This is a genomic window from Pseudomonas sp. S2_H10 (assembly GCF_054668285.1).
Genome location: NZ_CP162754.1, coordinates 6035001 through 6091810 on the forward strand (window position 1 = coordinate 6035001; position 56810 = coordinate 6091810).

General features: G+C 62.3%; 51 protein-coding genes and 2 rRNA genes (2 of these 53 cut by a window edge). 36 read left to right on the top strand and 17 right to left on the bottom strand.

What is annotated here, in order from left to right; all coding sequences use genetic code 11:
- Both AB4O16_RS27380 and rrf read left to right on the top strand, forming a co-directional pair.
- Positions 1-1440: ribosomal RNA gene (locus AB4O16_RS27380) — 23S ribosomal RNA — on the top strand; it begins 1454 nt to the left of the window's first position.
- A gap of 151 nt (positions 1441-1591) precedes the next feature.
- Positions 1592-1707 (top strand): 5S ribosomal RNA (gene rrf, locus AB4O16_RS27385).
- 65 nt (positions 1708-1772) lie between these two features.
- On the opposite strand, the gene AB4O16_RS27390 is transcribed toward rrf, so the two are convergent.
- The 5 genes from AB4O16_RS27390 to AB4O16_RS27410 form a co-directional block, all read right to left on the bottom strand.
- Complete coding sequence (locus tag AB4O16_RS27390; RefSeq protein ID WP_460156314.1) at positions 1773-2522, bottom strand: bestrophin-like domain; 750 nt, start codon at positions 2520-2522, stop codon at positions 1773-1775.
- A 54-nt stretch (positions 2523-2576) separates the two neighbouring features.
- A complete protein-coding gene (locus tag AB4O16_RS27395) occupies positions 2577-3005 on the bottom strand; it encodes a hypothetical protein (RefSeq protein ID WP_460156315.1) in 429 nt (142 codons plus the stop codon).
- A 134-nt stretch (positions 3006-3139) separates the two neighbouring features.
- Complete coding sequence (locus AB4O16_RS27400; RefSeq protein ID WP_460156316.1) at positions 3140-3553, bottom strand: VOC family protein; 414 nt, start codon at positions 3551-3553, stop codon at positions 3140-3142.
- Between the two features lie 89 nt (positions 3554-3642).
- A complete protein-coding gene (locus tag AB4O16_RS27405) occupies positions 3643-4302 on the bottom strand; it encodes a TetR/AcrR family transcriptional regulator (protein ID WP_160390843.1) in 660 nt (219 codons plus the stop codon).
- Positions 4289-5140 carry a 3-hydroxybutyryl-CoA dehydrogenase gene (locus AB4O16_RS27410; protein ID WP_460156317.1) on the bottom strand — a complete coding sequence of 284 codons (852 nt, stop codon included), beginning with the start codon at positions 5138-5140 and terminating at the stop codon, positions 4289-4291. The genes AB4O16_RS27405 and AB4O16_RS27410 overlap by 14 nt, the downstream gene beginning before the upstream one ends.
- Before the next feature lie 163 nt (positions 5141-5303).
- Between AB4O16_RS27410 and AB4O16_RS27415 the strand changes: the two genes are divergently transcribed.
- Complete coding sequence (locus AB4O16_RS27415; RefSeq protein ID WP_460156318.1) at positions 5304-6356, top strand: AraC family transcriptional regulator; 1053 nt, start codon at positions 5304-5306, stop codon at positions 6354-6356.
- On the opposite strand, the gene AB4O16_RS27420 is transcribed toward AB4O16_RS27415, so the two are convergent.
- The 3 genes from AB4O16_RS27420 to AB4O16_RS27430 all read right to left on the bottom strand — a co-directional run bounded on the left by AB4O16_RS27420 (position 6335) and on the right by AB4O16_RS27430 (position 8551).
- Complete coding sequence (locus AB4O16_RS27420; RefSeq protein ID WP_460156319.1) at positions 6335-7291, bottom strand: alpha/beta hydrolase; 957 nt, start codon at positions 7289-7291, stop codon at positions 6335-6337. The two genes, AB4O16_RS27415 and AB4O16_RS27420, sit on opposite strands and share 22 nt — an antisense overlap.
- A gap of 111 nt (positions 7292-7402) precedes the next feature.
- The gene (locus AB4O16_RS27425) at positions 7403-8401 is read right to left on the bottom strand and encodes an NAD(P)H-quinone oxidoreductase (RefSeq protein ID WP_460156320.1); all 999 of its coding nucleotides are present in this window, start codon (positions 8399-8401) and stop codon (positions 7403-7405) included.
- A gap of 21 nt (positions 8402-8422) precedes the next feature.
- Positions 8423-8551, bottom strand: a complete 129-nt coding sequence (locus AB4O16_RS27430) for a hypothetical protein (protein WP_256678384.1) — start codon at positions 8549-8551, stop codon at positions 8423-8425.
- A 111-nt stretch (positions 8552-8662) separates the two neighbouring features.
- On the opposite strand from AB4O16_RS27430, the gene AB4O16_RS27435 reads away from it, so the two are divergent.
- Positions 8663-9538: a LysR family transcriptional regulator gene (locus AB4O16_RS27435; RefSeq protein ID WP_160390838.1), complete on the top strand. Its 876-nt coding sequence runs from the start codon at positions 8663-8665 to the stop codon at positions 9536-9538.
- A 131-nt stretch (positions 9539-9669) separates the two neighbouring features.
- On the opposite strand, the gene AB4O16_RS27440 is transcribed toward AB4O16_RS27435, so the two are convergent.
- Positions 9670-10392, bottom strand: a complete 723-nt coding sequence (locus tag AB4O16_RS27440; protein ID WP_160390837.1) for a pirin family protein — start codon at positions 10390-10392, stop codon at positions 9670-9672.
- A gap of 220 nt (positions 10393-10612) precedes the next feature.
- Between AB4O16_RS27440 and AB4O16_RS27445 the strand changes: the two genes are divergently transcribed.
- Together AB4O16_RS27445 and AB4O16_RS27450 are read left to right on the top strand one after the other, a co-directional pair.
- Positions 10613-11563 (top strand): GlxA family transcriptional regulator, encoded by a 951-nt coding sequence (locus tag AB4O16_RS27445; protein ID WP_460156321.1) that lies wholly within the window; start codon positions 10613-10615, stop codon positions 11561-11563.
- Between the two features lie 164 nt (positions 11564-11727).
- Positions 11728-13212 carry an ATP-binding protein gene (locus tag AB4O16_RS27450; RefSeq protein WP_460156322.1) on the top strand — a complete coding sequence of 495 codons (1485 nt, stop codon included), beginning with the start codon at positions 11728-11730 and terminating at the stop codon, positions 13210-13212.
- Here AB4O16_RS27450 and AB4O16_RS27455 read toward each other — a convergent pair.
- Positions 13177-15981: an ATP-binding protein gene (locus AB4O16_RS27455; RefSeq protein ID WP_460156323.1), complete on the bottom strand. Its 2805-nt coding sequence runs from the start codon at positions 15979-15981 to the stop codon at positions 13177-13179. The two genes, AB4O16_RS27450 and AB4O16_RS27455, sit on opposite strands and share 36 nt — an antisense overlap.
- Positions 15982-16260: 279 nt before the next feature.
- Between AB4O16_RS27455 and AB4O16_RS27460 the strand changes: the two genes are divergently transcribed.
- Both AB4O16_RS27460 and AB4O16_RS27465 read left to right on the top strand, forming a co-directional pair.
- A complete protein-coding gene (locus AB4O16_RS27460) occupies positions 16261-16836 on the top strand; it encodes a flavodoxin family protein (protein ID WP_460156324.1) in 576 nt (191 codons plus the stop codon).
- A 39-nt stretch (positions 16837-16875) separates the two neighbouring features.
- On the top strand, positions 16876-17700 hold the full coding sequence (locus AB4O16_RS27465) for an alpha/beta fold hydrolase (RefSeq protein ID WP_460156325.1): 825 nt from the start codon (positions 16876-16878) through the stop codon (positions 17698-17700).
- Positions 17701-17709: 9 nt separating this feature from the next.
- Here AB4O16_RS27465 and AB4O16_RS27470 read toward each other — a convergent pair whose 3' ends face one another.
- Positions 17710-18153: a helix-turn-helix domain-containing protein gene (locus tag AB4O16_RS27470; protein WP_460156326.1), complete on the bottom strand. Its 444-nt coding sequence runs from the start codon at positions 18151-18153 to the stop codon at positions 17710-17712.
- A 158-nt stretch (positions 18154-18311) separates the two neighbouring features.
- Between AB4O16_RS27470 and AB4O16_RS27475 the strand changes: the two genes are divergently transcribed.
- The 4 genes from AB4O16_RS27475 (at position 18312) to ycaC (ending at position 23111) form a co-directional block, all read left to right on the top strand.
- On the top strand, positions 18312-19226 hold the full coding sequence (locus AB4O16_RS27475) for a LysR family transcriptional regulator (RefSeq protein WP_160390831.1): 915 nt from the start codon (positions 18312-18314) through the stop codon (positions 19224-19226).
- 742 nt (positions 19227-19968) lie between these two features.
- Positions 19969-20577: an antibiotic biosynthesis monooxygenase gene (locus AB4O16_RS27480; RefSeq protein WP_160390476.1), complete on the top strand. Its 609-nt coding sequence runs from the start codon at positions 19969-19971 to the stop codon at positions 20575-20577.
- Positions 20577-22415 (top strand): amidohydrolase, encoded by a 1839-nt coding sequence (locus tag AB4O16_RS27485; protein ID WP_460156327.1) that lies wholly within the window; start codon positions 20577-20579, stop codon positions 22413-22415. Before AB4O16_RS27480 ends, AB4O16_RS27485 begins: the two co-directional genes overlap by 1 nt.
- A 69-nt stretch (positions 22416-22484) precedes the next feature.
- Entirely contained in the window at positions 22485-23111 is a 627-nt protein-coding gene (ycaC, locus tag AB4O16_RS27490) for an isochorismate family cysteine hydrolase YcaC (protein ID WP_110661874.1), read from the top strand.
- Between the two features lie 121 nt (positions 23112-23232).
- Here ycaC and AB4O16_RS27495 read toward each other — a convergent pair whose 3' ends face one another.
- Entirely contained in the window at positions 23233-24660 is a 1428-nt protein-coding gene (locus AB4O16_RS27495; protein WP_460156328.1) for a mechanosensitive ion channel domain-containing protein, read from the bottom strand.
- A 135-nt stretch (positions 24661-24795) separates the two neighbouring features.
- On the opposite strand from AB4O16_RS27495, the gene AB4O16_RS27500 reads away from it, so the two are divergent.
- Positions 24796-25692, top strand: coding sequence for a LysR family transcriptional regulator (locus AB4O16_RS27500; protein WP_460156329.1), 897 nt, complete (start codon positions 24796-24798; stop codon positions 25690-25692).
- Positions 25693-25770: 78 nt separating this feature from the next.
- Here the strand turns inward: AB4O16_RS27500 and AB4O16_RS27505 are convergent, their stop codons facing one another.
- From AB4O16_RS27505 to gspG, 3 genes are all read right to left on the bottom strand, one after another.
- On the bottom strand, positions 25771-26361 hold the full coding sequence (locus AB4O16_RS27505) for a hypothetical protein (protein ID WP_460156330.1): 591 nt from the start codon (positions 26359-26361) through the stop codon (positions 25771-25773).
- Between the two features lie 359 nt (positions 26362-26720).
- Complete coding sequence (locus tag AB4O16_RS27510) at positions 26721-27908, bottom strand: type II secretion system F family protein (protein WP_160390479.1); 1188 nt, start codon at positions 27906-27908, stop codon at positions 26721-26723.
- Between the two features lie 14 nt (positions 27909-27922).
- Positions 27923-28357: a type II secretion system major pseudopilin GspG gene (gspG, locus tag AB4O16_RS27515; protein ID WP_160390471.1), complete on the bottom strand. Its 435-nt coding sequence runs from the start codon at positions 28355-28357 to the stop codon at positions 27923-27925.
- 195 nt (positions 28358-28552) lie between these two features.
- Between gspG and AB4O16_RS27520 the strand changes: the two genes are divergently transcribed.
- From AB4O16_RS27520 to AB4O16_RS27620, 21 genes are all read left to right on the top strand, one after another.
- Positions 28553-29161 (top strand): lytic transglycosylase domain-containing protein, encoded by a 609-nt coding sequence (locus tag AB4O16_RS27520; protein WP_160390470.1) that lies wholly within the window; start codon positions 28553-28555, stop codon positions 29159-29161.
- A gap of 205 nt (positions 29162-29366) precedes the next feature.
- Positions 29367-35204: a manganese-oxidizing multicopper oxidase MnxG gene (mnxG, locus tag AB4O16_RS27525; RefSeq protein WP_460156331.1), complete on the top strand. Its 5838-nt coding sequence runs from the start codon at positions 29367-29369 to the stop codon at positions 35202-35204.
- Positions 35205-35390: 186 nt separating this feature from the next.
- Positions 35391-37343, top strand: a complete 1953-nt coding sequence (locus AB4O16_RS27530) for a YncE family protein (protein WP_160390468.1) — start codon at positions 35391-35393, stop codon at positions 37341-37343.
- Between the two features lie 12 nt (positions 37344-37355).
- The gene (locus AB4O16_RS27535) at positions 37356-38012 is read left to right on the top strand and encodes an SCO family protein (protein ID WP_160390467.1); all 657 of its coding nucleotides are present in this window, start codon (positions 37356-37358) and stop codon (positions 38010-38012) included.
- Complete coding sequence (locus AB4O16_RS27540; protein ID WP_160390466.1) at positions 38009-38629, top strand: SCO family protein; 621 nt, start codon at positions 38009-38011, stop codon at positions 38627-38629. The genes AB4O16_RS27535 and AB4O16_RS27540 overlap by 4 nt, the downstream gene beginning before the upstream one ends.
- 8 nt (positions 38630-38637) lie before the next feature.
- Positions 38638-40188, top strand: a complete 1551-nt coding sequence (locus tag AB4O16_RS27545; protein WP_460158095.1) for a cytochrome c/ABC transporter substrate-binding protein — start codon at positions 38638-38640, stop codon at positions 40186-40188.
- 13 nt (positions 40189-40201) lie between these two features.
- Positions 40202-41155: a peptidylprolyl isomerase gene (locus tag AB4O16_RS27550; RefSeq protein WP_460156332.1), complete on the top strand. Its 954-nt coding sequence runs from the start codon at positions 40202-40204 to the stop codon at positions 41153-41155.
- Positions 41156-41379: 224 nt separating this feature from the next.
- On the top strand, positions 41380-41919 hold the full coding sequence (locus tag AB4O16_RS27555) for a response regulator (protein ID WP_160390464.1): 540 nt from the start codon (positions 41380-41382) through the stop codon (positions 41917-41919).
- An 84-nt stretch (positions 41920-42003) separates the two neighbouring features.
- Positions 42004-43710, top strand: coding sequence for a GspE/PulE family protein (locus AB4O16_RS27560; RefSeq protein WP_460156333.1), 1707 nt, complete (start codon positions 42004-42006; stop codon positions 43708-43710).
- Positions 43691-44494 carry a hypothetical protein gene (locus AB4O16_RS27565; RefSeq protein WP_460156334.1) on the top strand — a complete coding sequence of 268 codons (804 nt, stop codon included), beginning with the start codon at positions 43691-43693 and terminating at the stop codon, positions 44492-44494. The genes AB4O16_RS27560 and AB4O16_RS27565 overlap by 20 nt, the downstream gene beginning before the upstream one ends.
- A gap of 1 nt (position 44495) precedes the next feature.
- Positions 44496-45041, top strand: coding sequence for a pilus assembly protein (locus AB4O16_RS27570; RefSeq protein WP_460156335.1), 546 nt, complete (start codon positions 44496-44498; stop codon positions 45039-45041).
- Positions 45028-45576: a type IV pilus inner membrane component PilO gene (locus AB4O16_RS27575; RefSeq protein ID WP_160390460.1), complete on the top strand. Its 549-nt coding sequence runs from the start codon at positions 45028-45030 to the stop codon at positions 45574-45576. Before AB4O16_RS27570 ends, AB4O16_RS27575 begins: the two co-directional genes overlap by 14 nt.
- Positions 45576-46085, top strand: a complete 510-nt coding sequence (locus AB4O16_RS27580; protein WP_460156336.1) for a hypothetical protein — start codon at positions 45576-45578, stop codon at positions 46083-46085. Before AB4O16_RS27575 ends, AB4O16_RS27580 begins: the two co-directional genes overlap by 1 nt.
- On the top strand, positions 46082-47920 hold the full coding sequence (locus tag AB4O16_RS27585; RefSeq protein ID WP_460156337.1) for a secretin N-terminal domain-containing protein: 1839 nt from the start codon (positions 46082-46084) through the stop codon (positions 47918-47920). Before AB4O16_RS27580 ends, AB4O16_RS27585 begins: the two co-directional genes overlap by 4 nt.
- A 2-nt stretch (positions 47921-47922) precedes the next feature.
- Complete coding sequence (locus AB4O16_RS27590) at positions 47923-48396, top strand: type II secretion system protein (protein WP_150718819.1); 474 nt, start codon at positions 47923-47925, stop codon at positions 48394-48396.
- A gap of 4 nt (positions 48397-48400) precedes the next feature.
- Positions 48401-48775 carry a type II secretion system protein gene (locus AB4O16_RS27595; RefSeq protein ID WP_160390457.1) on the top strand — a complete coding sequence of 125 codons (375 nt, stop codon included), beginning with the start codon at positions 48401-48403 and terminating at the stop codon, positions 48773-48775.
- Positions 48750-49289, top strand: coding sequence for a type II secretion system protein (locus AB4O16_RS27600; RefSeq protein ID WP_460156338.1), 540 nt, complete (start codon positions 48750-48752; stop codon positions 49287-49289). The genes AB4O16_RS27595 and AB4O16_RS27600 overlap by 26 nt, the downstream gene beginning before the upstream one ends.
- 29 nt (positions 49290-49318) lie before the next feature.
- Entirely contained in the window at positions 49319-49678 is a 360-nt protein-coding gene (gene csgE, locus AB4O16_RS27605) for a curli production assembly/transport protein CsgE (RefSeq protein ID WP_460158096.1), read from the top strand.
- On the top strand, positions 49675-50115 hold the full coding sequence (locus tag AB4O16_RS27610) for a curli assembly protein CsgF (protein ID WP_460156339.1): 441 nt from the start codon (positions 49675-49677) through the stop codon (positions 50113-50115). Before csgE ends, AB4O16_RS27610 begins: the two co-directional genes overlap by 4 nt.
- A 31-nt stretch (positions 50116-50146) precedes the next feature.
- A complete protein-coding gene (locus AB4O16_RS27615; protein WP_160390453.1) occupies positions 50147-51010 on the top strand; it encodes a CsgG/HfaB family protein in 864 nt (287 codons plus the stop codon).
- Positions 51011-52531: 1521 nt separating this feature from the next.
- A complete protein-coding gene (locus tag AB4O16_RS27620; protein WP_460156340.1) occupies positions 52532-52858 on the top strand; it encodes a DUF6124 family protein in 327 nt (108 codons plus the stop codon).
- 165 nt (positions 52859-53023) lie between these two features.
- Here the strand turns inward: AB4O16_RS27620 and AB4O16_RS27625 are convergent, their stop codons facing one another.
- The gene (locus AB4O16_RS27625) at positions 53024-53464 is read right to left on the bottom strand and encodes an NUDIX hydrolase (protein ID WP_460156341.1); all 441 of its coding nucleotides are present in this window, start codon (positions 53462-53464) and stop codon (positions 53024-53026) included.
- A gap of 90 nt (positions 53465-53554) precedes the next feature.
- Complete coding sequence (gene ppnN / locus AB4O16_RS27630) at positions 53555-54928, bottom strand: nucleotide 5'-monophosphate nucleosidase PpnN (RefSeq protein WP_160387266.1); 1374 nt, start codon at positions 54926-54928, stop codon at positions 53555-53557.
- 234 nt (positions 54929-55162) lie between these two features.
- On the opposite strand from ppnN, the gene AB4O16_RS27635 reads away from it, so the two are divergent.
- Together AB4O16_RS27635 and AB4O16_RS27640 are read left to right on the top strand one after the other, a co-directional pair.
- On the top strand, positions 55163-55690 hold the full coding sequence (locus tag AB4O16_RS27635; protein WP_460156342.1) for a DUF3087 family protein: 528 nt from the start codon (positions 55163-55165) through the stop codon (positions 55688-55690).
- Positions 55691-55755: 65 nt separating this feature from the next.
- Positions 55756-56810: the 5' portion of a sensor domain-containing diguanylate cyclase gene (locus AB4O16_RS27640; RefSeq protein ID WP_460156343.1), read on the top strand. 442 nt of this gene lie beyond the right edge of the window; 1055 of the gene's 1497 nt are visible here — the first part of the coding sequence; its start codon is at positions 55756-55758; its stop codon lies off the right edge, out of view.

Genomic DNA, 56810 nt, shown 5'->3' on the forward strand with positions numbered 1-56810 from the left:
GTTTAAGGTGGTAGGCTGGAATCTTAGGTAAATCCGGGATTCTAAGGCCGAGAGCTGATGACGAGTGTTCTTTTAGAACACGAAGTGGTTGATGCCATGCTTCCAAGAAAAGCTTCTAAGCTTCAGGTAACCAGGAACCGTACCCCAAACCGACACAGGTGGTTGGGTAGAGAATACCAAGGCGCTTGAGAGAACTCGGGTGAAGGAACTAGGCAAAATGGCACCGTAACTTCGGGAGAAGGTGCGCCGGTGAGGGTGAAGGACTTGCTCCGTAAGCCCACGCCGGTCGAAGATACCAGGCCGCTGCGACTGTTTATTAAAAACACAGCACTCTGCAAACACGAAAGTGGACGTATAGGGTGTGACGCCTGCCCGGTGCCGGAAGGTTAATTGATGGGGTTAGCTAACGCGAAGCTCTTGATCGAAGCCCCGGTAAACGGCGGCCGTAACTATAACGGTCCTAAGGTAGCGAAATTCCTTGTCGGGTAAGTTCCGACCTGCACGAATGGCGTAACGATGGCGGCGCTGTCTCCACCCGAGACTCAGTGAAATTGAAATCGCTGTGAAGATGCAGTGTATCCGCGGCTAGACGGAAAGACCCCGTGAACCTTTACTATAGCTTTGCACTGGACTTTGAATTTGCTTGTGTAGGATAGGTGGGAGGCTTTGAAGCGTGGACGCCAGTTCGCGTGGAGCCAACCTTGAAATACCACCCTGGCAACTTTGAGGTTCTAACTCAGGTCCGTTATCCGGATCGAGGACAGTGTATGGTGGGTAGTTTGACTGGGGCGGTCTCCTCCTAAAGAGTAACGGAGGAGTACGAAGGTGCGCTCAGACCGGTCGGAAATCGGTCGTAGAGTATAAAGGCAAAAGCGCGCTTGACTGCGAGACAGACACGTCGAGCAGGTACGAAAGTAGGTCTTAGTGATCCGGTGGTTCTGTATGGAAGGGCCATCGCTCAACGGATAAAAGGTACTCCGGGGATAACAGGCTGATACCGCCCAAGAGTTCATATCGACGGCGGTGTTTGGCACCTCGATGTCGGCTCATCACATCCTGGGGCTGAAGCCGGTCCCAAGGGTATGGCTGTTCGCCATTTAAAGTGGTACGCGAGCTGGGTTTAGAACGTCGTGAGACAGTTCGGTCCCTATCTGCCGTGGACGTTTGAGATTTGAGAGGGGCTGCTCCTAGTACGAGAGGACCGGAGTGGACGAACCTCTGGTGTTCCGGTTGTCACGCCAGTGGCATTGCCGGGTAGCTATGTTCGGAATAGATAACCGCTGAAAGCATCTAAGCGGGAAACTAGCCTCAAGATGAGATCTCACTGGGACCTTGAGTCCCCTGAAGGGCCGTCGAAGACTACGACGTTGATAGGTTGGGTGTGTAAGCGCTGTGAGGCGTTGAGCTAACCAATACTAATTGCCCGTGAGGCTTGACCATATAACACCCAAGCAATTTGCGTCGAAAGGCCAGATTGCGGTGTGTGAAGACGAAATGAACCGAAAGTTCGTGATACTCACAAAACACCAAGCTGTCACATACCCAATTTGCTGAAGCGAGGCCATCTGGTCACGACTCAGTACCCGAATTTCTTGACGACCATAGAGCGTTGGAACCACCTGATCCCATCCCGAACTCAGCAGTGAAACGATGCATCGCCGATGGTAGTGTGGGGTTTCCCCATGTGAGAGTAGGTCATCGTCAAGATTAAATTCCGAAACCCCAATTGCGAAAGCAGTTGGGGTTTTGTTTTTGTGCGCAGAAAATCGAAACTACTGCCCCAACCGCTCCAGTATGTGTTCCAGCGGTTCCAGTGACACGCAGATAAAACCATCAAGCGGTCGATTGAGTTCCTCCACCAGCAAGATGGTTGCCCCCGTCGACAGGGCGCACATCAACAACACGACGACAATGGTGCCGTTGCGCGGTGCGAAGAGGCCGAACGAGCCGAAAATGATCGCCAGCCACGTGACCAGAATCACCAGCATCACCGGCGGGATCGATTGATTGGCTTGCAGCAGCGTCAGCCAGCGGGTGGCAAAAACCGTGTCCATGTCTTGCAACGCCTGGGCCTTGAGCGAGCGCTGATCATCGTTGCCTGGCGAAAGTGATTCGACCTGGCGTTGCAGACCTTCGGAGCGATGGATGACTTCGGGGCTATCGAGTTTTGCAATCTGACGCTGATCGCGGGAAGCGAGCACGTGGGTGACTTCGGCGTAGTTGTGCTTGAGCTCGGTACGGATGCCCCGGGTGTCCGGCCCATAGCGGGCCAGCACGCGGTCGAATTGAACCACTTTCGCCGCAGCCCCCTCCAGTTCGGCATTGGCCGTATCAAAGGTGCCTTTGGCAGAGGAAACAAGCAGGCCCAGGACCAGCGCCGACATCGTTGCGATGAGGCCGGTGGCCAGTTTCACCACCGCCACGGAGTCATCGCTCAGATGATGGCTCGGCAATCGCTCCCTTATGCATGAGCCCAGTAGTGCGCTACCGAACAGGCAGGCAAACACGATGAGAGCGATCACCACATCATTCAAGTTCGACCTCCGTTGACTGTGTCTTCGGGGCGTAGGGGGGAACTACTTGTACTTGATTACGATGCCTTTGAGTTTGCGTCCCTCGATCGTCGTTACGTCGCGAGCCCACAGCGGTCCGCTGGCATAGGCACCCACCGCCTGAATGTGGTCATAGACGACCACCACCGCGTCGCCGCCGAGCTTGGCGGCTTCTTCCCGCAGCTTCTGTTCGACTTCGGTAATCGGCGGGGCAGGGTCGACGGTGGCGTCGATCAACACCTCACCCAGGCGTACATGCGGACGAAGGGGTTCGGAGCGCAGCACGACCACCTCGTCGGGCGATGTCGGAGCGGGATGTTCCACGCCGACATAGGCGGTGGTCTGTGCGTCGACACTGGCGCAGCCACTGAGTGTCAGCAGGCTGGTCATCAGCCCGCCTGCCAGTAGCAAGAGTTTGAAGCGGGTCGACCAGGACAGGTCATGGGCCGGCATAGTGGATTTCCTCCTCGGGTCCGTTGCTATCCATGTGGCTAGTTGACGGTAGCAGACAGACCGGGAGTTGCCAGAACGCCCAACCTTTTCAGGTTGGGCTTTTTTGTGCCTTCATGATGGTGGACAAGGGCCGTTCACTGATCCTTTTCGCAATTGACCATCCACGACACACCAAAGCGGTCGACCAGCATGCCGAAGCGCGCCGCCCAGAACGTGGTCTCCAGCGGCATCTGCACGTCGCCGCCCTCTGCCAGTGCCTTGAAGACCCGTTCGGCCTCGGCAATGCTGTCGACATTGAGAGAAATCGAACAGGCGCTCATTTTGTCGACGGGGCGATCAGGCGTGGTGTCCGACCCCATGATTGCCTGATCGCCCACCACCAGGCGGGTGTGGATGATCAGGTTGTGCAGATCTTCGGGGCAATGCTTGGCGGCAGGGGATTCACCGAAGGTCAGCATGGCTTCGAGCTGGCCTTGCAGGCACTGGGCATAGAAGGTGAAGGCCGCTTTGCAGTCGCCGTTGAAGATAAGGTAGGGATTGATTTTCATGATTGGCTCCAGGTGCTCAGGTACACACATCGTTTTGGACGCCGGGTTTTCCGGCGAATTCCGATTGTGTCGAGCCGACAAGCAAAGCGCTAAATCTTTGTCGGAGCTTGTGTTTCTTTAGATGTTTTTTCGATAGGGCGCGCGAGGCTTATCGCCTCTGGTATACGCCGCGGTGCCAGCACACGTTCGATGGCGCCGCTGACCATGCTTTCCAGCAGATCGTCACGCTCCTGCTCGTCGAGCAAGTGCGGCGTCAGCCAGCTGGGGGCGCTGTTGAGCAGGGCGCCAATGGCATGCCCGGCGGCCAACAGGCCTTGCTCGCTGAAACGGGACTTCGCGCCCAGCATCTTCAGCAAGGTGCGTTCGTATTGCTCGCGCAATTGCTCGACCCGTGCCTGCTGCTCTTCGTTCAGGCAGCCACTGTCGCGCTCCACCAGGCGGAAATGCCAGGGCATCTCCCGATGCAGATTCAGATGGGCGCGGATCAGGCTGTTGAGTTTGTCGCGTTTGCCCGGGGCTTTTTGCTGAATGCGTCCCAGGGCAGCCAGCAACTCCTCGTAGAACTCCTCGATCAGGTCGAGCAGCAGATGCTGTTTGCTCGGGTAATGGTGATACAGCGAGCCTGGGGAGAGCCCCAGGCACGTCGCGAGCTCACGCATGCCGACCTGGCCGAACCCCTTGCAGGCAAACAGCTCCAGGACCTTGTCCCGGTACTCGGCAAAGCGCGAGCAACGCTCAGGCATAGGCATGGAAGCCGCGCCCCGTCTTGCGCCCCAGGTAACCGGCGGCGACCATTTCCTTGAGCAGCGGCGCCGGGCGATATTTGCTGTCGTTGAACCCGTCATAGAAGGCTTCGAGGATCGACAGCAGGGTGTCCAGGCCGATCAAGTCCGCCAGGGCCAACGGCCCGATAGGCTGATTGCAGCCCAGGCGCATGCCGGCGTCGATGTCTTCGGCGCTGGCCAGGCCTTCCTGGAACACCAGGATCGCCTCGTTGATCATCGGCACCAGGATCCGGTTGACCACGAAGCCCGGACGGTTGCCGGCGGTGATCGCGGTTTTGCCGAGGGTGGTCGCCATGTCCAGCGCCAGTTTGTGGGTCGCATCACTGGTTTGCAGGCCGCGAATGACTTCGATCAGGCCCATCACCGGCACCGGGTTGAAGAAGTGCAGGCCGATGAAGCGCTCAGGCTGGCTGACACTGGCAGCGAGCTGGGTGATCGACAGCGACGAGGTATTGGAGGCAATGACGCATTCGCCGCTGACTTGCGCGGCGATTTGTTGCAGCACTCGCAGTTTCAGATCGAGGTTTTCGGTGGCCGCTTCGATCACCAATTGCACGTCCCGCAAACTGCTGTAATCGGTGCTGGTACGGATCCTGTCCAGAGTGGCCTGCTTCTGCTGCGGCGTCAGGGTTTCCTTGGCGACCTGCCGGTCGAGGTTTTTGCCGACCGTTGCGACGGCTTTTTGCAAAGCGCTTTCAGAAATGTCGAGCAAGGTCACGCTGAAACCGGCCGTGGCGCACACCTGTGCGATGCCGTTGCCCATGGTGCCCGCACCGATCACTCCGATGTTTTGCAGATTCATGTACCCATCCTTCGATCAAACCCTGCGATACCTTGGCGGCGAATGCGGCCGAAGGCGTACTATTGCCGCGAGTCTAGAGCCGGCAGGGCGGTTGTCCTATGCCGGAACTGTTCAACGGCACTGATGTTTTTTGCCATTCGGGTGATGAGAGAGAAGCGTACCAATGCGGGAAAAGGACTCGGTTGCCGCCTATTTCGTGCAGGCAATGATCCATGGGCTGAGGGATGACCCGCAGCGCGTGACGGCAGTGCTCGAACAGGCGGGCATTGATCCGGCGGTCATGCACCAACCCACGGCGCGGGTGCCGGCCAATGCGTTTGCGGCGCTATGGCTGATTCAGATCCGCGAGCTCGACGACGAGTTTTTCGGGCTCGACTCCCATGGCATGCCGCCGGGCAGTTTCGCCCTGATCTGCCGCGCCTTGATTCAGGAACCCGATCTGCACAAGGCCATGCGTCAGTGCCTGGCCAACTTCGGCTTGTTCCTGCGCGACTTTCGCGGTTCGCTCGCCGTGCGTGGCAAGCGAGCGGTCATCAGCCTGGAAACCCGTTCGACAGACAACGATGCCAGCCGGTTTGGCGAAGAAACCTTCCTGGTGTTGATGATCAGTCTGCTGTGCTGGCTGGGCGGGCGGCGCATTCCCATTGACCGTGCGGACTTCAGCCATTCGCGCCTGTCGCTGGGTGACGACCGCCTGCTCTGGGGCCCCAACCTGACCTTTGGCGCCGGGCGCACCGAAATCGAATTTGCCAGCCATTACTTGCGCTTGCCCGTGGTGCAGGACCTGGCGTCGCTGAAAGTGTTTTTGCGTACCGCGCCGCAATGGCTGGTGATCCGCTTCCGCAACCAGCATGGCCTGGCGGCGCAGGTTCATCAGCGCTTGCGCGGCAGTCATTACAGCGAGTGGCCGACCTTGCAGGCCTTTGCCCTGGAACAGCACCTGAGCCCCAGCACCTTCCGCCGCAAACTCGAGCGTGAAGGCTGTTCCTATCAGGAGATCAAGGACGAAGTACGCCGTGGCGTGGCCTTCGAGCAATTGCGTCAGAGCGACGCGAGCATCAGCGATATCGCCGAGCAATTGGGGTTCCAGGAGCCCAGCGCCTTCCATCGGGCGTTCAAGAAGTGGACCGGGGAAAGTCCCGGGCGCTATCGGGCACGCTATCAGGGGGAGCAGGGCGTAGAGACCGACAAGCTTCAGGATTCTTGCGAGCCTTGAACCGCCACCGGCCCGGCCACCTGATGCGGGCCGGCCTTCATCAAGCCCTCAAGGGCCTGGCGATACTGGCTACCGCCCAGGCTCATGCTGTTGTTATGCGTACCGCCGGGTATCAGAAGCAGGCGCTTGGGTTCATGGGCGGCATTGAACAATTGCTGGCTGAATCGTGAAGGCATGAACGAGTCGGCCAGGCCGTGGACCACCAGCAGCGGCATGTCGATTTCGACGATCTTGTCGATAGAGTCGAACTTCTGCGACAGCAGCCAGCGCACCGGTAGCCAGTTCACGGGCAGGTTGTTGTTGGCGACTTCGGCGACCGCATCGCCCAATGAGGTGAAGGAAGACTCGATGACCAGGCCGCGCACCGGCACCGGGACGTGCTGCTTTTTCGCCTGGGCAGCCAGGTCTGCCGCGAGGTCGATGGCAACCGCCCCGCCCAGTGAGTGCCCGTAGATCAGGCGCTTGTTGGCGTCCGGTTGCATCGCGGTGAAGCGCTCCCAGGCGATGCGCGCGTCTTCATACACACTGGCTTCGGAGGGCAGATCCCCTTTGCTCTGACCGAAGCCACGGTAGTCGATGGCCAGCACCGAATAGCCCATGGCGCGCAATTGCGCGATGCGAAACGCCTGGCCCGTGAGGTTCCAGCGCACGCCGTGCAGGTAGAGGATGGACGGCGCATCGCGGCGAGCGGCCGGCCACCACCAGGCATGCAGGTTTTGCCCGGCCTTGAAGCTTGCGGGCTTGATATCGAATTCCTGAACGTCCTGCGGCAGGCCGCGATACCAGCCTGCGTTGCCCGGCTCGATGCGGAACAGCAACTCGCGCTCTTTGTATTTGAGCGCCCCGCAACTCACCGGCAAGCCGACGACCAGCACGGCCATGCACAACAACGACAACCAGCGTCGACGCAAACGAGCGAGGAGGGGAGCAGACATCGGACGGTCCAGCAGAACGTGAAGCACGGGTTTTAACAGATGAACCCGTGCGTCAGGAGATTTATCCGACCATCGTTGAGGGACAACGACTACAAAATGCTGCCTGCCCGATCAGTCCACGCGCAGGACGATCTTGCCGATATGCTCTCCCGCTTCCATCCGCGTGTGGGCCTGCGCCGCGTCAGTGAGCGAGTAAACCCGGTCGATCATCGGCAGGCAGCGTCCGGCGTTCAGCACTGGCCATACGTGTTCGTGCAATTGTTGGGCGATGGCGGCTTTTTCTTCCCGCGTCCGCGAGCGCAGCAGGGAGCCGGTGACAACGGCGCGCTTGGCCATGATCGTCAGCAAGTCGATCTCCCCGGCGTGAGCGCCGCCGAGGAAGCCGAGCATCACCAGGCGACCCTCCATCGCCAGTGCCGCCACATTGTTGTTGAGGTACGAGCCGCCCATGATGTCGAGAATCACGTTGACGCCCTGGCCTTCGGTTTTTTCGGCGATGACCCGCACAAAGTCCTGCTCGCGATAGTTGATCGCCTCGGCGCCCAGTTCGCGGATCGCGGCGCATTTTTCTTCGCTGCCAGCGGTGGCGAACGCTTCAATGCCCAGTTCGCGGCAGAGCATCAATGCGGTCGTGCCGATACCGCTGGTGCCGCCGTGGATCAAGGCGCGCTGCCCCTGGCGGGCGCCGCCAAGGCCGAACAGATTGGCCCACACCGTGAAGAAAGTTTCCGGGATGGCCGCCGCCTGCACCCAGTCCATGCCTTCGGGGACCGGCAAAGCCTGGCTGGCGGGGACCACGCAGTATTGCGCGTATCCGCCGCCATTGGTCAGGGCGCAGACCTTGTCGCCCAGCGCGAACTCGCTGACGCCCGCGCCAGTCGCCACCACTTCGCCGGCCACTTCCAGCCCCGGGTTCGGATTCATGCCGGGTTTCATCGGGTACTTGCCAGCCCGTTGCAGCGCGTCCGGGCGATTGACCCCGGCGGCGTGCACGCGGATCAGTATCTCGCCGGCCTCGGCAACAGGCACAGGCACCTGGCGTGGTTGCAGGACTTCGGGGCCACCGGGTTCGGTGATGTCGATCAGGGTCATGGTTTGCGGCAGGGTCATTTCATATACCTGTATTGAGTGTTAATGATTCGGGCGAACGTAGGCAAAACGTGCCAGGCCGATGCTCACCAGGCTGGCGCAGAGGCCGGCGAAGATCGGCAGCCAGATTGCGCCGGGCGCAGGGGGGAAGGGAGTAGATGAACGGTGCATGTGCGTTGTCCTGTGAAATCACTCAGGCCCAAAGCATATCGAGATCTATCGAAGCATTAATGCAGCGAATACGCGCTATGCTGATGCGTAATTGCATCATGGGGAAGCGCAATGAATTGGGATGACGCCCGGGTATTTCTCGCGGTTTGCCGTGAATCGACGTTGCGCGGCGCGGCGCGGGTGTTGGCAGTCGACCAGGCCACCGTCGGCCGGCGGATCACTGCACTGGAAAAGTCATTGAGTGCGACCTTGTTCCTGCGCACATCCGAGGGTTACGCGCTGACGGCGGTCGGCGAAGCGGCGCTCAAGGCGGTGGAGAAAATGGAGCATTCGGCCCTGGAGCTCGAACGCCAGATCCAGGGCCTGGACGATCGCCTGACCGGCACGGTTCGCGTCAGCACCACCGATTCCCTGGCGATTGATTTCCTGATCCCGGCGATTGCCCGCCTGCATCGACAACACCCCGATGTACGGGTGCAACTGGACGCCACCACGCAGATTCTCAGCCTGGCAAAACGCGAGGCCGACATCGCCGTGCGCAACACCCGGCCGGACAACCCGGACCTAATCGCCCGGCGCATCGCTCGCTGGCCGGTGGGGTTGTTTGCCTCGCAAGCCTATATCGATGCCCACGGCGTGCCGGAGCCGGGCTCGGCGTTCGCCGGGCATGACCTGGTGGTGTACCAACCGTATTTGCAGGGCAACAAGGACATGACGCTGGTCTCGGAACCGGTGGCGCGCGGGCGGATTGTCGCGAGTTTCAGTTCCAGCCTGCTGGTGCGTCGCTCGATTGCAGCGGGGATCGGGGTCGGCGAAATCCCGCTGTACATCGGGGAGAAGGAAGGGCTGGTCAGGTTGTGGCCGGAGCGTTCGCGACCGTTGCCCTATGACATCTGGCTGGTGACCCACGCAGACCTGCGGCATACGGCCAGGGTGCGGGCGGTGATCGATGAGATTGTCGCGGGGTTTGCCGGGACCGGCGAGTAAATCCCGGGGCCACAAATCCTGTGGGAGCGAGCCTGCTCGCGAAAGCGATAGGTCATTCAACAGTGATGTCGTCTGACACTCCGCCTTCGCGAGCAAGCTCGCTCCCACAGGGATCTACCACAGGGGGTGGATCATGGCATTTGCGGCAGTTCCTGTGGCCGCAGGTCGAACACCAGCACTTCGGCGTCCACGCCGTTGCTCAAGGTCAGCGCCTGTTCATCGCGGACCCGCACACCGTCGCCTTCCTGCAACAACATTCCGTTGAGCTCGACGCTGCCCCGGGCCACGTGCACATAGGCGTAGCGGTTGGCGGCGAGTTCAAGGGTGGCGCTTTCCTTGCCGTCGATCAGGCCGGCATACACCCGCGCATCCTGACGCACCTTGAGCGAACCCTTGGCGCCGTCCGGCGAGATGATCAACTGCAAACGCCCGCGTTTTTTCTGGGTGCTGAAGTGCTCTTGCTGATAGCGCGGTTTGGCGCCGCTGACCTCGGGCACGATCCAGATCTGCAGGAAGTGCACCGGCCGGGTGCTGGAGTGGTTGAACTCACTGTGGGCCACGCCGCTGCCTGCACTCATCAATTGCACGTCGCCGGGGCGGATGACCGAACCGGTGCCCAGGGTGTCCTTGTGTTCCAGGGCACCTTCAAGCACGTAGGAGAAAATCTCCATGTCACGGTGCGGGTGCTGGCCGAAGCCTTTACCGGCGGCGACGCGGTCGTCATTGATCACCAACAGGTCGGAAAAACCCTGCTCTTTCGGGTTGCGATAGTTGGCGAAGGAAAAGGTGTGGAAGGACTTCAACCAGCCGTGATTGGCCAGGCCACGATCCGAGGCTTTGCGAAGAGTCAGCATGATGAAATCTCCTGTGGGGACGTGAATTCGTCCGAGTGAGGAGAAGGTTAATGTTTACTGGCTTGTGCAATAAGTAGGTGGAAATTGAAATACTGTCCTGTCTGAGTTGACAGTTGTTTGTGGAATGAGTCGCCGATGTTTGAGGCATAATTCGCCATGATTTGTGGCAGTTTCAATGTCCTTTAATGTTTCCTGATTTGAGCTCAGTGGACTCCAACCCATGAAAACCGTGGCAATGGTGCTGTTTCCCGACTTTCTCCTGCTCGACATGGCCGGGCCCATGGAAGTGTTTTCCATCGCCAATCGTTATCTGAAGCCTGACGATCATTATGTCCTGTCGACCCTCGGCACCGAGCCCGGCGCACTGCGGGCGTCCAACGGGGTGAGCGTGCAGGCCGACCGGCACATCGATCAGGCCTGCGAAGGTTTTGATTTGCTGCTGGTGCCCGGTGGGCCCGGTGCCTATAACGAAAGGCATCCGCCGTTGCTCGACTGGCTCAGGCACAACGTCGGCAGGTCGGCCGGTTATGGCTCGATCTGCACCGGGGCGTTCGTGTTGGGGCATGCGGGTTTGCTCGATGGCTATCGTGTCACCACCCACTGGCACTACACCGAGCGGCTGATCAAGGGCTTCCCGAAGGCGACCGTCGAGACCGATCAGATCTTCGTCCAGGACCGCAACCTGATCACGTCCGGCGGCGTCACCGCCGGGATCGACCTGGCCTTGTCGGTGGTGGCCCAGGATCATGGCAAAAAGGTCGCCCAGGACGTGGCCAAGGTGCTACTGGTGGTGATGAAACGCCAGGGCGGGCAGGCGCAGTTCAGCCCGCTGACCGCGGCGGTGGCGCCCCACGAAACGGCGATTACCCGGGTGCAGAACCATGTGCTTGAACACCTTGGCGAGAGCTACAGCATCGAATGCATGGCCAGCCTGGCCAACATGAGCCCGCGTCACTTCGCCAGGGTGTTCGCCCGGGATGTGAACATGACGCCCATGGAGTTTCTGCAAAGCGCGCGCATCGATTGCGCGAGGAACCTGCTGGAAACCACCGAGTTGCCGCTCAAGACCGTGGCGTTCAAAAGCGGCTTCGGCAGCGTGCGGCACATGCGCTTTCTGTTCAGCGAAAAACTCGGCCTGACGCCGACTCAGTACCGCGAGCAGTTCAGCTAGGGCGCGTGTGTCCGTTCTGCGCACCGCAATGGCCGTGACGCTCCCCCCGTGACAGTTGTACGATCACCGTGGCCTGCCAAGATACCGGTGAACTCATTGCAAGGAAGGTGCGGAGCCTGGGATGGACTCGCGTACCGAGCCAGGCTTCCAGCGGGTAACAGCGCATGAACAGCCTCAGAGATTTGAACAGCGAAGCGGTACTGCGATTTGGTCCCTATGCCTTTCACCTCGGTCAGCGACTGGTGCTGGAGGGCGATCGGCCATTGCGCCTGGGTGGCCGTGCCCTGGATGTGTTGCAGGTGCTGGTCGAGCACGCGGGCTCGGTGGTCAGCAAGGAAGCGTTGATTGCGCAGGTCTGGCCGCGCTCGGTGGTCGAAGAGATCAACCTGCGCGTGCACATTGCCGCGTTGCGTCGTGCCCTGGGTGACGGCCAGAACGGCCAGTGCTACATCGTCAATATTCCCCAGCGCGGCTACAGCTTTGTCGCTGCGGTCGAGCACTCGCCAGCGCCCGCCACGTTCCCCGACGAGACCGTACAAAAGCCCCTGCACAACCTGCCGGCGCGGCTCACATCGATCACCGGGCGCGATGCCATTGTCGGCAGCCTGGTGCGGCAGTTGCCGGTCCGGCGTTTCATGACCCTGGTCGGGCCTTGCGGGATCGGCAAGACCACCGTGGCCCTGCGCGTGGCCGAACTGCTGTTGCAGCACTATCGAGACGGCGTGTGGCTGGTGGACCTGGCGGCGATCGATGACCCGGCACAAGTGAACGATCATCTCGCGCGAACCCTTGAGCTGAAGGTCGGCACGCCGTTGGAGGCGCTGTCGCAGCGCCATGCCCTGTTGGTGCTGGACAACTGCGAGCACTTGCTTGAACGCTGCCGCACGTTGGTCGAGACACTGCTGCAGTCGATGCCCCGACTGTCGATCCTCGCCACCAGCCGCGAGCCGCTCAAGTCCGAGGGCGAAACCGTGCTGCGGCTGCCATCGCTGGCGGTGCCGCCGGCCTCGGCGCTGCGCAGTGTGGCCGAGGTCATGGGGTATTCGGCGGTGCAGCTGTTTGTCAGCCGTGCCCGGGCCCGTCAGCAAGGTTTCGCCCTGCGCGAACAGGACCTCAAGGTCGTGCGCGAAATCTGCCGGCGCCTGGATGGCCTGCCGTTGGCGATCGAGCTGGCCGCAGCGCAGATCGATGCGTTGGCGCTGGTGGGGTTGCAGGCCCAGCTCGGCAACTGTTTTCAGTTATTGACCCAGGGCCGTCGCACGGCCGTTCCCCGGCATCAGACCCTCAAGGCCGCGCTGGACTGGAGCTTCGAACGGTTGACTGCGCTGGAGCAAACCGTGTTGCAGCGCCTGGCCGTGTTCAAGATGGCGTTTACCCGGGACGCTGCGATCGGGGTGATCAGCTGCGACAGGCTGCCCGTCGCCGAGCTGATCCAGGTCATGGAGAGCCTCGCGCTCAAGTCACTGCTGTCCCCGGAGCAGGGCGGCGGGGTGACCCGTTACCGCTTCCTCAACACCACCCGCACCTACGCACTGGAAAAGCTCGAACTCAGTGGCGAGTTGCGCACCCTGGAGCTGCGTTATGCCGGTTACATCCGGCAAATGCACAGGCCGTCAGGCGTGCACGTGGCATTGCAACTCGTCGAGTAGCCGGCGAACCGTCATCAGGTCTGGCGTGGCAAAACCTTCGGTGAAGCGCTGGTAGACCGTTGCCAGCAACGCATGCGCCCGGCGGGGCTGGCCCTGACGCTGCCACAACTGCGCCAGCGAGGTGGCGCTGCGCAGTTCCCAGGCCAGGGCGCCCTGGGTCTTGGCCACGTCGAGTGCCTTGAGCAGCAGCGTTTCGGCCGTCGCGGCCCTGACCGGACAATCCGTTGCCAGCAACGCCTGGGCCCTGGCCCGCAGAATCTCCGCCGTGCTCCAGTCCGCCGCAGCGTTTTGCGCGTGCTCAAGCAAATCGTCGTCGACGCAGGTCGAGTCCAGCGTGACCATGATGTCCTTGATCAGTCCAACGCTTGGGCGGCCGGTTGGCCGAACGGCGGTGCCGCCGATCACCCGCGCATAGTGTTGCGCCCAGTCATGGAACAGTAGAACCGAGTGTTTCTGCGCCTGCTGCAGCAGCAGGCGCAGGAGTTCGCGGGCGCTGCGGGTATCGCCGTTGTAGTGAGCGATCAGGCAGCCGGCGAGCGCCAGGGTGTAGCAGATCGAGGTGCCGTGGTTGATCTGCAACGCGATGTCCAGCGCCTGCCGGGCAGCGCGCCAGGCCTGTTCCGGTTGGCCTTGCAGCCAGAGGATGCGCGCGTGGATGGTCAGCGCCGCGACACTCTGGTCGTACTGCACGCCGAACCCATGGGTGAATCGGTTGAGATAACCGCTATGGGCCATGCGTTGCAGCACCTGTTCGGCATGCTCGCGGGCCTGATGCTGGTCGCCGGAAAAATGCAGGGCCAGCACGCGCAACCGGTGCGTGCTCAAGGACATCACGGCGTCGTCGTGCAGCCCGAGCCGGTCGAATTGCCGGCTCTGCTCCAGGGCCATCTGATAATGACCGCAGCTGAGGTTGACGGCCAGGTGACCGGAAATCGCCCGCAGCTGACCGGCCACGTCATTGAGCTGCCTGGCCAGGGTCCTGGCGCTGACAAAGGCGCCAATGGTTTCGCTGGTACCCCCCTGAGCGTGGTAGCAGGCACTGCCCAAGGCCAGCTTGAGGGCCATCTTCAAGCGCGGGCAAGGCTCGGCCGACTGATCGAGCAAGGCCAGCGCCTTGCGCACATAACCACCATGTTCCTTGAGCAGCGACAGCTCCTGCCACAAGGGGGTGGACGTCGCGGCCAGGCGAATCGCCAGGGCCCGTGGCCCCTGCGCGTGCAACCCCCAGTCAAGCGCTGCGCGGATGTCTTCCAGTGCCCGGCCATAGCGTTCGATCCACAGCGCCGTCGAGGTTTTTTCCCATTCCTCCTGCGCCTGTTGCATCAGCGCCAGACAGCGCTCGGCATGCCGTTCCCGGGTGCCGGGCAGGTCGGCGGTCTGCGTGAGCTGTTCCAGGGCGTAGTGGCGGGTGGTATCGAGCAAGCGGTAGTACACGTCTTCGTCGCCCACCTCCACGTTCAGCAGCGACTTGGCGACCAATTGGGTGATCGAACCGAACACCTCGCGGGGTTCGATGTGCTCGCCGACGATCACCGCCGCTGCCGACGCCAGGGTGAAGCCACCGCGAAACACGCTCAGTCGGCGCAGGCAGGTTTTTTCGCAGGCATTGAGCAGCTCGAAGCTCCAGTCCAGGGTTGCGCGCAAGGTCTGATGGCGTGCCAGCGGTGCCTGGCCGGGCTGGGTCAGCACCCGCAGGTTGCTTTGCAACTGTGCCAGCAATCCGTGCAATCCGAAGTCGCGCACTTGCGCCGCAGCCAGTTCGATGGCCAGCGGAATGCCGTCCAGTCGGTGGCAGATGTCGATCAACAGCGGCAGCTCATCGTCCGTCAGTTCAAAGCTGTCGTGGCTGGTCATGGCCCGCTCGACGAACAGTTGCAAGGCGGAAAAGGTCATGGCCTGGGCGCGGTCGAGGACGGCGATGGGCGGCGGGCAGTCGAGTGAATCCAGGCGCTGGACGAATTCCCCTTCGGCCCGCAGGCTCTCGCGGCTGGTGGTGAGGATGTGCACGTGTGGCGCACTGCGCAGGATGTTTTCGCAGAGCGGGGCGATGGCATCGACCAGGTGTTCGCAATTGTCGATGACCAGCAGCATGTGCCGCTCGCGCAGATGGTCGGCAAGCCCGTCAAGCGGGGCATCGTCGTGCAGGGCCAGTTCGAGCAGCGTCGCCAGGTGGCCGTCGATCATCAGCGGGCAGTTGATCGGCGCCAGGTCCAGCAGGCGAATGCCGTCCCGGTAGTGGCCGATCATCAGTTCGGCGACCCGCAGGGCCACGGTGGTCTTGCCGATGCCGCCGGGGCCGACGAGGGTGATGAAACGCTGGCGGGGCAGTTGCGTCACCAGGTTGTCGATCAGCGTTTGCCGCCCGATCATGCGGGTGCGGCGTACGGGCAGGTTATGCACGCTTGGCGCGGCAGCTGCGGGTGCCGGTGCCTGTCCGGGCTGTTCGAGCGAACAGGGCGCGACGAAGCTGTACCCGCGTTGGGCCACGGTGACGATGTAGCGCTGGCCGGCCTGGCCGTCGCCGAGTGCCTTGCGTAACGCGGCCATGTGCACCCGCAGGTTGATGTCCTCGACCACAGTGTCGGGCCAGACCCGGGCGATCAATTGTTGCTTGCTGACCACATTGCCGGCGTGTTCCAGCAGGATCAACAGGATGTCCATGGCGCGCCGGCCCAGGCGCAAGGGCTGGTCAGCCTCCATCACCTGGCGTTGTCCGGGGTAGACCCGGTAAGGGCCGAAATGCACAGCCTGGTCGGGGGATAGGGTCAACGAGTCGCTCCTGCTGCATCCGTCTAGTACGCGGTTTTCGAGCATATTCCTCAGGTTTTTCAGCCAGCGCAATGCGCCGTCCGGGTGACTGACGGGGCAGGCATAGACTGTAGCGTATCGGCCGGTGGCTGTTGGTCCCGTGATCATTGGGCGCGACAGATGGACAGCGCTTGCGGGGGCTTTTTGCGCGCCATGGAAAATTAACAACGATTAACTCGTCGTGTGCCCGGTCTGAGTCCAAGAATCACCAAGGATTCAATCCATCGCAAGGACAGGGCAATGAGCAACGTGGTGGTGATCTATCACAGCGGCTACGGTCACACCCGGGTCCTGGCCGAAGCGGTGGCCGCTGGCGTGGAGCGTCATCAGGGCAGCACCTGCCGATTGATCCCGGTCGAGGAGGTGCACGAGCACTGGGAACGGCTGCACAACGCCGACGCCATCATCTTTGGCGCGCCGACCTACATGGGCAGTGCCTCGGGGGCCTTCAAGGCGTTCATGGAAGCCACGGCGGCGTTCTACCTGACCCAGCCGTGGCGCGACAAGCTCGCCGCCGGCTTCACCAATTCCGGCTGCCTGTGCGGCGACAAGCTCAACACCTTGCTGCAGATGGCGGTGTTCGCCGCCCAGCATTCGATGATCTGGGTCGGCCTCGACCTGCTGCCGGCACGCTCCAGCACTGGTGCGTTCAACGGTCAACTCAATCGCCTGGGCAGCTCACTGGGCGCCATGGCCCAGTCGAATGTCGAGCAATCCCCCGACGATGCCCCACCGTCCGAAGATCGCTGCACCGCCGCGCACCTGGGCGAGCGGGTGGCGCGCCTGGCCGATCGCATCAACCGGCTGCCAGTTTGATTCACCCCCCCAATAAAACTCGTTAAGGAGGCATCACCCATGAGCACCTTCACTACCCGCGACGGCGTCGAGATCTACTACAAGGACTGGGGCACCGGTCAGCCGGTTGTCTTCAGCCACGGCTGGCCGCTCAACGCCGACAGCTGGGAATCGCAGATGATCTTCCTGGCGTCCAAAGGCTACCGGGTCATCGCCCACGACCGTCGCGGTCATGGGCGTTCCAGCCAGCCGTGGTCGGGCAATGACATGGACCATTACGCCGACGACCTGGCGCAGTTGATCGAGCTGCTCGACCTGCAAAACGCCGTGCTGTTCGGTTTCTCCACCGGCGGTGGCGAGGTGGCGCGTTACATCGGTCGCCACGGCACCGGCCGCGTGGCCAAGGCCGGGCTGATTTCCGCGGTGCCGCCGCTGATGCTCAAGACCGAAGCCAACCCCGGCGGCCTGCCGCTGGAAGTGTTCGACGGCATCCGCCAGGCCTCCCTGGCCGACCGTTCGCAGCTGTACATCGACCTCGCCAGCGGCCCGTTCTTCGGCTTCAACAAACCCGGCGCAAAACCGTCCCAGGGCATGATCGACTGGTTCTGGATGCAAGGCATGATGGCCGGCCACAAGAACGCCCATGACTGCATCAAGGCGTTCTCGGAAACCGACTTCACCGAAGACTTGAAGAAGTTCGACGTGCCGACCCTGGTGGTGCATGGCGATGCGGATCAGGTGGTGCCGTACGAAGCGGCGGGCGTCTCATCGGCCAAGCTGGTAAAGGGCTCGACCCTGAAGATTTACCCGGGCGCCCCTCACGGTTTGACGGACACCCACAAGGATCAGCTCAATGCTGACCTGCTGGCGTTTCTGGAAAGCTGACACGCCAGGTCAAAAGATCGCCGGCGCAGTCTGCGATCTTTTTTCCTTATGAGTGGTACCGCGGACAAACTGACAGCGCCAGGCAAACGGATTGATGCCTTCGCTGCGGGTGAAGATGTGGCAGAAGTGCGCCTGATCGCAGAAGCCGCATTCGAGGCTGATCTGCGTCAGGCTCATGTCGGTGTACTGGATCAATTGCTTGGCCAGGGTGACGCGCTGCTGGCGAATCCAGTCCTGCGGCGAGCGGCCGGTGCTGCACTTGAAGGCGCGGGAGAAATGACTGCGCGAGAGGGCGCAGGCCTGAGCCAGCTCGGTGACTTCCAGGCTGTCGCCGAGGCGTTCGAGGATCAGTCGTTTGACCAACCGTTCGCGATGCGGGCTGAGGCCGCCGGTGCTTTTCTTTGGCGCCGGCGTGAATGGCGCGGGGGCGGCATTTTGCTGAACGTGAGCCATGGCGAATGTCCGAGTCGGTAGGCTTCATTCTTGGTACCGAAGGCTCTGGCTTGCGAGTTAATCGTTGTTAATTCCTCGTTCAACGCGGGACGTCCCGGATAAAGTCAGACACAATTCCGGGCCTCGCGCCTGGCTGAATACACAAGGGAACAGTGCCTATGAACCGTAACGATCTGCGTCGCGTCGACATGAACCTGCTGGTGATTTTCGAAGCCCTGATGTTCGAAAAGAACCTGACCCGCGTCGCCGAAAAACTGTTCATGGGTCAACCGGCGGTGAGTGCCGCGCTGGGGCGTTTGCGCGATCTGTTCGACGACCCCTTGCTGCTGCGCAACGGTCGCGGCATGGAGCCGACGGCACGGGCGCTGGCGATTCTCAAGGAGCTGCAACCGGCGATGGACACCATTTCCGGTGCGGTCAGCCGGGCCAAGGAGTTTGATCCGGCGACCAGTTGCGATGTGTTTCGCATCGGACTGTCGGACGATGCCGAGTTCGGCCTGTTTCCGCCGTTGCTGCGGCAGTTGCAGGAAGAGGCGCCGGGGATTGTCGTGGTCGTTCGGCGCGCCAATTACCTGTTGATGCCGGCGTTGCTGGCGTCGGGGGAGATCTCGGTGGGCGTGAGCTACACCACGGACCTGCCGGCCAATGCCAAGCGCAGGAAGCTGCGCGATATTCCCTGCAAGGTGCTGCGCGGTGATACCCGGCCGGGGACGCTGAGCCTGGACGAGTACTGCGAGCGGCCTCATGCGATGGTGTCGTTCTCGGGGGACTTGAGCGGCAATATCGATCTGGATCTGGCGAAGGTCGGGCGTAGTCGTCGTGTGGTGTTGGGGGTGCCGCAGTTCAGTGGGTTGCGGGCGTTGCTCGCCGGGACCGAGATGATTGCCACGGTGCCGGATTATGCGGCGTGTGCGTTGGTGGAGGGGTGTGGGTTGCGGGCCGAGGATCCGCCGTTCGAGATCGAGGCGGCGCAGTTGTCGATGGCCTGGAGCGGGGTGCATGACAATGATCCGGCGGAGCGGTGGTTGCGGTCGCGGATCGGTCAGTTTATGGCTTTGGATGTTTGTTCTTGACTGTGTACATATCCGTTTTTTAGGTAACGGCGGCTTATGGTTTCGCCCTTACGGCGAGTCACTTTTTTTACAAGCGCCTAAAAAAAGTAACCAAAAAAACGCTCGCCCCTTGCGTCCGGCCCCTCGCCTAGGCTCGGGGTTCCCTCGCTCCGGTATCCATCCGGGGACACTGCCCTCCGGTCTGCTTCGCGACGACCTACATGCAGCGTGTTCGACTGCGTCGAACGGCGCTGCGCGCCCCTCCCCGGATGAACACCTCCACTCAGCCTTCCGAGGGGGCGGGTGGATCAAGATCAAGAGCTGCAGGCGAGCTAACGCTCGGCCTGATGAGTGGTGAAGAGCATGGGCGTACACCGATCAACTGTAGGAGCTGGCTTGCCAGCGATGGCGGCCTGACAGCCACCCAATCTCTCTCAGATGTACCCAATCCCTGTGCGGGCTTGCCCGCGAAGACGGACTGCAAGCCGACCAATCCCTCACAGATGTACCCGATCCAATTGTGGGAGCGAGCCTGCTCGCGAAGAGGCCGGCACATTCAAAAGAGATGTTGGCTGACCCACCGCTATCGCGAGCAGGCTCGCTCCCGCAGGATTCCATGTCGTTTGGTCGCTCTCGGTCCTCCCGCAAACAGAGCACGTACATTCAATTTTTCCTCCTCCGGCCCCGGCACTATCGAGTTCTGTCCCGGCGGCTCGACGCCGGTGGTTTTTGCATTTGATGTCCGTTGCGCCGGAGCCTTGCCATGTCTGAACTCAATCGCCGCGAGCCTGCCAGTCCCGGGCCTGACGAGGTGGTGACCCTGATCGTCAAGCACCGGGTCAAGGCCGGTTTCGAAGTGCCTTATGAAGCCTGGCTGCGCAACATCGTCAGGGTGGCCGCGCAGAACGTCGGGCACTTGGGGGTGGATGTGGTGCGTGGCAAGAACGCCGGGCTCGACAGCTACACCTGCGTGCTGCGTTTTTGCTCGACCGAGGCGATGCAGAACTGGCTCGACTCGCCGCAGCGCCAGGCGCTGGTCGACGAAGCCGCACCGATGCTGGCCGACGGCGACCAGACCGAGGTCAATCCGCTCAACGAGTTCTGGTTCTCGCCCCAGGCCGAAGCCGGGACGCCACCGCCGCGCTGGAAGCAGGCCGTGGTGACGCTGCTGGTGATCCTGCCGCACACCTTGCTGGTGCCGCTGCTCTGGGGGCCGTTGCTTGGGCTCAACAGTTTTCTTTCCAGCTACGTGGTGGCCACGTTCCTGATCACCCTGACCATCGTGGTGTCGGTGGTCTACCTCTTCATGCCCATGGCGACGCGGCTGTTCGAGCCCTGGCTGTCTCCTACTACTTCGCACGAGGAACCGTGATGAACGCCGATCTGATTCTGTTCAATGGCCAATTCCATACCGTTGACCGCGAGAAACCGCTCGCGAGCGCCGTGGCGATCAGCGAGGGGCGTTTTGTCGTGGTCGGCAACGATGCCCAGGCCATGGCCCTGCGGGGCTCGAACACCCAGGTCATCGACCTCAAGGGCTGTTGTGTGATCCCCGGGCTCAACGACTCGCACCTGCACCTGATTCGCGGCGGCTTGAACTACAACCTCGAACTGCGGTGGGAAGGCGTGCCGTCCCTGGCCGACGCCTTGCGCATGCTCAAGGATCAGGCGGACCGCACGCCGACGCCACAGTGGGTGCGGGTGGTCGGTGGCTGGAACGAATTCCAGTTCGCCGAGAAGCGCATGCCGACCCTGGCGGAGCTCAACCAGGCGGCACCGGACACGCCGGTGTTCGTGCTGCACCTGTACGACCGCGCCTTGCTCAACCGCGCCGCGTTGCGTGTCGCCGGTTACACCCGCGACACGCCGAACCCGCCGGGTGGCGAGATCGTGCGCGACGCCAATGGCGAGCCGACCGGCATGCTGGTGGCACGGCCCAACGCGATGATTCTGTACTCGACGCTGGCCAAGGGGCCGAAGCTGCCGCTGGAGTATCAGGTCAACTCGACCCGTCAGTTCATGCGCGAACTCAATCGCCTGGGCCTGACCAGCGCCATCGATGCCGGCGGCGGTTTCCAGAATTACCCGGACGATTATCAGGTGATCGAGCAGTTGGCGAAGGATGAGCAACTGACCGTGCGCATCGCCTACAACCTGTTCACCCAGAAGCCCAAGGAAGAGCTGACCGACTTCAAGAACTGGACCGGCAGCGTGAAGCTGCACCAGGGCGATGACTACCTGCGGCACAACGGCGCCGGGGAAATGCTGGTGTTCTCGGGGGCGGACTTCGAAGACTTCCTTGAACCGCGCCCGGACCTGCCGCAAACCATGGAAGCCGAGTTGGAGCCGGTGGTGCGTCACCTTGTGGAGCAACGCTGGCCGTTCCGCTTGCACGCCACCTACAACGAATCCATCAGCCGCATGCTCGACGTGTTCGAGAAGGTCAACCGCGACATTCCGTTCAACGGCCTGCCGTGGTTTTTTGATCATGCCGAAACCATCACCCCGCAGAACATCGAGCGGGTGAGGGCGCTGGGTGGCGGCATTGCGATTCAGGATCGCATGGCGTTCCAGGGTGAATATTTCGTCGAGCGTTACGGCGCGAAAGCGGCCGAAGCCACGCCACCGATCAAGCGCATGCTGGCCGAGGGCGTACCGGTCGGCGCCGGTACCGATGCCACGCGGGTGTCGAGCTACAACCCGTGGACCTCGCTGTACTGGATGGTCAGTGGCCGCACCGTCGGCGGTCTGGAGTTGCACGCCGAAGGCCTGTCGCGCCTGACCGCGCTGGAACTGTTCACCCACGGCAGCGCCTGGTTCTCGTCGGAGCAAGGCAAGAAGGGCCAGATCAAGGTCGGGCAACTGGCCGACGTCGCCGCCCTGAGCGCGGATTTTTTCAGCGTCGATGAAGAGGCGATCAAGTGGATCGAGTCGGTGTTGACCGTGGTCGGCGGCAAAGTGGTGTACGGCGCCGGTGACTTCGAGAAGCTCGGGCCGGCCAGTGTGCCGGTGCTGCCGGATTGGTCGCCGGTGGTGAAGGTGCCGGGCCACTGGCGCCCGACCTCGCCGATGCAGGCCCAGGTTCACCATTGCAGCGGGCCGTGCGCGGTGCATTCCCACAGCCATGAACGGGCCCGCCTGTCGAACGCACCGGTCAGCGATTTCGCCGGTTTCTGGGGTGCCTTTGGCTGCTCGTGTTTTGCCTTCTGACGAATTCAAAAAAACGCCGGCCCGAGAGGTCGGCGCTGACTGCGACAACCATCCATCAAGGAGTTTCCAATGAGCAACGTTCCGTACAAACGCCTGAACAAAGACGATGCCGTGGTATTGCTGGTCGACCACCAGACCGGTCTGATTTCGCTGGTACAGGATTTCACCCCCAACGAGTTCAAGAACAACGTGCTGGCGCTGGGCGACATCGCCAAGTTCTTCAAACTGCCGACCATCCTCACCACCAGCTTCGACAGCGGTCCGAACGGGCCGATCGTGCCGGAGCTCAAGGCGCAGTTCCCGGACGCGCCGTTCATTGCCCGCCCGGGCCAGATCAACGCCTGGGACAACGAAGACTTCGTCAAGGCGATCAAGGCCACCGGCCGCAAGCAACTGATCATCGCCGGTGTGGTGACCGACGTGTGCGTGGCGTTCCCGACCCTGTCGGCGATTGCCGAAGGTTTTGACGTGTTTGTGGTGACCGACGCTTCCGGCACCTTCAACACCACTGTGCAACAAGCGGCGTGGGCGCGCATGTCGGCCGCCGGTGCGCAACTGCTGAACTGGTTCTCCGTGGCCTGCGAACTGCAAGGCGACTGGCGCAACGACATGGAAGGCCTGGCCAACCTGCTGTCCGAACGCCTGCCGAACTATCGCAACCTGATCAATAGCTACACCAAGTTCACCGCCCAGTAAGCCCCATCACCTGTGGGAGCTGGCTTGCCAGCGAAGACGGCCTGTCAGACGACATCAATGTCACTGACACTCCCTCTTCGCTGGCAAGCCAGCTCCCACAGGGTTTTGTGTGAACCATTGATCAGCGGTTCTGCAACCAACTCAAAAACCCACCTTTCCTGACCACCACCGGTTTGGCCATCAACGCCATCCGGCTGTTCTGCTGGCGCACCGCTTGCAGCTTGTTCAACGCCCGGTCGACTTCGCGCCGTTGCTCCATGCAGTGGCGGGTCAGGGATTTGTCGAGGCGATAAATGATGCTTGAGGTCATGGCGGTGAAGCGGGCCTGGGACGGAGTGTCGGCGAGGATGCTCTGTTCACCCATGACCTCACTCGGGCCCATGCGTCCGGCTTCGATCTGCGTGTTGCCGTCGGGGACCGTGGCGCTGACCACACCGGTGGCGATGACGAACAGGCTGTCCGGTACTTCCTCCAGATCCAGCACCACTTCACCGGCCGCGTACTGCTGCGCCACCATGTTGCGCGCCAGGTGATCACGCTCCTCGGCGCTCAGGGAGCGGAAGACTTTCACTTCATCGAGCAAGGCCCGTGCGCGGGTCGACGGCTCGATCACGCCATCGGGCTGCCGGGAAATGCCTGCCGCTTCAAGGTGCCGATGGGCCAGGTCGAACAGTTGATTGCGCACTTCGCCCTTTTTTCCCAGTTCGGCGATGAAGCCGCTGGCCACGTATTCGGACATGGTTTCGCCGGCCTCCTTGAGCACGGCTTTGGGCGGCGGATCGAGCAGCAGGCTGCTGCTGCCCTGAAGGGTGCGGTCCAGGGCATCGAGCACCCGACGCGGGCGGATGTGGTTGGGCACCTGAATGCTGATCGACACGCCGTGCAGATTGAACGGGCGGCTGAGGTTGACGATCTTCGCCTTGGCCGCCACCGAGTTCGGCACCACTGCCGTGCTGCCGGCGCTGGTCAGCAGATGGGTGGCGCGCCAGTCGATGTCCAGCACCTTGCCTTCAATGCCATCGATGGAAACCCGGTCGTCGACCTGATACGGCTTGGTGGTGTTGAGCACGATGCCGGAGAACACGTCGCTCAGGGTGCTCTGCAAGGCCAGGCCCACCACGATGGCGACGACGCCGGAGGTCGCCAGCAGGCCTTTCACCGGCAGTTCCAGTACATAGCCGGCGGCGGCGACGACGGCAATCAGGAACACCAGTGCGCCGATGACATCCTGCAGCAACCGGCCGCTGTGGCCGATGCGCCGCACCAGGACCAGGCCGATCACTTCGGTGAGCACCCGCGCCGCGTACAGCCACCACAGGATGCCCAGCGCCGTGGCCCCCAGCTGCGCCACGCGATCATCGGCAAACAATGGCGCCTGCAACGGACTGACCCCGGCGTTGATCAGCACCGCGCTGAACAGCAGGAACAGCGCCAGGCGCACCCCGACCCGGATCACGCGATGCTTGAACGGCGCGAGGTGCCAGAGCAGGGCGTCGATGGCCAGCAGCAGGGCGCTCAGGGAGAGCAAATGATCGAGGAGCAAGGACATGGGGAAACTCCATTTAAGGGTGTGCGCGGCTATTTCCGGGGGAAGGCGGTTTCAGCGCCGTGAGCGAAGATTAATGCTGTGCCAGGCAGGGAAAAAGCGGCTATAAAGTGTTTGACTGTCAACCTGGAAGTGACAATGAACCCCTTCGAAGATATGCGTATTTTTTGCCAGGTCATGGACTCCGGCAGCTTCACGGCTGCCGCCGATCAACTGGGCCTGTCCAAACAGTTTGTCAGCCGCCGCTTGATGCAACTCGAAGAACGCCTGGGCGTGCGCTTGCTCAATCGCTCGACCCGGCGCCTGGATGTCACGCCGCTGGGACAGAGCTATTACGAATCGGCCTTGCGCCTGCTCGGCGAAGTCGAACAAGTGGAGCAGGGTATCGCCGGCCAGACCACCGAGCCCCGCGGGACCCTCCGTGTGAGTGCGCCGCTGTCGTTCGCACTGGCGCACCTGGGATGCCTGTTGCCGGTGTTTTTGCAGCGTTATCGCGACGTCACGGTGGAGATGGATTTGAGCGATCGTCCTGTGGATCTGCTCGGTGAAGGTTACGACCTGGCGTTACGCATCGGCACACTGGAAGACTCGACACTGATCGCCCGACGCATTGCCTCCATTGAGCGGGTGTACTGCGCCAGCCCCGCGTACCTGGCCGAGCGCGGCACGCCGCGCAAGCCTGAGGATCTGCACGGGCATGACTGCCTGCCGTACGGCCATGGTCGACAGGTGCAATGGCGTTTTGCGGGGCAGGGCAAGCCGCTCACGGTCAACGTCACCGGGCGAATGCGTGTCAACAATGGCGAGGTGCTCAGGGATGCGGCCATTGCGGGCCTGGGGATCACCTATTTGCCGACCTTCATTGTCGGTTCGGCGCTGAAGGATGGAAGGCTGGTGCAAGTGCTGGGGGATTGGCGGCCGGAGCCGCTGACGTTGTCGGCGGTCTATCCGCAACACCGGCAGGGTTCGCGGCCGGTGCAGGCGCTGGTTGATTTTTTGCGCGAACGGCTGGATCGGGTTGAGGGTGGGTTGTAAGGCACTGTTCACATAAACCATTGTGGGAGCAAGCTCGCTCCCACAGGTTCGTTTGTGTTGTATGGGGTTCAGTGTGAATCAGCTCCTTTTGTCATCCCCGGGCTCGGCGTGGACGCCGCGATCATCACCGATTTCGCCATTGGCATGGACGCCGCGATCATCACCGATTTCGCCATTGGCATGAACGCCATGGTCATCGCCGGGCTCGCCGTTGGCATGGACGCCATGGTCATCCCCGGGTTCATCATGGGTGCCGCTGCGCCCGGAGGACGAAACCGATCCGGAGTGGCTCGAACCGCTGTTGGAATTGCCATGGCCGCTGTTACTGCCATGGTCGCCGCTGTGGCCGCTGCCGCTGTTTCCGCCGTTGCCACCACTGCCGCTTCCGCCGTGACTGCCGCCATTGCCGCCACCGCCACCGCCTCCATTGCCGCCGCCACCGCCGCCTCCATTGCCACCGCCGCCTCCATTGCCACCGCCGCCGCCACCTCCATTGCCACCGCCGCCACCACCTCCATTGCCGCCACCACCACCCCCACCGCCACCACCACTACCCCCATCCTTGGCCTGGGCACTGGATACCCCGGACAGGCTGTCCGGAATCAATACGGTAGACGCCGACAGAACCGCGCCAATAGCTACTGCGAGTAAAAGCTTATTGATGTGCATGTCGTTCTCCGTCTTTTTTATTCAGATTGGAACGTTGATTAACAGTGCAACGTGCTGCTTTTTTTGGGCTTTCTCTGGTTTGGAGATCATTTCATTTTCGACCAGGACGCGGTCTCTGTAGGAGCTGGCTTGCCAGCGATGGTCGTTAACGATAACGCGTGTGAACCGGATAAACGCGGCGCACTTGAGTCCATCGCCGGCAAGCCGGCTCCTACAGGTATTGCGTTATCGGTGTTTCCCGGGATTGCGTGAAGAACCTTTTTTTCCCCGTGGGAACTTGATAAACACCTCGGCGGACCGATTTATTCAGTCGGTTGTTGAAAACAATGCAACGTGCAGCACGACCTTGTTGCAAAAGGTCAGTGAATGCTCGAGGCCAGTTCGAAAATCGGGATGTACATCAGGATCACGATCACCCCGATCAACAGGCCGATGAAGGTCATGAGCAAGGGTTCGAACAGCCGCACGAACCATTCGATCCAGCGGCTGATTTCTTCGTCATAGAAATCGGCGCTGCGCTCCATCATCTGCCCGAGGTTGCCGGACTGTTCACCGGCGCGCAGCAGGCGCAGGGACACCGGCGTCACCAGGTGATTGAGTTCCAGCGCGGTCGACAGCGATTGCCCTTCGCGTACCCGTTCGCAGGCCTGGTCCAGCCGACTGCGGGAGGCGACGGTGAGCAGGTTGCGCACCATGCCCATGGCGGTGACGAGGGGAATGCCGCCCTGCAGCAGAATGCCCAGCGAACGGTAGAAGCGCGCCAGCTCATACATGAAGATGCGCTGATGCACCGCGGGGAGTTTTTCGATCACGCGGTCCAGCCCCCGTCGGAAGGCCGGTTGGCGCTGGAGCAGGACGAGGGCGACGATGATGGCCAGCAAGCCCCCGAAGAACTCGCCCTGGTGGGCGTGAAGGAACATGCCGCTGCTCATCAGGATCTGCGACAGCCAGGGCAGGTTCGACCCCAACCCTTCGAATACCAGGCTGAAGCGCGGTACCACGTAGCCCATCAGGAACAACACCACGCCACCGCCCACGACCAGCAACAGCATGGGGTAGATCGACGCGCTGATGATCTTCTGGCGAACCTCGTCCATGCGCTGCCGATAGCTGACATAGCGGCCCAGGGCATCGCCGACGGCGCCGGTCTTCTCGCTGGACTGCACCAGCGCCACGTACAAAGGCGGGAAAACCGCCGACAACTGGCCCAGGGCCTGGGAGAACGATTTGCCCTCATAGAGCAAGCGCACCAGCTCGCTCAGGGTTTTGCGGGCTTGTGGCGCGTTTTCCTTTTCTGCCAGGCTTTCCAGCGCATCGATCAGCGGCAGGCCGGCGTTGAGCAAGGTGGTCAGCTCCTGGCTGAACAACACCAGGTTGAACGTCTCGCGCTTGTTCAGGCGCAACGCACGCCAATGGCGCTCGGCGTGCAGGCTGACTACCCGCAGGCCCTGGTCTTCGGCGATGCGCCGGGCTTCGCTTTGCCCTGGCGCCTCGACGGTCAGGGAGACGACACCGGCCTTGCCGACGGCTTTGAGATGAAAGCGCATGGTCGCCATAGCCGTCAGTTCCAGTTGGTGACTTCGGCGTTTTCGCCTTCGCCGCCGGGTTGCCCGTCCTTGCCCATGGACAACAGGTCGTATTCGCTGTTTTCACCGGGATAGCGATAGCTGTAGTTGCGGCCCCAAGGGTCCTGGGGCAGTTTTTTCTGCAGGTACGGGCCGGTCCAGCGCGGTTCGTCGGCGGGGGCCGCGACCAGCGCCTGCAGGCCCTGTTCAGTCGTCGGGTAATGGCCGACCTCGAGGCGGTAAATGTCCAGGGCTTTGCTCAAGCCTTCGATTTGCGCCTTGGCCACTTTCACTTCGGAGCGGCCCAGTTGGGCGAAATACTTCGGCGCCACGATGCCGGCCAACAGCCCCAGCACCACCAGCACCACCAACAGTTCGAGCAGGGTGAACCCGCTTTGGGTTCGCCGGGCATAACGCAGATGCTGATTCATGATGACCTCGCACGGTAGGCAGCAGAGTTGCTATGCAGCTGCATGCAATTGCCATGCTCACGGCTGGTGATCCCGCCGCACCCCCCGTACTACGGGCCTTCGCACTTACGGCACAGTGCTTGCGTATGGCTGTTCCACGACTGGCCACTGGGGCAATACCCCCAATTTTCGGGGCCGGGAAGGGGAGGTCTAACAATGAAATCACTCACCACCGGGTTGCTGGGTCTGCTGGTGCTGACCGGCGCCGTCCAGGCCGATGTGTTTGTTTCCGTGGATGCCAATGGCAGCTACGTCCTGTCCAATGTCCACCGCCCCGGACGCCACTATGAGCGGGTGATCCGCGAGCCCGATGCGGCGGTCGTCAGCCTCGACCAGCAACCGCAGATGATCGCCGCGCAACCCTATGCCGAGCTGGTGTCGGCGGCGGCCACGGCCAATGAATTGCCGGCGGCGCTGCTGCATGCGGTGATCAAGGCGGAATCGAGCTACAACGCCCGCGCCACCTCACCCAAGGGCGCTCGCGGACTGATGCAATTGATGCCCGACACCGCCCGCGAAATGGGCGTGACCAACGCCTACGACCCGAAGGCCAACATCCAGGGCGGCGCCCGCTATCTCAAGCGCCTGATGACGATGTTCGACAACGACATCCGCCTCGCCGTGGCGGCCTACAACGCCGGCCCGCAGGCGGTGCTCAGCCGCGGCAACGTGGTCCCGCCGTTCGCCGAAACCCAGCGTTATGTGCCCAACGTGTTGAACCAGTATCGGCGTTTGCAGGGCCTGGCTGCGGACGCCCCGCTGTGATCGAAACCCTGGGGGCGGTTTTCCCCAATAGTGGGGAATGGTGGCCCCGGCGAGAAAGTGGGGGATTGGGTGGGGTATATCCCCCGGCGTATCAAGTCGTGAATATAACTAATTGATTAATAACGAAAATATTTATGGCATGAGGATTGCTCTCGACCATTTGTCGTGAAGTGATCCCTGAAAACCCGTTGTGAGGCCCGAGACGATGATCGGCATATCCCACGCCCCGTCCCTGATTAATTTGCTGTTGTTGGTGACATCGATGCTCGGCATCGAGATGGCCAGCGCAGCTGCACGTTGCGAGCGCAATCTGGTAGCCAACGTCGTGGCGTTCGATCAGCCGCTGATGTTCAACCGCCTGGGTGCGCAGAACGTCAACGGCATGATGTTCGCCCTGCGTCGCGATGTGGTCGACGACCATGACGTTTCCCTCGCCCAAGGCGGCGCAGCAGTGCCGGGCAAGGTGTCCCTGCGGCCAGACAAGCGTCCGCGTCCGCTGGTGTTGCGTGTGGCTGCCGGCGATTGCCTGACCATCAATCTGCAAAACCTGCTGGCCTATCAGGCCAACCCGGGCAGCCATGACGGGTTTGAGCAGGAGGACGAGGAAGGGGAAGAGCAAGAGGGTGGCGGGACCGGCAACGCCGAAAACTTCAAGGCCGATGAGCAGGTGGCCGACCGTCATGTCGGGTTCCAGGTCAACGGCTTGCAGGCCGTCAACAGCATCGATGACATCGCCTCCTATACCGGGCGCAACGCCAACAGCCTCGTCGCCCCTGGCAGCAGCCGTTCCTATACCTTGTACGCCGAGCGCGAAGGCGCGTTCGATGTCAGCAGCCGTGGCGCGACCTTCGGTGGCGAGGGCGCGGCGGGCAACAACGCCAATGGCCTGTTCGCCCAGGTCGTGGTCGTGCCCAAGGGTGGCCGGACCTACCGCAACACCCTGACCGAAGAAGAAATGCGCCTGGCCAGCTCCGGACGCACGCCGGCCGGCCAGCCCATCGTCGATTACCAGGCGCGTTACCCGCAACGCGAGCCGTGGATTCGTGAAGGCAAGGCCGGTACGCCGATCATCAGCATGGTGGACGGCAGTGAAATCATTTCCGGCGAAAGCGATGCGATCGTCATGGGCAGCAACGCCGACGGCAGCTTCCCGCCATCGACCTATCCGCTGGAAGCCATGGGCAAACGCAATCCGGCGCTGCCGAACCGGCTGGAGCCGTTCCGCGATTTCGCTTCGCAGTTCCAGGATGAAACCGCCGTCACCCAAGCCTTCCCGGCGTACTTTGCGGACCCGGTGATGGGCCATGTGCTGGAGCCGACCCGCGACTCGTTCATGATCAACTACGGCTCCGGCGGCATGGGCGCCGAAGTGGTCGCCAATCGCCTGGGCGTGGGGCCGATGCACGATTGCCTGTCCTGCGCCTATGAAGAGTTCTTCCTCAGCTCGCACACCGTGGGCGACGTGGCGATGCTGGTGGACGTGCCGGCCAACTCGGGCCTGGAAAACATTCGCCCCGGCGAAGTGCCGCGTGCCGATCAGGTCGGGGTCAAGGCGACCATGGCGCTGTATCCGTCGGAGCCGTCCAACGTCAACCACAGCTACATCGGTGACTTCGTCAAATTCCGCAACACCCACAACGGCTACGAACACCACATCTTCCATCTGCACGGGCATCAATGGCTGTACAACCCGAACGATGACAACACCGATTACCTGGACGCCCAGGGCATCGGCCCGGGTGCCGGCTACACCTATGAAATCGCCAACGGCGGTTCGGGCAACCGTAACCGGGTAGCGGGCGATGCGATCTATCACTGCCACTTCTACCCGCACTTCGCCCAAGGCATGTGGGCCATGTGGCGGGTGCACGATGTGTTTGAAGAAGGCACCCGGCTCGAAGTGTCCCAGCAGGGTGACGACGGCTTCCACAAGAAGCCCTATGCGCTGCGCAGCGGTAAACCGGCGACGGGCGCGCGGGCCTTGCCCGATGGCGAAATCATCGCCGGTACGCCGATCCCGGCCGTCGTGCCGCTGCCTGGCAAAGCCATGGCGCCCATGCCGGGCAAGGTCGCCGTGGTGCCGAAAATCGGCCAGACCCTGGTGGCCGCGGGCGACGATGACGATGATGGTGATGATGACCACGGCGGCGGCAATGGCGGCGTCCAGGCCATCGGTTCGCTGGCGCTGGTCGATCGCAGCGAAGCCAACCGCAACGCCGACGGCAGCCTGAAGAACCCCGGTTTCCCATTCTGGATCGGCGGCATGGAAAGTTCGGTCGGCCAACGCCCGCCAACCCCACCGCTGGACATGCTCGACGCGGCCAAGGCCCAGGCCCTGAAAACCAGCGGCAATGGCCTGTGGGCCAACCTCGACCCGAACCAGTCCGGTGGCTGGGACGGTGGTCTGGGGCGCCATGCGCTGGACGGCGTGTCGGCCGGGGGCGAGGCGCACACGGTGACCACCTCGCTGGATTTCTCCAAGGAAGTGAAGCGGGCCAAGCCGATCTACCTGCCGGAAGAGGGCACCGAAGTCGAACAGGCGGCCATGGCCTTCCACGCCAAGAAGGAGCACCCCAGCTTTGCCGTGCTGCCGGGCAAACAGGTGGTGGCGCGCAACTTCCGCACCAATGGCGCCTTGCCGATTGCCGGTGCGCCGTTCTACGAACCCTGCATGGATGATCGGGCCAAGCGCCTGACCAGCAGTGCCGGCAGCGGTGAATACAACAGCGGCGAGCGCATCGACGGCATGTCCTTCACCGGCTCCTCGACCTTCACCGCCGACCGTCCGCGCATCTACAAGGCGGCCAACATCCAGTTCGACGCGGTGTACAACAAGGTCGGCTACCACTTCCCGCAGGCGCGCATCCTGGCGCTGTGGGAAGACGCCTGGCCGGTGATCACCAAACAGCGTCCGCCAGAGCCGCTGGTGATGCGCATGAACACCTTCGACTGCGTGCAGTACCAGCAAACCAACCTGGTGCCGGCCACCTACGAGATGGACGACTATCAGGTGCGCACCCCGACCGACGTGATCGGCCAGCACATTCACTTGCCCAAGTGGGACCTGACGTCCGCCGATGGTTCGTCCAACGGCTGGAACTACGAAGACGGCGTGCTTTCCCCGGGTGCCGTGGTGGAGCGCATCCATGCCATCCGCGCGTTCAACCAGTGCGAGGGCGCCGACCCGCGTGACGGCATGCCGGCCTGCCCGGTGGCCAAGGCGCATCCGTTCTTCGGTCAATATGGCCGGGCGGACTGGATGGGTGCGCGCACGGCGATGCAGCGCTGGTTCATCGACCCGGTGATCAACACCAAGGGTGTCGACCGTGGCCTGGGGACCATTTTCACCCACGACCACCTCGGCCCATCGACTCACCAACAGATTGGCCTGTACGCCACCGTGCTCGCCGAACCGGCCGGTTCCACCTGGTTCCACGCCGAAACGGGCGAGCCGTTGTACAGCGGCGCGCGCTCGGATGGCGGACCGACTTCATGGCAGGCGGTGATATCGACCGGTGACCTCGACGGTGACGGCAAGAACGACAGCTTCCGTGAGTTCTTCCTGGAATACAGCGACTTCCAGCACGCCTATGAAGCCGGTGTCTACGTCGGTGCCGGCCCCAATGGCGTGCCTAATCCACAGGCGTTCCCGGCGACGGCCGACAGCTTCCGCTATGCGATCAACCCGCCGGTGCGCAACAACGCTGGCAACCTGCTCGAGTCGGTGGTCGAGGCCCGCGGCGGCATCAAGTTGGGCTGCCCGACCAGGCCATGTCCACAAGCGATCTCGGTGGATGACCCCGGCATGTTCGTCGTCAATTACCGCAACGAGCCCCTGGGCCTGCGAGTGTTCGACCCGAACAAGGTCGGCCCGGACGGCAAGCGCGGCATGCAGGCCGACGGCCTGGGGGGCGATCTGTCGTTCGCCATGCAAAGCCGCACCGACCGCGCGATCCCGGCGATGAACCTGGCGCCTAACCTGGTGACTTCGGCCACCGGCCCGACCGGCGGCACCACGCTGTTCCCGCCGCACATCAACCGTGGCGGTGCGGAACCGGGTGATCCGTTCACGCCGATGCTGCGTACCTACACCGGCGACAACGTGCGGTTGCGGGTGCATGCCGGCGGCCATGAAGAAGAGCACAACGTCACCCTACACGGAGTGAAGTGGCTGCAGAGCGGCACGGGCTACGGCAACAGCTCCAACTCGGGCTGGCGCGCCTCGCAGATGGTCGGGATTTCCGAGCAGATGGGCTTCATTGCGCCGCTGTCGATGCTCTCCAGTTCCGCGGCGACCACGGGTGATTACCTGTACTCGATGGACGCCTCGATCGAAGGCTACTGGAACGGCATCTGGGGCGTGATGCGCAACTACACCGCGCAACGCACCGATCTGTTCGCGCTGCCGAACAACCCAAAACCGGCGGGCATGCGCAACACCGTGGCGTTCGAGGGCACCTGTCCACGGATCAGCGCCAACCCCAATGGCATCGGTACCCGGCCGACCGTGCAGCGCAACTACGAGGTGGTGGCGGCGCTGGCCAACGACATCCTGAGCAATCCGCTGGGCTTGTCGATCGGCGATCCCGAGGGGCTCGGCCAGCATGTCGGCGGGCCACTGAATCCGGCGGGCGGCACCCTGGTGTTCAACTCACGGACCGTGAGCATTCCACGGGTGACGGTGACCGATCCCGAGGACGGCGAAACCGTCACCATCGGTGGCCAGAGCGGGCCGATCCATGACCCGACCGCGATCCTGTACGTGCGCAAGGCCGACCTCGACCTGACCACCGGCAAGCTCAAGCCAGGTGTGGCTGTCGAACCGCTGGTACTGCGCGCAGCGGCCGGGGACTGCATCAATATCACCCTGGAGAACCGCCTGCCGAGCGTGATGCCGGACCTGGCCCAGACCGCGATCCTGCAGGGGCTGGTCAAGCGTGATCGCCATGATGGCGACGGCTCGACCACCTTCAACAACAACCTGCTGCGGCCTTCCAGCCATGTCGGTCTGCATGCGCAATTGCTGGCCTACGACATCACCAAGTCCGACGGTACCAACGTCGGCGCCAACCCGATCCAGACCGTGCCGCCACGCGTCGGCAACAGCGGCGCGTACCCGACCCGTACCTACCAGTACTACGCCGGGCACCTGGAGCGTGAAGGTAAACCGGTGACCCAACTGGGCCGCAGCGTCGACAACATCAACGCCACGGCGGTGGAGTTCGGCGGCTTGAACTTCACCCCGGCGGATGTGATCAAGCAGGCGCAGAAAGGCCTTGGCGGTGCGATGAGTGTGCTGCCGGTCGGTGCCACCTGGGTCGAGGATGCCAAGCGTGCATCGGCCACGGTCACGGCGACGGGGCAGGCGGTTTACCGCGACTTCGCGATGGTCTGGCAGCGGGCCTTGAACCTGCGCTGGGCGAGCGGGCGGCCGGTGGAAGGCATCGCCTCGGAAGGCATGGGCGTGCCGAACGATCCGAAGGACAACGCCGGCATGGCCATCAACTACAAGACCGAGCCCATGTGGTATCGCTTCGGCCTCGCGCCGGATGCACCGTTCGGCCGTGCCGGCGGCTTTGGCTACGGTGACGTGCCCAACGCCCACATGGCCTACAGCAACGCGCTGGTGGGCGGCGATCCGCAAACACCGGTGTTCTACGTCAAACCGGGGCAACCGTTCCGCACCCATGTGCTGATGCCGACCGGCGGCAGCCGCGGCTCGACCTTCCAGCTCGACGGTCACCTCTGGTCGGTCAACCCGTACCTGTCGGAGAAGAGCGATACCGCTGGCTATCCAATGGGCGCCCCTGGCGTGGGATCGGTGCGGTTCGGCCTGAACCCGATGTCGATGTACATCGGCGCCCGCGAAAGCGTACTGCCGGCCGCGCACTTCAGCGCCATGCACCCGAGCGCCGGCGGCAGCAATGCGATTGCGGGGGATTACCTGTTCCGCGACAACGCGTCGTTCGGCAATACCGCCGGTTTGTGGGGCTTGCTGCGGGTCACGAATGAACCGGCGCCGACAACGGCATCTGCGCCGTAGTTGCCGGGATGGAAGGGTGGATCACTCCACCCCTGTGGGAGCGAGCTTGCTCGCGATAGCGGACTGGCAGTCGACATCGTTGGCGACTGATAGGCAGTCATCGCGAGCAAGCTCGCTCCCACAAAGGCACCTCGAAGCACGGGTGCCAGACAAGGCAGGCACAGATCTGTAAAGAGGAGATGCGACATGGACAGGACCATCAAATTCATTGGCAGCGCACTGATCGTCGGGATGGCGCTGATCTGGATCGGCGTGTGGCGGACCGCGCCGGCGAGCATGCTCAGCGATGTCCCCTTGCCCGATACCTGGAGCAACCGGACGCTGGAGCGTGACGGAATCACCGTGGTCCTTGATGTGAAGCCGCTGGCCGAGGACGGCGTGTTGCGTGAGGGCGGCTTTGCCGACGTGCAATTTCGCGTGACCGACAAAGCCTCGGGCCAACCCTTGTCCGGCGTCGCGCCGGGTGCCTGGCTCGACCCGGAAGCGGTCGCCGCCGACCAGGCCCAGGGCCGTGACAAGAGCTGCAAGTCGCGGGTCGGCACGTTCCTCAAATCGAACATCGGCGCACGCCCCTTGCTCGATCTCAACAGCTACTTCCTGCTGGTGATGAGCCGCGATGCCAGCGTCTCGGTGGTCGACCCGTCGGTGTCCGTCGGCGGTATCACCAGCACCCTGGCGCGGATTGAACTGAAACAACCGCCGATGGACTGGGTGACGCCCAAGGACAACAAACGGGTGTTTGTCTCGATGCCCACCGCCGGCGAAGTGGCGGTGATCGACAGTGAACAGTTCAAGGTGATCGACTCGGTAGCGGCCGGCAGCAATCCGGTGCGCGTGGCCCTGCAACCGGACGAACGTCTGCTGTGGGTCGGCAACAATGGCGCGAAGGACGGGCAGTCCGGGGTCACGGTGATCGATACCGCCAGCCTCAAACCCCTCAAGCACCTGGCCACCGGGGCCGGGCACCACGAAATCGCGTTCAGCAAGGACAGCCGTTTTGCCTTTGTCAGCAACCGCGACGACGGCACCCTGAGCATCGTCGACATCGTCAGCCTGAGCATCGGCAAACAACTCAAGACCGGTTCACACCCGTTGTCGGTGACGTATTCGCCGCTGTCCGGGGCCGCCTATGTGGTCGATGGCAAGGACGGCACGGTGACCGTGGTCGACGGCAACAGCCAGTCGGTGCGCCGGGTGATCAAGCTCAAAGAGGGATTGGGCCCGATGGGCTTCAGCGCCGACGGTCGTTTCGGCATCGTGCTCAACACGCTGGAGAACCAGGCCGCGGTGATCGATACCGCCAACGACGCATTGATCCATGAACTGAGCGTCTCCGCCGAACCCTATCAAGTGGTGTTCACCAAGGCCTATGCCTATGTGCGCGGGCTGGCTTCGCCGAAAGTCACGATGATCAACCTGGCCTCCCTCGGCGCGGGCCGCACGCCGATCATCCAGGGTTTCGAGGCCGGCCCCCAGGCACCGCGAATGGCCGGTGATCTGCCGCTGGCGTCAAGCCTGGCGGTGTCGCGCGACGACAACGCGGTGTTCGTGGTCAACCCGGTGGACAACACCACCTACTTCTACGCCGAAGGCATGAACGCGCCGATGTCCGGTTACCCCAATCGCGGGCAAGTGGCGCGGGCGGCGCTGGTGATTGACCGCAGCCTGCGGGAAATCGAGCCGGGGCTGTACAGCTCGCGGGTCAAGCTGCCGGCGGCGGGGCGTTTCGACGTGGCGTTCCTGCTCAACCAACCGAACATCATCCACTGCTTCAGCACCCAGGTAGAGGCCGACAACAACCTCGATCAACGCCGTGGGGTGCCGAAAGTGGAGTTCATGCTCGACAAGTCCACCGCCGACCTGGGCAGCCCGTACGTGGTGCGTTTCCGCATCGTCGAGGGCAAGCAGAAGGCGCAGCGCAGCGGGGTCAAGGATGTGCAGGTGCGCTACTTCCGCGCGCCGACGTCGCGCCCGCAGGAGGTTGCCGCCCTGGAAGTCGCCGACGGCGTCTATGAAGCCCCGGTGACCCTCGATCAGGACGGTGCCTGGTACCTGCACGTGCGGGCGGCGTCCCTGGGCTCGAGTTTCGATGACAAGACCTTTGCCAGCGTTCGGGTGATACCCGGCGATACCCAGTAAGAGGAAACTGACATGAACCGATTTGCACATCGAAGCTTGCTGACGTTCTGCCTGTTGGCCATCGGTATCGGCCAGGCGCTGGCCCACTCGGAGGATGAACACGCCGGGCACGACATGGGGGCCAAAAAGGCCGGCACCGAGACTGCCCGGATCAAGTTTGCCGACGTGGCCCTGCTGGACCAGAACGGCAAGGTCGTCAGCCTGGAAAAGGACCTGGTGGGCGACAAGATCGTGGTCATGGGTTTCATCTACACCAGCTGCACCACGGTCTGCCCGGTGGTGTCCTCGATCATGGGCAAAGTGCAAAAACAGCTGGGTGCGCGGGTCGGCACCGAGGTGCAACTGGTGTCGATCAGCATCGACCCGCAGCGTGACGATCCCCAGCGCCTGAACGACTACGCCCGCACCTTCCAGCAGGGGCCGGGCTGGAGCTGGCTGACCGGCTCGCCGCAGTCGGTCAATGCCACCCTCAAGGGCCTGGGCGCCTACAGCGGGGACTTCAAGAACCACTCGCCGCTGATTCTGGTGGGCGACGGCAACAACCGTTTCTGGACCCGCTACTACGGTTTCACCGACCCGACGGAACTGGCCCGGGCCGTCGAGAAGCTCAGCGGTGAACGCAACGCCCACGCCAAGCACACCGCCATCGCCATGGAGCAGCAGCCATGAGAGCCATCGACTGGATCGCCCTGAGTGTCTGCTTCTGCATTTTCGGTTCAGTGGCGTTTGCCCACGAAGGGCATCAACAGGCCGCGCCTGCGCTGGCCGCCGCGCCGCCTTCGACCGGCACCCACGACGCACAAACCTGGTTCACCGACACGCCGTTGCAGGACCAGAACGGCAACACGCTGCGCTTCTACAGCGACGCATTGAAGGACCGCGTGGTGCTGCTCAATGTGATTTTCACCAGTTGCAACGATGCTTGCCCGCTGATTACCCGCAAGCTCAAGGAAGTGCGTGAAGTGCTCGGCGACAAGGCCGACGGCATCACCTTTATCTCCCTTACCAGTGATCCGCTGCGGGACACCCCGGCGGTACTCAAGGCTTACACCTTGAAACAGGGCGTCGACGAGCCCCACTGGTTTTTTCTTACCGGCGACAAGGCGCAAATGGACCTCGTATTGGGTCGCATCGGTCAGATCGTGCCGACTCCCGAGCAGCACTCCACCCAGTTGATCGTCGGTGACGTGGCGAACAAACGCTGGAGCAAAATCCGTCCCGATGCCCCGGCCGCCGCCATTGCCCAGCGCTTGCAGCTGCTGACAATGCCTGTGGCGGAGCGCTAGCCATGGCCATCAATACCGCCCTCGTCCTTGGCCTGCTGCTCCTGGGCGGTTTCACGCTCAGCGTCCAGGCGCTGCCGCTGAGTCTCAGCGAAAGTGCCGGCAAGCGTTTGTACCGCGAAGGGGTGTCGGCCAGCGGCGAGCCGATCATGGCCCGGGTCGGCGCCTCGAACATGGTGCTGCCGGCCACCAGCCTGCCGTGTGCCAATTGTCATGGCGAAGATGGCCTGGGGCGCCCGGAAGGCGGGGTGCGACCGCCGGACCTGAGTTGGACGCGACTGGCCAGCCGGCATGGCCAGCAGCACATCAACGGGCGCAGTTATCCGGCCTACAACGACAGCACCCTGGCGCGGGCGGTGCAGCAGGGGCGCGACCCCGGCAACAACCGGCTCGATCCGACGATGCCACGGTTCGTCTTGTCGATGAATGATCAGCGCAACCTCACGGCGTACCTCAAGCGCCTGGCCGAGGACCGCGATCCGGGCCTGACCCCCGAGAGCCTGCACCTGGGCACGATGTTGCCGGGCAGCGGGCCATTGAGCGAGGAGGGCGCCACGGTGGCGGCGGTGCTCAAGGGCTGCGTGGCGCGGATCAACGAGACGGGCGGAATTCATGGCCGGCAATTGCAGCTGACCATCCTCGACCCCGGTACCGACCGTGCCAGTGCCGAACAGGCGCTGGATCGCTTGATCGATGAAGTGCAGGTGTTCGCCCTGATCGCGCCGCTGGCGCCGGCATTGGGCGCGGACCTTTCCGTGCGCCTGGAAAAGGCCGGCATCCCGCTGATCGGGCCGCTGTCGCTGCAAGGCACGCCCCACACCAGCCCGCAGATATTCGAACCGCTGCCGGGGCTTCGCGAGCAATTGATCGCCCTGGCCGATTACGCCGGTGCCAGCCTGCGGGTGCTGCAGGGGCCGACGCTGATCACCTATCCCGACGAAGCCGGCCAACGGCTGGCGGCGCAGGAGCTCAGCCAGTATTTACTCGGGCACGCCTGGCAAAAGGTGCGCCTGCAAGCCTACGACCCGAGCGGGGATGATTTGCCCCTGGGATCGCGCTCGGTGTTTTACCTGGGCAGCAGCAGCGGCTTCAGCCGCCTGGCCGAACGTCTGCAAACGGCGGGGCAGGTGCCTTACCTGTTCGCCACCTCGAACCAGGTGGCGGGCAATCTGATGCAAGTGCCCAGCGGATTTTCCCGGCGGGTGTTCCTCGCCTATCCGTTCGTGCCCAGCGACTGGACCCTGGCCGGGCGCCTGGCCCTGACCCAATTGCGCGAACACCAGGGCCTGGGCAGCCAGCACGCAGTACTGCAAGTGGGCGCGTTCAGTTCGATGATGTTGCTCAGCGAAGGCATGAAGCAGGCCGGGCGCGATGCCAGCCGCGAAAAGCTGGTCAGTGCCCTGGAAGGCCTGCATGACTTCGATACCGGGCTGACGCCACTGATGAATTTCGGCCCCGGCCGGCGCCTGGGCTTGAGCGGTGCCCATATCGTCACGGTGGATCTGCCCGACCAGCGTTTCTATCTGGTCGCCCCCTATAAACCCGTCGCTGCGACGCCCTGACCGGAGGCTGATCATGAGACTCGACACATTGCTGGTCCTGCTGGCGTTATGGGTGCCCGTGGCGTGGTGCAGCAATGACCCGGCCGCGGCGCGGGTCAATGGCGAGGAAATTTCCCAGCTGCGCCTGGAGCGCTATTTCGCCGAATACCTGGAGGATCAGGGACGGGCGGTAGGCAGCATCCGCAACCCGAAAGCCTACAAGCAACTGCGCAAGGCCGCGCTGGATGCCTTGATCGACCGCGAATTGTTGTGGCAGGAAGCCGTCAAGCGCGGCGTGGTGATCAGTGATGCCGTGGTCAAGGACCAGGTCGACCAGACCCGTCAGGCCATGGGCGGTGCCGAGGTGTTTGCCCGGCGTCTTGAGGATGCCGGTTTCGACGAAGCCGGCTACATCGAATACACCCGCCGCGAACTGGCGGCCCGGCAGGTGTTCAATGACCTCACCCAGGCGAGCGAGCCGGACGAAAAACAGGTCCGGGCGTTCTACGAAGAGCACGGTGACCAGATGAACCGGCCCGAAGAAGTGCGGGCCCGGCATATCCTGGTCAAGGTGGTGCCCGGTGCAGACGCTTCCACTGTCGAGGCCGCGCGGCTACGCTTGATCGCGATGAAGGACTCCATCGATGCCGGGGCCGATTTCGCCAGCGTTGCCCGTAGCGGCTCCGAAGATGCGTCGGCCAGCGAAGGTGGCGACCTGGGCTACTTTCCCCGCGGACGAATGCTGCCGGAGTTCGAGGCTGTCGCGTTTGCCCTGGCACCGGGGGCCGTCAGCGAACCGGTGCGTACGCCGGTGGGCTGGCATTTGATTCTTTTGGAGAACCACATGGAAGCGACCAATGTCCCAGAAGAGCAAGGACTTGACATGGTTCGGGCCTACCTTGGCCGGCAACAACAGGTCCAGGCTCGCTTGCAGGCATTGGCGCAATTACGCTCGCGCAATCGAATCGAGCGGATTGACGATGAATAGGGGATTTCCCCGAAAGTGGGGAAAAAACGTCAATGCCCATTCGATCGCTTTCCCCGTGTTTGGGGAATGGGATAGCGGTATGAAAAAGGCATTGTTTTTAAATTCAAGGACATGAAGACCTAAAATTACCGGCGCTCAGTCTGGCATGAAGTGTGCGTTAGTCCTCTCAGGGCACGCACTCTGCCAGGTTCAAAACCCGGACCTGCGGTTTCAAGGAGTCGACCTTGTTAAACAAAATACTGGTTGTTGATGACGAACAGCTGCTGGCGGAAAACCTCCAGGGTTACCTGCAGGCGCAAGCGCTGGATGTCCGGATTGCTCACGACGGTGCACACGGGATCGCCGAAGCTGACGATTTCGCACCCGATGTGATGGTGTTCGATTACCGCTTGCCCGATATGGAAGGCTTTCAGGTGCTCGATGCCGTCCGCCAGAACAGGAAGTGCCATTTTGTGCTGATCACAGGGCATCCAACCGCAGAAGTCTGCGAGCGGGCCCGGCTACTGGGAGTCAGCCATATCCTGTTCAAACCCTTTCCGTTGGCGGAATTGGCCCGTGCAGTGAATGATCTTCTAGGCAGGCAGCGCGAGCCCAGAGCGAACGTGGGAGTGAGCACTTCCGAAGGATTCGTCGAACGACGCCAGAGCAGGACCGAGAGTTTCCCGCTGCAGTTGTACGACGGAAGTTGGGTGCTTGCAGATCGCCGAAAAAATCCATCGGCCTCCATGGCACCAGACGACGAACAATTGCTCACCGGGGAGTAGTGGCGCGACAAGACGTTCCGGCTTCTGCCGAAACTGCTCGCCGCGCCGACAGGGCTCAAAGCCCCGGGCGTTGGAGAGCAAGCCATGGACCGTCTATCCCTTGCCGTAGAACCGGCGCAAGTGGAATGTGTACCGACTCGTTTTACCAGTGAACAACTGTCCCAGGCCCGAGCCCTGGCCACCAGTTCCGGCGCGCGGATGCTGGACACCCTCGGGGAGTTGAGTGCACTGGCGCCCATGCCTTTCATCCAGTGCCTGGGTGTAACCCTGCACTACCCGGTGTTCGACACCGACAGCCTGTTCAGTGCCACCCCGGTGTTCGACCGGGTGACCCTGGCCCAATGCCTCAAGCGCGAATTCATCCTGCTGCGTCACGACGATGCGGTCATCGGCGTGTTCGCCGACCCCTTCGACAGCGCACGCCTGGCCTGGATCGATGAATGCCTGCACGGCGCGCCGCTCTATCTGGTGCACGCCGACGACCTGAAGGCCTACCTGGCGCGCCACGAAGAAAGTTTCCATGCGGTGGAATCGCTCAACGCCCAGGCCGAGGGCGGCACCGAAATCGATACCCTGCAAAGCCTGTCCCTGACCAGCATCAGCGAAGACTCCAGCGTGGTGGTCAAACTGGTCAACTCGACCCTGTACGACGCACTGAAAATGCACGCCAGCGACATCCACCTCGGCACCACCGGCAGCGGCCTGGTGATCAAGTACCGGATCGACGGCGTGCTCAACAATATCAGCAAGATCCAGGGCAACGAGTTCGCCGAGCAGGTGATTTCCCGGGTCAAGGTCATGGCCGAGCTGGACATCGGCGAAAAACGCGTGCCCCAGGACGGTCGTTTCAAAGTCGGCATCAGCGGTCGGCAGATCGACTTCCGGGTCTCGATCATGCCGAGCATCTTCGGCGAAGACGCGGTGCTGCGGGTTCTCGACAAACAGGACCTCGCCGACAAGGTCTGCGGCGTGCAACTGCAAGCCCTGGGCTTTGAAGAAGAAACCCTGCGCCAGCTGCGCCGGCTGGCCGCCGAACCCTACGGCATGGTGCTGGTGACCGGGCCTACCGGCAGCGGCAAGACCACCACCCTGTACGCGATGATCACCGAGATCAACCACGGCGTGGACAAGATCATCACCATTGAAGACCCGGTGGAGTATCAACTGCCGGGCGTGCTGCAAATCCCGGTCAACGAGAAAAAGGGCCTGACCTTCGCCCGGGGCCTGCGCTCGATCCTGCGTCACGATCCGGACAAGATCATGGTCGGTGAAATCCGCGACCCGGACACCGCACAGATCGCCGTGCAATCGGCGCTCACCGGTCACCTGGTGTTCACCACCATCCACGCCAACAACGTGTTCGACGTGATCGGCCGATTCACCCAGATGGAAATCGACCCCTACAGCCTGGTCTCGGCACTCAATGCCGTGCTGGCCCAGCGCTTGATCCGCCTGGTCTGCACCAGTTGCAGCGCGCCTTACAGCCCGACCGAAGAAGAGCTGGAGGTCTCGGGGCTCGATCCACAAAAGGTCGCGCACTTCCAGTTCGTCCACGGCAAGGGCTGCGGGCATTGCCGGGGCACCGGCTATCGCGGGCGCAGTGCGATTGCCGAGCTGCTGCACCTGGACGACGAGCTGCGGCAGATGATCGTCGAGCGCCAACCGATTTCGAAAATCAAGGCCCATGCCTGCAAGCGTGGCTTGCGCCTGTTGCGCGAGTCGGCGCTGGAGCTGGTGGAACAAGGCCGGACCACTCTCGAGGAGATCAATCGTGTCACTTTTATCTCGTGAGCAATTTGTCGCCGTGCTCGGCGCCAGCGGTGTTGGCCTGGGGCATCGGCAAGGCAGTGCAACCCACTGGCTGGGCAGCGTCGGCTACATCGACGAAGGCTTCCAGGCCTGGACGGTGGCCCTCGACACCCTCGACCGTTTGCTGGCCGAACACGCCGTTGCCGGGGCGGAACTGACCGTGGTCATCTCCGGGCACTTCAGCCGCTATTGCCTGGTGCCCTGGAGCGATCAGATCAGCAGCCCGGCCGAGCTGCAGGGCTTTGCCCAACTGTGTTTCGAAGACCTCTACGGTGCGCCGACGCAACCCTGGAGCCTGGTGCTTTCGGCGGAACCTGCCGGTTACGATCGCATCGCCACCGCGGTGCCCCAGGACTTGCTCGACCGCCTGCGCGCCCTGGTCAGCGCTCGCGGCTTGCGCCTGCGTTCGGTGCAACCGTACCTGATGGCGGCGTTCAACCATTTCGATAACAGCCTTGATGCCGGTGACTTCCTGTTCGTGGTCGCCGAGCCGGTACGCAGTGTGTTGCTGCTGGCCCGGGAAGGGCACTGGACCTCGGTGCGTTCGGTGGGCAGCAGCGACAGCGATGCTGCGCTGACCGCACTGATCGGCCGGGAAAGCCAGTTGCAGGCCTCCACCAGCGAACGGCCGTTGACCGTCTACCTGCATGCGCCGGCGCGCATCGATTCGCATCCCGACGTACCCGGTGTGCACCTGCGCACACTTGAAGAAGACCGGACAGCCGTACGCGATAGCCTGTACGTCATGTCTCGGGCGGTGGCCTGACATGCGCCCCCTGATGCTCGACTTTCAGCCGCGCCGCCGTGCCGGTCCCCTGGGCTGGAGCCTGCTGGCCGGTGGCGTGGTGCTGACCCTGAGTTGCGCTCTGGTGCAACAGCACCTGAGCAGCGAGGCCGAACAGCAGCAAGGCCACCTGCAAACCACCCAGCGGGTGCTCACCGGCGACAACGGCAGCAATCCCGGCCTGACCCCGGCGGAGACCCGCGAGCAGGCGCAGAACCTGGCCGAAATGCGCAAGGTCTCCCAGCAGCTGCGCCGCCCCCGGGAACGCCTGTTCGCCACCCTCGAAGCGATGCCTAGGGACAACATAGCCCTGCTGACCCTGACCCCGGACGCCCGAAAAGGCCAGGTGCGGATCAGCGCCGAGGCGATGGATCTCGACGCCATGCTCGATTTCCACCGCCGCCTCGAAGCCAGCGACGAGCTGTCCGACGTGTCGCTGCTGAGCCACGAAATTGTCGCCAACGTGCCGGAACACCCGGTGCAGTTCAACCTGTCGGCTACCTGGGAGATCGGCGATGCAACTCCATAAATTGATCGTCCACGAATACCTGCAAGGCCTTGGCGTTCCAGGGCTGGCAGGGATGGGCATGCTGGTGCTGGCACTGAGCTATGGCCTGGTCGGGTTGCTGCCGGACTGGCAGTCGCTGCAAAGCCTCAGCCAGCAGACCCGCGACGCCAGCGAATACCTGGCCCGGGTCGAAGACGGCAGCGTGGCCGCACCGGTGGTGCCGCAGCGCCAGCTCGACGACTTCCGCAGCAAGTTGCCGTCCCAGCCCCAGGCCACTGTGGCCATCGACAAGATCTACGCGCTGGCGGCCCAGGAACGCATCACCTTGTCCCGGGGTGAATACTCCCTTGGCGTGGACCCCAAGACGCACCTGGCCCGTTATCAGATTCTGCTGCCGGTGCGCGGCAGCTATCCGCAACTGCGGCGCTTCCTGCACGCCTTGCTCGGCCAGTTGCCGGCGGTGGTGCTCGAGGACGTCGAGCTGCAACGCAAGAAGATCGCCGATACCGACCTGACCGGGCGGATCCGCATGACCCTTTACCTGTCGAGGTCATGATGAATACCAAGCGAGTGGTGGGTTGGGTGGCGTTCTTCGGCGTAGCGGCAGCGCTCGCCTGGGTCCCCGAATATTTCAAACAGGCTGACGATGGCGACCCTGCGGTGGCCGTCGTGGCGACACCAACCAAGGGCAAGACCACAGGCGCAGCGGCATCGACTGCTGTCGCCACGCCAATCAAGGATCTGAGCCCGGCAGGCGACCTGTTCGCCTCCCGCAGCTGGAAACCGGCGCCGGTCCTCGGCACCGTCATCGAACAACCGGTCGCCGTGACTCCAGAGGTGCAAGTCCCCACTGCACCGCCGTTGCCCTTCCAGTTTGTTGGCAGGCTGGCTGACCGTTCCGATCTGCAGGTGTTTTTGCAGGACGGCGAAAAAATATACGTCGTACGCAAGGGGGATGTCATCGACGAAACCTGGCGGATCGAGCGGATTTCCGATGTGGAAATGAGCGTGGTCTACCTGCCGCTGCATCTAGCTCAGACTTTGTCTGTGGGGAGTACGGAATGAACAAATCCCGTTTGCTGATGAGCCTTTGTCTCTGCGCAGGGCTGGCTGCCTGCAGTTCGGCGCAGACGGCCAAGGACGAAGCTTCCGCCCTGATGGAATCAGGCCAGTATGAAGCCGGGCTGGCCCGCATCCAACAGGGGTTGAGCGAGAACCCTCGCGATACCGATCTGCACATAGCGCTCAACAGTGGTCGGGCCCGCGCCGTGACGGCGCTGCTGACCCAGGCCGACATGGACCGCGCCCAGCGTAATTTCGCCGGGGCCCGCATGTCCTACAGCCGGGTCCTGGGCATCGAGCCGAACAACCGTCGTGCCCAGGACTCCCTGCGCCAGCTCGACTACCTGCGCAGCATGGACGAGAAACTCGAAATGGCCCGTGGCGACCTGCGTCGCGGTGACATCTACGGTGCCGACCGCCAGGTCAAACAGATTCTCGAACTGGACCCGCAAAACGAGGGTGCCCGGGAACTGCAAGACAACATCCGCCTGGTGCAGAGCCGCAACGTGGTGCAATACCCACAGCTGCGTACCCGCCTGGACCGGCCGGTGACCCTGGAATTTCGTGACGCCAACCTCAAGACCATTTTCGAAGTGCTGTCCCAGGTCGCCGGCCTGAACTTCATCTTCGACAAGGACCTGCGTCCGGACATGAAAGCCACGATCTTCGTACGTGACGTGCGCATCGAAGACGCCGTGGATCTGCTGCTGCAGCAGAACCAGCTGCACCAGAAAGTGGTGAACGAAAACACCTTGCTGATCTACCCGGACTCGCCGCAGAAGCTCAAGGATTACCAGGAGCTGGTGATGCGCACCTTCTACCTGACGAGCATCGATGCCAACACCGCGCTGAACATGATCAAGACCATGCTCAAGACCCGCGACGTGTTCGTCGATGAACGCCTCAATACCCTGACCATGCGCGACACCGGCGACGCGATCCGCATGGCGGAAAAACTCCTGCAATCGCAGGACCAGTCCAACCCCGAGGTGGTGCTGGAAGTGGAAGTGATGGAAGTCGCCCGCCAACGCATTCTCGACCTTGGCCTGCAATGGCCCAACACCTTCGGCGTGATCAACAGCGACGGTTCGCCCGTGTCGATTCTCGATCAGCTCAAAGGCATCGACTCCAGCCGGATCGCCTTCACGCCATCGCCCCAGGCCAAGATCAACGCCCAGGACAAAGACATCAACACCCTGGCCAGCCCGGTGATCCGGGTGAGCAACCGCGAACAGGCGCGCATCCACATCGGTCAGCGCGTGCCGATCATCAGCGCCACGTCGGTGCCTTCGACCCAGGGCCCGGTGATCACCGAAAGCGTGACCTACCTCGACGTCGGTCTGAAGCTTGAAGTGCAGCCCATCGTGCACCTGAACAACGAAGTGGCGATCAAGGTCGCGCTGGAAGTCAGTAACGCCACGCCGCTGGCGCCGACCCCTCAGGGCACCATTCCGGTCCAGGTCGATACCCGCAACGCCCAGACCACCCTGCGCCTGCATGATGGCGAAACCCAGATCCTCGCAGGCCTGGTGCGCAACGACCATGGCAGCAGCGGCAACAAGATCCCCGGCCTTGGCGACATTCCTGGCCTGGGCCGCCTGTTCGGCAGCAACAAGGACGACATCAGCAAATCCGAACTGGTGCTGTCGATCACCCCGCGGATCGTGCGCAACCTGCCGTACCAGAGCCCGTCGGACATGGAATTCCCGACCGGCACCGAAACCAGCATGCACATCCAGGCGCCCGACCGTTCGATGAGCACGACGGTTCAGGCCGCCCCGCTGGGCAACCCCATGAGCGCACCGATCGCCACCACCGTTACCGTCGGGAAGCCTTGATCATGAACGCCTCGCAACGCGGTTTTACCCTGATCGAAGTCGTGGTGACGCTCGCCCTGGTCGGCCTGTTGGCCGGCATGGCCGCACCGCTGACCGAGACGGTGGTGCGCCGGGGCAAGGAGCAGGACCTGCGGACCGCGCTGTACCAGATCCGCGACGGCATCGACGCCTACAAACGCGCCTTCGACGCCGGCTACATCGAGAAGTCGCTCGACAGCACCGGCTACCCGCCGAACCTCAAGGTGCTGGTCGAGGGTGTGCGTGACGTGCGCAGCGCCAAGGGGGCCAAGTTCTACTTCATGCGGCGCATCCCCCGTGACCCGCTGGCAACCGTCAAGCGTGACGACGAGGGTGGCTGGGGCCTGCGTGCCTATGACAGTTCCGCTGAGAACCCGCGCGAGGGCAAGGACGTCTTCGACGTCTACTCCAAGGCCCGGGGCAAGGGTCTCAACGGCATCGCCTACCGGGAGTGGTGAACATATGCGCCGGCAAAAGGGTTTTACCCTGTTGGAACTGATGGTGGTCATGGCAATCATCGCGACCCTGATGACGATCGCCATGCCACGTTACTTCACCAGCCTCGAGGCCTCCAGGGAGACCACGCTGCGCCAGAGCCTGTCGGCCATGCGCGAGGCGCTGGATCACTACTACGGGGACACCGGGCGTTATCCCGACTCCATCGAACAACTGGTCGAGCTGCGCTACCTGCGCAGCCAGCCGCTGGACCCGATTGCCGAGCGCAAGGACACCTGGGTCATGGTCGCGCCACCGGAAGGCGTGGCGGGCGGGGTGGCCGATATCAAGAGTGGTGCCAGCGGGAGGGCGCGTGATGGCAGCCTTTACTCCGAGTGGTAAGCCTGCGGGCCAGGACGGCTTCACCTACCTGGGTGTGCTGTTCCTGATCGTCGTGATGGGCATGGGCCTGGCCAGTGCCGGTGAGCTGTGGGCCACCGCTTCACGCCGGGACCGGGAAAACCAGTTGCTCTGGGTCGGTACGCAGTATGCCCAGGCGCTGCGCAGCTATTACCGCAGCTCGCCAGGTGTCGCGCTGTACCCGAAAGAACTCGCGGACCTGTTGCAGGACGAGCGCTTTCCGTCGGCCAAACACCATATCCGCAAGCTGTACGCGGAGCCGATGACGGGGGGCGAATGGGAACTGATGCGCGGTGTCGACGGACGGATCAGCGGAGTGTATTGCCCCTCCACGGAGAAGCCGCTCAAGCAGGTGAACTTTCCCAGCCAGTGGTCGGACTTCGACGGCATGGCCAGCTACAAGGATTGGCAGTTCGTGGCCGAGAAAGCCTTCCTCGATGACTCCAACGGACAGCCCAAGTCACAGTCCACCGCACCCGAGGCATTGCAGCCTTGAACCGGCACTGGCTGGCGGCACTGGTGCTGATGCTGGCGGCGAGCTTCGCCCAGGCGGCAGAAGAAGACGAGATGCTGGGGTTCATCATCGACGACACGATTTCGCACATCGGCCATGACTTCTACTACTCGTTCAGTGAACGCCTGCGTGCCACCAGCCCGATGGATTTCAACCTGGTGGTGCGGGAAAGACCTTCGGCGCGCTGGGGCAGCCTGGTGACCGTGGAGTTTCAGCAACGCCTGGTTTATCGGCGCTTCCTGCCGCCGAACACCGTGGAGTTGAAAGACGAGGCCTATGCGGCTGCCGACCAGGTTCGCCTGCAGATCGTGCAGCGCAAGCTGGAAGCCTTGTTGCAGGACACCACCGACCTTGAGAGGGACGAACTATGAAGGAAACAACTGTCGGCAAGCGTACAGGACTGTGGTTGCTCGGGCTCTGGTTTGCCGGGGCGGGCAGCAGCGGCCTGGTCCAGGCCACGGAACTGGTCTACACGCCCATCAACCCCTCGTTCGGCGGCAACCCGTTGAACGGCACCTGGCTGCTCAACAACGCCCAGGCGCAGAACGACTACGACGATCCCGATCTGAAAGACCGTACCACTGTGGCCGGCACTTCGGCGCTGGAACGGTTTACCAGTCAGCTGCAATCGCGGTTGCTGGGGCAACTGCTGGACAACATCTCGACGGGCAACACCGGGAGTCTGTCGACTGACGCCTTTATCGTCGACGTCATCGACGACTCCGGGGCATTGACGATCAATGTGACCGACCGGGCAACCGGTGAAGTTTCGGAGATCCAGGTAAACGGCATCACCACCACCCCTTGACGGGGACATGGGCCGATGGGGAGTTACGGACATGAAAAGAATAATTGTGCTAGGGATGCTGTTGGCAGCGCTTTGCGGCTGTGGTCTGCGTGAACCGATGTCCGCCGAGCAGGACACTGAAACGCCGACCCTGACCCCCAGGGCGTCGACCTATTACGACTTGTTGAGCATGCCACGGCCCAAGGGCAAGTTGATGGCAGTGGTGTACGGTTTCCGCGACCAGACCGGGCAATACAAGCCAACCCCGGCCAGTTCGTTTTCCACCAGCGTGACCCAGGGCGCGGCCAGCATGTTGATGGACGCCTTGCAGGCCAGTGGCTGGTTCGTGGTGCTGGAGCGTGAAGGGCTGCAGAACCTTTTGACCGAGCGCAAGATCATCCGCGCCTCGCAAAAGAAACCCAATACCCCGGTGAACATCCTGGGTGAGCTGCCGCCGCTGCAGGCGGCGAACATGATGCTCGAAGGCGGGATCATCGCCTACGACACCAACGTGCGCAGTGGCGGGGAAGGGGCGCGCTACCTGGGCATCGACATTTCCCGTGAGTACCGCGTGGATCAGGTCACGGTGAACCTGCGGGCGGTGGACGTGCGCAGCGGGCAGGTGTTGGCCAACGTGATGACCAGCAAGACCATCTACTCGGTCGCTCGCAGTGCCGGGGTGTTCAAGTTCATCGAGTTCAAGAAGCTGCTTGAGGCTGAGGTTGGCTATACCACCAACGAGCCGGCGCAGTTGTGTGTGTTGTCGGCGATCGAGTCGGCGGTGGGGCATTTGCTGGCGCAGGGGATCGAGCGGCGGTTGTGGCAGGTGGCGGGGGATAATTCTCAGCCTGCACCGAACGAGACGCTGGAGCGGTATCTGACGCAGAACAAGGTGGATCCGGAGAGTTCGCAGTGAGTCCGGTTTTTGGCCTTGGCGGCCTTCGGGCCTCCCCTGCTCGCGAAGACGGCCACGTAGCCGAGCGAAAATTTTGCAGATGTACTCAGTACCTGTGGGAGCGGGCTTGCCCGCGATGGCGGCCACGTAGCCGACAAATTTCTACCTGATGTATTCAGCCCAATTGTGGGAGCGGGCTTGCTTGCGATGGCGGTCATGTAGCCGACAAATTTCTACCTGATGTATTCAGTCCAATTGTGGGAGCGGGCTTGCTCGCGAAGGCGGCCACGTAGCCGAGCGAAAATTTTGCAGATGTACTCAGTACCTGTGGGAGCGGGCTTGCCCGCGATGGCGGCCACGTAGCCGACAAATATCTACCTGATGTATTCAGTCCAATTGTGGGAGCGAGCTTGCTCGCGAAGGCGGCCATGTAGCCGACAAATTTCTACCTGATGTATTCAGTACAATTGTGGGAGCGAGCCTGCTCGCGAAGGCGGCCACGTAGCCGAGCGAAAATTTTGCAGATGTACTCAGTACCTGTGGGAGCGGGCTTGCCCGCGATGGCGGCCTGACAGCCGACCTATATTTTGCTGACTGAGTACATATCCATTCCTGCGGTAACGGCGACTTATGGTTTCGCCCTTACGGCGAGTCACTTTTTTTACAAGCGCCTAAAAAAAGTAACCAAAAAAACGCTCGCCCCGAGCGTCCGGCCCCTCGCCTAGGCTCGGCGTTCCTTCGCTCCGGCATTCATCCGGGGGCATCGCCCTCCGGTTGGCTTCGCTGGCACCTACATGCGATGAGTTCGACTGCGTCGAACGGCGCTGCGCGCCAATCCCCGGATGAACACCTCCACTCAGCCTTCCGAGGGGGCGGGTGAGTCAAGATCAAGAGCTGCAGGCGAGCTAACGCTCGGCCTGATGAGTGGTGAAGAGCGGCGGCTGTGCGCGGGTTTTGCTTTTGCTTTTGCTCTGGCCTTTCTGTGGGAGCCAGCCTGCTGGCGATGGCGGCCTGCCAGCCGACCAATCTCTTTCAGATGCACCCAATCCCTGTAGGAGCTGCCTTGCCAGCGATGGCGGCCTGACAGCCACCCAATCCCTTTCAGATGTACTCAATCCCTGTAGGAGCTGGCTTGCCAGCGATGGCGGCATTACATCCAACGAAAATCTTCTGCCTCACCCCAGCAATGTGCCTGTCAGACAGGGTTGTAGGACCAGGAGCAAGGCTACGCTACCTTGCGTCGTTACCTACAACTACGCCAGAATCCGCCGGCTTGTGGGCCTTGTGTCTGGTCTTTATCGTTCCGTGTCGCTGCAAATTCAGCGTCCGGATTTAGCGATCCGAACAGTTACAGGGACACCAGCACTCCAGTCTTGATTGCATTCGTTTCTATGCCTGCAATTTGATTATGGCGGCTGTGCGTCGGAGACCTTCGGGTCTACCGGGTTTGCCTGTAACCGGTTCGCTAACCTTCGTACAGTCGCCACCCTTACTTGTTTAGCGACAGGTCTTGGTGGCTCCAATTTCTACAGGAGCTCCACCATGTTCAAACCCACACCCAATCCCCCCGAATCAGAAACCGATAGCGCCACCCATCGCCCTTCCGGTCTCCATCTCAAACCCGCCATCCTCAAAAGCTCCACACCCCACAACCCCAGCACGATGTTCATCATTGCGCCCAACATCGACACCGAAAGTTTACTGGCCCATGCCTGTGAATCACTGGCTTCAGCCAGCGTCATGGCCAGTGATTTCGCTACATTCCTGGACGGCCCGCAGCGCAGCATGTTGCTGGGTATCCAGCAGGTGATCATGCTGGCCGACCTGGCGGTCAATAGCGCGCTGGATAACGTTGCCCCGCTGGACTAAACACCGAGCTTTTGTGGCGAGGGGGCTTGCCCCCGTTGGGTCGCGAAGCGGCCCCAAAATCAAGCGATGCGGTTTTTCAGGCAGACCGGGTTGAATGGATTTACGACTGCTTCGCAGCCGAACGGGGCGGTGCGGCGGTCCGACGAGCCCCCTCGCCACAGGGGTTCAGGCGCTTTCCAACATCTCAATCAACCGCTCCGGCCACACCGTTTCGCTGGTTTCACGCAACTCTGCCACCGACCACCATTTATGGTCCGCCATCACCCGAACCTCGTGAGCCGTCCATCCCTCGCGTGACACGCGTTCACTGTCGGTATGAACCACAAAATAGCGTTCAACCGAAAGCACCGTTTCGCCACTTGGCAGCATCATCGCAAACCTGCGTTCAGAAATGCTGGCACCTACATTGGCGACACGCAATCCGGTTTCTTCAAACAACTCACGAACCGCCGCAGCCTCAAACGACTCACCCGGCTCAACCCCGCCACCGGGTGTCGCCCAGTGGCTTTGGCCGGCGAGGGCGTCGTTTTTGTGCTGGAAGTGAAACAGCAGAACCTGTTTTGAAGGATTGATCACCAGCAGTCGCGCTGAATCACGTTGGCGCATGTTTTTTCTTTCCATAGAAGCAAGCGAACCGCAGCTTTCACTGCGGCTCGCAACGGTAAGGCTCACATCGGCATAACGACGCCGAAAGGGTTAAGCAACCACCCGATAACACGGCACATACGCCGCGCCGCCCGGCAGTTTCATGCGGTGCTGGGCGACGAAGGCTTTGAGCAGCAGGTCCAGCGGTTGCATGATCGCCGCGTCGCCATGGATCTGGTAGGGCCCGTGTTCTTCGATCAGGCGGATGCCCTTGTCCTTGACGTTGCCGGCGACGATGCCGGAGAACGCGCGGCGCAGGTTGGCCGCCAGTTCATGGGGTGGCAGGTCGAGCCGGAGCTTGAGGTTGGCCATGTTTTCGTGGGTCGGGTCGAAGGGACGCTGGAAGCCTTCGTCGATTTTCAGCAGCCAGTTGAAGTGGAACGCGTCGGCGCGCTCGCGGCGGAACTGCTTGACCGCCTTGAGGCCCTGGGTCATCTGCCGTGCCACTTCGGTCGGGTTATCGATGATGATCTGGTAGTGCTGCTTGGCGGCGTCGCCCAGGGTGGCGCCGACGAATGCATCCAGTTGTTCCAGGTACGGCGCGGCGTGTTTCGGCCCGGTGAGGATGACCGGGAAGGGCAGGCCGGCATTGTCCGGGTGCATCAGGATGCCCAGCAGATACAGGAACTCTTCGGCCGTGCCGGCGCCGCCCGGGAAGATGATGATGCCGTGGCCGACGCGGACGAAGGCTTCCAGGCGTTTTTCGATGTCCGGGAGGATCACCAGTTCGTTAACGATCGGGTTCGGCGCTTCGGCGGCGATGATGCCCGGCTCGGTCAGCCCCAGGTAACGGCCGCCGTGGATGCGTTGCTTGGCGTGGGCGATGGTGGCGCCTTTCATCGGGCCTTTCATCACGCCGGGACCGCAACCGGTGCAGATGTCCAGGCTGCGCAGGCCCAGTTCGTGGCCGACTTTCTTGGTGTATTTGTACTCTTCGGTGTTGATCGAGTGGCCGCCCCAGCACACCACGATCTTCGGCTCGACGCCGGGGCGCAGGGTGCGGGCGTTGCGCAGCAGGTGGAAGACGTAGTCGCTGATGCCCTGGGAGTTGCTCAGGTCGATGCGTTGGCTGTCGAGTTCGTTTTCGGTGTAGACGATGTCACGCAGGGCGCTGAACAGCATTTCCCGGGTGCTGGCGATCATTTCGCCGTCGACGAAGGCGTCGGCCGGGGCGTTCAGCAGTTCCAGGCGTACGCCGCGGTCCTGCTGGTGAATGCGGATCTCGAAATCCTTGTAGGCTTCAAGGATGGTCTTGGCGTTGTCGACATGGGCGCCGGTGTTGAGGATGGCCAGGGCGCACTGGCGGAAGATGTTGTAGGTACTGCCGGAACCGGCTTCGCTCAATTGCTGGACTTCCCGTTGCGAGAGCGTTTCCAGGCTGCCTTTGGGACTGACGGAGGCGTTGATAACTTGGCGTTGGGTCATTCAATGATCCTTAAAACGATGTCATTCACACAGCAACTACGAATGGCATCCGAATAATGTGTATTCATGAAAGAAGATGGCACGAACTGCGCGGTCTCGCCATGTCCCCGGTTTGACGATGAAAAGATGAAAAGGAGCCCCAGCATAGCTAAATCCCTCGCAGAGGCGATAATGGCCCGCAGTCTTTTTACCCCGGACCCCTTTTTACCATTGAAGCTCAGGAAACCCGACGCAATGTTCGAAATCCAGCCGATGAACGCCGACACCTACAGGCAACAGACGCGGCGCAGCACGGTGATCATCGCCCTGATCTTCCTGGCGCTGGCGATGGGCCTGTCCACGGCGGCGGTGGCGCTGTTCGGCACGCCCGGGGGCGACAACCTGCGCTTCAACGTCGGTGGCGTGTTTGTTGCCGTGCTGGCGATGGCGGCGCTGATGCGCAAGGTGTTCTGGCGCCAGGCGTGGATGGCCCCGGCGGTCTACAGCTGGCAGCTCAAGCGCAGCCTGATGAGCATCACCAATGTCATGCATCATTTGACGACAGCCGTGGAAAAGGGCGATCCGGTTGCCATGAAGCTGTTGCGTTTCTACCATTTGGGCCTGGACCAGATGCATCAGTTGGACGGCAACTCCAGTGACCACGGCCAGTTGATCCGCGAAATGGACCGGCACAAGGAACGAATGCAAGCGCTGGGCATCGATACAGAGCAGACGCGACTGGATCCGGCGTGGCTGGAGGCGCTGAAGCAGATGTCGCGCTAACATCTTTGCCAGGTACCAGGGGAGATTCGCCGATCAACGATCCTATTGAAGTATTCCGGCCAGCCGTGACCCGGCTCAAGGTCCGCTCGGCGGTGATCCTGCTGGTGGCGGTCTGCCTGTCGATGGTTGCCATCGTGATCTGGGAAGCCTGGAGCTCACGCCAGTACCGCCTGCATGACAAGGAAGTGGTGATGTCCAACCTTGCGCAGACCCTGGCGTCGCAAGCGCAGGCCACGATCAAGCAGGCCGATACGCTGCTGTTCACCCTGGTCGATCGCCTGGAGCACGAGGGGGTCGATCAATTCCGGCTGCCGCAATTGCTTAACGCCCAGCGCGATCAGTTGAGCCAGCTCCATGGCGTGTTCGTTTTCGACGAAAACGGCCAGTGGCTCGCCAATTCCAATGGCGCCGGCCAGACCGGCGTCAACAATTCCGACCGTGAATACTTCATTTTCCATCGTGACAACCCCGGCCGCGGGCCGCACATTGGGCCGTCGATCAAGAGCCGTTCGAGCGGCGAGTGGATCCTGACGGTCTCGCGCCGCTTCAATCATCCCGACGGCAGCTTTGCCGGGGTGGCGCTGGCGACGATTTACCTGAGTCATTTCCTGCAGCTCTACGACAGCATCGACATGGGCAGCAACGGCGTGATCAACCTGATCGCCGACAATGCCGACATTGTCATTCGCCGGCCCTTCAAGGAGTCGGAGATCGGCACCAGCCTGGCCAAGAGCCCGTTGTTCACCCGGTTGCTGCCCAAGAGCGATGCGGGCACGGCCACGATCACGTCGGTCATCGACGGCGTCGAGCGGGTGACGGGGTACCGCCGGGTCGAGGGTTATCCGCTGATCGTTTTCGTCGCATTGAACAAGAATGAAGTACTCGCCGGTTGGCGTCGGGAAACCCTGCTCAGCGCCTGCATAGTCACGCTGTTGCTCAGTGTTCTGGGGGTCATGGGGTTTCGGCTGATCAAGCTGATGAGGCAGCAGAACCTGGTGCAGGTCGAGTTGCTGGATACCCAGGACAAGCTGCTGGAGGTCAATCGCAACCTTGAAGGCCTGGCCCTCAAGGATGCGCTGACGGGGCTGGCCAACCGGCGTCAGCTCGACGCGTTCATCGA

What these genes read in the sequence shown, in the direction of transcription:
- AB4O16_RS27395 (WP_460156315.1), bottom strand. Translation starts at nt 3,005, where the DNA reads ATGCCGGCCCATGACCTGTCCTGGTCGACCCGCTTCAAACTCTTGCTA.
- AB4O16_RS27400 (WP_460156316.1), bottom strand. Translation starts at nt 3,553, where the DNA reads ATGAAAATCAATCCCTACCTTATCTTCAACGGCGACTGCAAAGCGGCC.
- AB4O16_RS27405 (WP_160390843.1), bottom strand. Translation starts at nt 4,302, where the DNA reads ATGCCTATGCCTGAGCGTTGCTCGCGCTTTGCCGAGTACCGGGACAAG.
- AB4O16_RS27410 (WP_460156317.1), bottom strand. Translation starts at nt 5,140, where the DNA reads ATGAATCTGCAAAACATCGGAGTGATCGGTGCGGGCACCATGGGCAAC.
- AB4O16_RS27415 (WP_460156318.1), top strand. Translation starts at nt 5,304, where the DNA reads ATGCGGGAAAAGGACTCGGTTGCCGCCTATTTCGTGCAGGCAATGATC.
- AB4O16_RS27420 (WP_460156319.1), bottom strand. Translation starts at nt 7,291, where the DNA reads ATGTCTGCTCCCCTCCTCGCTCGTTTGCGTCGACGCTGGTTGTCGTTG.
- AB4O16_RS27425 (WP_460156320.1), bottom strand. Translation starts at nt 8,401, where the DNA reads ATGACCCTGCCGCAAACCATGACCCTGATCGACATCACCGAACCCGGT.
- AB4O16_RS27430 (WP_256678384.1), bottom strand. Translation starts at nt 8,551, where the DNA reads ATGCACCGTTCATCTACTCCCTTCCCCCCTGCGCCCGGCGCAATCTGG.
- AB4O16_RS27435 (WP_160390838.1), top strand. Translation starts at nt 8,663, where the DNA reads ATGAATTGGGATGACGCCCGGGTATTTCTCGCGGTTTGCCGTGAATCG.
- AB4O16_RS27440 (WP_160390837.1), bottom strand. Translation starts at nt 10,392, where the DNA reads ATGCTGACTCTTCGCAAAGCCTCGGATCGTGGCCTGGCCAATCACGGC.
- AB4O16_RS27445 (WP_460156321.1), top strand. Translation starts at nt 10,613, where the DNA reads ATGAAAACCGTGGCAATGGTGCTGTTTCCCGACTTTCTCCTGCTCGAC.
- AB4O16_RS27450 (WP_460156322.1), top strand. Translation starts at nt 11,728, where the DNA reads ATGAACAGCCTCAGAGATTTGAACAGCGAAGCGGTACTGCGATTTGGT.
- AB4O16_RS27460 (WP_460156324.1), top strand. Translation starts at nt 16,261, where the DNA reads ATGAGCAACGTGGTGGTGATCTATCACAGCGGCTACGGTCACACCCGG.
- AB4O16_RS27465 (WP_460156325.1), top strand. Translation starts at nt 16,876, where the DNA reads ATGAGCACCTTCACTACCCGCGACGGCGTCGAGATCTACTACAAGGAC.
- AB4O16_RS27470 (WP_460156326.1), bottom strand. Translation starts at nt 18,153, where the DNA reads ATGGCTCACGTTCAGCAAAATGCCGCCCCCGCGCCATTCACGCCGGCG.
- AB4O16_RS27475 (WP_160390831.1), top strand. Translation starts at nt 18,312, where the DNA reads ATGAACCGTAACGATCTGCGTCGCGTCGACATGAACCTGCTGGTGATT.
- AB4O16_RS27480 (WP_160390476.1), top strand. Translation starts at nt 19,969, where the DNA reads ATGTCTGAACTCAATCGCCGCGAGCCTGCCAGTCCCGGGCCTGACGAG.
- AB4O16_RS27485 (WP_460156327.1), top strand. Translation starts at nt 20,577, where the DNA reads ATGAACGCCGATCTGATTCTGTTCAATGGCCAATTCCATACCGTTGAC.
- ycaC (WP_110661874.1), top strand. Translation starts at nt 22,485, where the DNA reads ATGAGCAACGTTCCGTACAAACGCCTGAACAAAGACGATGCCGTGGTA.
- AB4O16_RS27495 (WP_460156328.1), bottom strand. Translation starts at nt 24,660, where the DNA reads ATGTCCTTGCTCCTCGATCATTTGCTCTCCCTGAGCGCCCTGCTGCTG.
- AB4O16_RS27500 (WP_460156329.1), top strand. Translation starts at nt 24,796, where the DNA reads ATGAACCCCTTCGAAGATATGCGTATTTTTTGCCAGGTCATGGACTCC.
- AB4O16_RS27505 (WP_460156330.1), bottom strand. Translation starts at nt 26,361, where the DNA reads ATGCACATCAATAAGCTTTTACTCGCAGTAGCTATTGGCGCGGTTCTG.
- AB4O16_RS27510 (WP_160390479.1), bottom strand. Translation starts at nt 27,908, where the DNA reads ATGCGCTTTCATCTCAAAGCCGTCGGCAAGGCCGGTGTCGTCTCCCTG.
- gspG (WP_160390471.1), bottom strand. Translation starts at nt 28,357, where the DNA reads ATGAATCAGCATCTGCGTTATGCCCGGCGAACCCAAAGCGGGTTCACC.
- AB4O16_RS27520 (WP_160390470.1), top strand. Translation starts at nt 28,553, where the DNA reads ATGAAATCACTCACCACCGGGTTGCTGGGTCTGCTGGTGCTGACCGGC.
- mnxG (WP_460156331.1), top strand. Translation starts at nt 29,367, where the DNA reads ATGATCGGCATATCCCACGCCCCGTCCCTGATTAATTTGCTGTTGTTG.
- AB4O16_RS27530 (WP_160390468.1), top strand. Translation starts at nt 35,391, where the DNA reads ATGGACAGGACCATCAAATTCATTGGCAGCGCACTGATCGTCGGGATG.
- AB4O16_RS27535 (WP_160390467.1), top strand. Translation starts at nt 37,356, where the DNA reads ATGAACCGATTTGCACATCGAAGCTTGCTGACGTTCTGCCTGTTGGCC.
- AB4O16_RS27540 (WP_160390466.1), top strand. Translation starts at nt 38,009, where the DNA reads ATGAGAGCCATCGACTGGATCGCCCTGAGTGTCTGCTTCTGCATTTTC.
- AB4O16_RS27550 (WP_460156332.1), top strand. Translation starts at nt 40,202, where the DNA reads ATGAGACTCGACACATTGCTGGTCCTGCTGGCGTTATGGGTGCCCGTG.
- AB4O16_RS27560 (WP_460156333.1), top strand. Translation starts at nt 42,004, where the DNA reads ATGGACCGTCTATCCCTTGCCGTAGAACCGGCGCAAGTGGAATGTGTA.
- AB4O16_RS27570 (WP_460156335.1), top strand. Translation starts at nt 44,496, where the DNA reads ATGCGCCCCCTGATGCTCGACTTTCAGCCGCGCCGCCGTGCCGGTCCC.
- AB4O16_RS27575 (WP_160390460.1), top strand. Translation starts at nt 45,028, where the DNA reads ATGCAACTCCATAAATTGATCGTCCACGAATACCTGCAAGGCCTTGGC.
- AB4O16_RS27580 (WP_460156336.1), top strand. Translation starts at nt 45,576, where the DNA reads ATGAATACCAAGCGAGTGGTGGGTTGGGTGGCGTTCTTCGGCGTAGCG.
- AB4O16_RS27585 (WP_460156337.1), top strand. Translation starts at nt 46,082, where the DNA reads ATGAACAAATCCCGTTTGCTGATGAGCCTTTGTCTCTGCGCAGGGCTG.
- AB4O16_RS27590 (WP_150718819.1), top strand. Translation starts at nt 47,923, where the DNA reads ATGAACGCCTCGCAACGCGGTTTTACCCTGATCGAAGTCGTGGTGACG.
- AB4O16_RS27595 (WP_160390457.1), top strand. Translation starts at nt 48,401, where the DNA reads ATGCGCCGGCAAAAGGGTTTTACCCTGTTGGAACTGATGGTGGTCATG.
- AB4O16_RS27600 (WP_460156338.1), top strand. Translation starts at nt 48,750, where the DNA reads ATGGCAGCCTTTACTCCGAGTGGTAAGCCTGCGGGCCAGGACGGCTTC.
- csgE (WP_460158096.1), top strand. Translation starts at nt 49,319, where the DNA reads ATGCTGGCGGCGAGCTTCGCCCAGGCGGCAGAAGAAGACGAGATGCTG.
- AB4O16_RS27610 (WP_460156339.1), top strand. Translation starts at nt 49,675, where the DNA reads ATGAAGGAAACAACTGTCGGCAAGCGTACAGGACTGTGGTTGCTCGGG.
- AB4O16_RS27615 (WP_160390453.1), top strand. Translation starts at nt 50,147, where the DNA reads ATGAAAAGAATAATTGTGCTAGGGATGCTGTTGGCAGCGCTTTGCGGC.
- AB4O16_RS27620 (WP_460156340.1), top strand. Translation starts at nt 52,532, where the DNA reads ATGTTCAAACCCACACCCAATCCCCCCGAATCAGAAACCGATAGCGCC.
- AB4O16_RS27625 (WP_460156341.1), bottom strand. Translation starts at nt 53,464, where the DNA reads ATGCGCCAACGTGATTCAGCGCGACTGCTGGTGATCAATCCTTCAAAA.
- ppnN (WP_160387266.1), bottom strand. Translation starts at nt 54,928, where the DNA reads ATGACCCAACGCCAAGTTATCAACGCCTCCGTCAGTCCCAAAGGCAGC.
- AB4O16_RS27635 (WP_460156342.1), top strand. Translation starts at nt 55,163, where the DNA reads ATGTTCGAAATCCAGCCGATGAACGCCGACACCTACAGGCAACAGACG.